The organism is Trichocoleus sp. DQ-A2 (genome assembly GCF_039961915.1).
Lineage (GTDB): Bacteria > Cyanobacteriota > Cyanobacteriia > Cyanobacteriales > FACHB-T130 > FACHB-T130.
This window is the reverse complement of sequence record NZ_JAMPKD010000002.1, coordinates 115,343-173,013: the sequence shown is the minus strand read 5'-3', so window position 1 is coordinate 173,013 and position 57,671 is coordinate 115,343. Positions and strand designations below refer to the sequence as shown.

Sequence of the window (57,671 nt, the reverse complement as noted above, 5' to 3'; positions counted from 1 at the left end):
CCGCAAAAACTCTACGGACGTGAAACTGAAGTAGCCACCTTAATGGATGCTTTCGGGCGAGTTAGCCTTGGAGCAGCTGAGATGATGCTGGTAAGTGGTTACTCAGGAATTGGTAAGACAAGTGTAGTGAATGAAGTCCATAAACCAATTGTGGGAGTACGAGGATATTTTATTAATGGCAAGTTTGACCAGTTCAAGCGAAACATTCCTTATGCTGCTTTAATTCAAGCTTTTTCTGAATTGATGCGACAACTGTTAACTGAAAGTTCGGAACAGATAGACATTTGGAAAGAAAAGCTTGAAGCAGCTTTGGGAGAAAATGGTCAGGTAATTATCGATGTCATTCCCGAAGTAGAACTGATTGTTGGCGAACAACCAGTTCTAACACAATTAGGACCATCTGAAGCACAAAACCGATTTAATCGAGTGTTTCAACAATTTATCCGGGTTTTTTGCCAAAAAGAACACCCGCTAGTCTTATTCTTAGATGACTTACAGTGGGCTGATTCTGCATCGCTTAAGTTAATTGAACTGTTAGTAACTGACCCAGATAGCCAGCATCTGTTAACAATTGGAGCATTCCGCGATAACGAAGTTAGTCCAACGCATCCGTTAATCCAAGCGATTGAGAAAATACAGGTTCTAGGCGCTGTAGTGAATAATATCACTCTTCGACCTTTAGATAGTGATCGCGTCAGCTTGTTAGTTGCAGATACTCTTCATGAAAATGTATGTACAGAGCGAGGAGAGACACAAAATCTCGCGTCTCTCCTTTTTAATAAAACTCAAGGCAATCCTTTCTTCTTGACCCAATTACTAAAAACTTTATACGCCGAAAAACTGCTAACTTATAACTTCAGCCAAGGTAGATGGCAGTGGGATATAGAAGAAATTCAAGCAGTTGGAATTACAGACTATAACATTGTTGAGTTGATTGCCAGAAATATTCAAAAGTTACCCGATGCAACACAGCAAGTTTTAAAACTAGCTGCTTGTATTGGCAACCAGTTTAATTTAGATGTTTTGGCAATCGTGAATGAAAAATCTCAATCAGCTACAGCAACAGACTTGTGGGATGCACTTCAAACAGGTTTGATTTTGCCTCTAAGCGATACTTACAAAATTCCATTATCTTTGGACCAGTTACAACAGGGAACTTTGGTTCTTGATGATATAAAGATTAGCTATAAGTTTTTACATGACCGGGTACAGCAAGCAGCCTATTCTCTTATACCCGACCTTGAGAAGAAAGCCACTCACCTAAAAATTGGTCAACTGCTGCTAGAAAATACTTCTCCTGAAGAAAGAGAAGAAAATATTTTTGCTCTGGTTAACCAATTAAATTTTGGTACTGAATTACTAAACTGTCAATCCCAAAGAGATGAACTGGCTCATTTTAATCTCATTGCTGGTCAGAAAGCTAGTACAGCGACCGCTTATCAAGCAGCCGTCAATTATCTCAACATCGGTTTGGGACTCTTGGCAGCAGACAGTTGGGTTTGCAACTACGAGCTGACAAATAAACTCTATGTATCAGCAGCAGAAGCAGAATACCTCAACACGAATTTTGAACAATCAAAAAAACTAGCTGAAGTAGCGCTGCAAAATGCAAAAACTCTATTAGATAGAGTGAAGATTAATGAAATAAAAATTCAGTATCATATTGCCCAAAATCAGTTGCCAGCAGCCATAGAACTCGGTCAGCAAGTTTTGGAAATGTTGGAAGTGCCCTTAGAGCAAGAACCTTCGCCACACCTAAATATTGAGGACTGTTATAACCTTCCAGAAATGACCGACCCTTATAAAATGGCAGCTATGAAGATTTTGATAACAATTTCTCCTCCTGCCTTTATCTCAAGTAGCGCGATCGCGTTACCAATTGTCTACACAATGGTCAAGCTGTGTAGCCAATACGGGAATTCCTCCCTAGCTATCTATGGCTATAGCACTTATGGCTTGCTTCTATGTGGGCCAATGGCAGATATTGATTCCGGATATAAATTTGGCAAACTAGCTTTTCATCTATTAGATAAGCTTTATGCCAAAGAAATTAAATCAAAAATATACAGCAGCTATTGTGCTTGTATTCTACATTGGAAAGAGCATATTAGAGAAACAATAGAGTTATTGCAGCAATCAATTCAAAGTGGGCTGGAAGTCGGTGATGTAGAATTTGCTTGTCATTCTGCCCTATTCTACTGCGAACATTCGTTTCTAGCTGGCGAGTATCTAGAAATTGTTACACAGAAACAAGCTAACTATATTGAAATGATCGGCAAGTTTAAAAAAGAATTTCAGCTTTACTATGCCAGCATAGGTGGACAAGTTGTTTCTAATTTGATTGACGAATCATCTAAAAAATCTTACCTATCTGGTAAATATTTCGATGAAATAGAAATGTTACCCCATTTATTTGAAACCAATAATTTGCAATCTGTATTTGCTGTATATTTTTATAAATCGATGCTGGCCTATTTGTTTAAAAATTACGATAAAGCAATAGAAAATGCTAGAGCAGCATCGCAGTATACCCAACCTATCACAGCCCTGGTAGTATTTGTTGAATATAATTTCTACTATTCTTTAGCCCTCCTTGCCCAGTACCCTGCCCTTACAGCCACAGAGCAACAAGAATACATGGCTATTGTGGCGGAGAATCAGGAAAAAATGCAGCAATGGGCAACTCATGCCCCCACAAATTCCCAGCATAAGTATGAGTTAGTACAAGCAGAGATTTATCGAGTTTCAGGTCAAACACTCAAAGCAATGGAGTATTATGACCGAGCGATAAATGGAGCCAGAATTCAGGGATATATCCAAGAAGAAGCCTTAGCTTATGAGCGGGCAGCTGAATTTTATCTAGCTCTGGGAAGAGAGAAAATTGCTAGAGATCATATGAGTGAGTCCTATTATGGCTATGTTCGCTGGGGAGCAACCGCCAAAGTTAAAGAGTTGGAAACAGAATATCCATACTTAATGTCCCAGATGCAATCAACAGATACAAACTTGAGCGAAGATACTGCGACAACTTCAAAGATGACTACCAGTGGTGAAGTCTCGGTGCTGGATTTAGCCACGGTGATGAAAGCATCCCTGGCAATTTCTGGGGAAATTGTGCTCGACAAGTTGCTTGCTTCTTTGATGAAAGTATCTATTGAGAATGCCGGAGCGATAAAAGGTTTTCTCATCCTACCGAAAAATGGAAAGTTATTGATTGAAGCTGCTGCATCAATAGATTCATTAGAAGTATTTGTGCAGCAATCTATTCCAATGGAAACTAGCCAAGATTTACCCGTAACAGTAATTAATTATGTAGCCAGAACCCGCTCTGAGGTGGTTTTAGAAAATGCAGCCTGGGAGGGAAGATTTACGAATGACACCTATATTCAAAATCAGAAATTGAAATCCGCCCTATGTATTCCTATCATTAATAACGGCAGGCTGATTGCTATTCTTTACTTGGAAAATAATTTAACAGTTAGTGCATTTACTCCGAACCGGCTGGAAGTATTAAAATTGCTATCTTCTCAAGCCGCTATTTCTCTGGAAAATGCTCTACTTTATACTAATTTAGCTACAGCTAACGAGCAACTAGAAGATTATTCACGTACTTTAGAACACCGAGTACAGGAGCGCACGCGAGAATTAAAACTCAAAGAAGCTAGGCTTGCAGAAGCTCAGAGAATAGCACATCTGGGTAGCTGGCAATTTGATATAGAAACGCAAGAAATTAATTGGAGCGATGAACTATTCCGGATTTTTGGTCTCCACCCCGAACAACCCGAACCCACTTTCAGGGAACATCAAAACCTGATTCATCCAGATGACGTTGACCTATGGTTAAAATCAGTGGATTTAGCGATTGGAAGCGGGAAGGCTTATGAGTTAGAGTTAAAAATTTTTCGCCCAGATGGTTCTATTAGATATATTTTTATTAAAGGGCAACCCACTTGCAATGCTTCTGGTAAGGTGACTAAGTTGTTAGGGACAGCGCTGGATATTACCGACCGCAAGCTAGCCGAGTTGGCACAACAAAAATCAGAAGCTCAATTGAGAGAACAAGCTAAAAAACTAGAGTTGACTTTACGCGAACTACAACAAACTCAATCCCAACTCATTCAAACCGAAAAAATGTCGAGTTTGGGACAGATGATTGCCGGAATTGCTCACGAAATTAATAATCCTGTCAACTTTATTTATGGCAATATTGACTATGCCAATAACTATATTCAAGACCTACTTGCTTTAATTAGTGTCTATCAGCAAGAATATCAAAATCCCACACCTGCAATCCAGAAAGCGATATCAGAAATCGAGTTGGATTTTGTGGTAGAAGACTTGCAAAAACTTTTTGATTCCATGAAAGTAGGGGCGGAACGCATCCGAGATATTGTCCTTAGCTTGCGGAATTTTTCGCGGCTGGATCAAGCTGAAATGAAACCAGTTGATATCCATGAGGGCATCGAATCTACTTTGCTAATTTTGCAGCATCGACTTAAGAAAGATAGTTTGCATTCTGGTATTCAAGTAATCAAAAACTACGGTAAACTGCCCCAAATATTCTGTTATGCTTCTGAGCTAAATCAGGTATTCATGAATCTCTTAAGTAATGCAATTGATGCTTTAGAGGAAATAAGAAGCTTTGAAGAAGTATCTGATAAAAAGCCTACTATTAGTGTTTACACAGAAATGGCTTCTTCTAATTCAGTCAGAATTAGAATTGCTGACAATGGGTCGGGAATGACTGAGGATGTAAAAAAGAAAATATTTGACCCATTTTTTACGACCAAGCCTGTAGGTTCTGGTACTGGTTTGGGATTATCGATTAGCTACCAGATCGTGGTAAACAAACACAATGGAAGACTCAGTTGTGTTTCTTCCTCAGGTTTTGGTACTGAATTTATCATTGAGATGCCGATAAGCCAGTAGCCATTGCCAATGCAGTTTGTCGGTATATCCAGGATGCAATATCAACAGAGCGATCGCACTTTACAACCATTAGGGGTTAATCCCTCGTTCTCGCAGCAGCGTTTCTCATTTGATAGTTGGCGCGGTATCGCTAGGTAGTTGTTGTACCATATTGCGGTGCCTGGAGCTTAGGGTTGTGTTAATTGTAGCGATCGCATCTTTGACGATTTCAAGAATGCGATCGCATCTCACCACAAATTAGACAGAAGCGCTTAACTGTTCCTCAGAAACCCATGCACCGTGGAAACCGTAAGGCACCCGCTGGGGGATGAGGACACGCGCTACTGGTTCAGATGTCACGTCTTGGGCATTTACGACTACCAGTTCCGAAGTGTCTGCTTCATCATCGTGGACAAAAGTCATTAGCCAACCGTCATCCTCAGCAGCCGCATCGGGACGAGGGACAAATACCGCTTCGCCACCATAGCGTCCCCGTCCGAATTCGTGAGTTTCGGACTTACCATTCTTAAAGTCATACTTGATGACCCCTTCAAACAAAGGCATCGGATTATTTGCCATCTTTGCGGTATAACCGTAGCGCATCGGTCGTCCCATTCGCTGTTCGTTCAGACGGGGGAAATCTGATGGCGCATCGTCCAGCATTTCCTCCTTTACCGTACCCGTGCTGAGGTTAAAGCGCCATTGGTACAAACGACCCGCATCTCCCTCATTTTCACCGGGGGTCATATCAGTCGTTAAAACACTGGTGGAACTCATCCGACAAGCGACAAGCACCACTTCATCTCCCTCCTCGTAGGCATTGAGGGTATGGAAGACGTAGCAGGGGGGACTTTCAAACCAGCGGATGTTGCTGTTATTGCCATGACGGGGGACAATGCCGAAACGGCTAGGGCGATCGCGCTCAAACATCAATGGTGGTTTACCCTGCTGCATTCGTGCCATGCTGAAAGTTAGCGGCAGATCCATAAAGATTGTGTAGTGTTCGGTGATGGCAAAATCGTGCATCATCACCCCCATCGGCAAGTCGATGGGAACGGTTCGCAACAGCTCACCCTTCGCTGAAACGACGCTGTATTTTAGGTACGGTGGGGCAAACGAGTAGCCAAAAAACATCATCTCCCCCGTTTCAGCGTCTACCTTGGGATGAGCGGTAAAGGCAGAAACCAGCTTGCTATTATACGTGTAAGCACCTGATGTCTCTAAACTGGGAACTTCGATCGCGTGAGGTTCGCCTCCTTCCCAAAGCGCTAGCAGCCGCCCATCGTGCCACACTAGAGCCGTGTTAGCGGTATTTTTAGGGAAATTGTAGGGATTGTTACCTCGTGACGGTTCCATCAAACCCGTCCAAATCGCCTTACCCGCTTCGCGTTCAATATTAAATCCCCGCGTCCGGATATAACAGTTGCGATATTGAGCTTTGCCGTTATTTATTCGCACTCCGTGCAGCATTCCATCCCCATCAAACCAGTGATAGTTGCCGATAGGTTGGAATTGAGGATTGGGGCCATTCCGCACAAACATCCCGGATAAATCGGGGGGTAGTTCGCCGATTACTTTCAAGTTGGTGGGTGCGATTTCTTCCCGTACTGGCGCAAAGTTGCCATCTAGATAGGGATTGACTGCGGTTGTGGTCATGCGTTGTGCTGAATCGATTGTCTTATCTATATTTATTTTGATTGAGCGAACGCGATCGCGTCTCACACTATGGTTGTGGAACAAGCCAGATGAAGTGGTTGGGGTGGAGCGAGCAAAGTTTAGAGGAGGATGCGATCGCATCCTCCTCTAGTTCTATCTCTATATGGAATGGATGAATATGAACAACTTTTACCCTAAACCATCTAAAGCCATCGTGATCGACTACCAGTAAATCGCAGAATATTTCTGTGGCTAAGCCTATTGGTTGAAGAATTACCCTGTGCCAAAACGCTAATCTACTGGCATTAGCAGGACTACCGCCAAGCGCTTAGAGTTCTGCAAGTAAGAACGATTCGCCAATCACCCCTATCAATCGTCAATCTCTGACACTAAAGACGATGAAACTTGAGAGTACGGCTTTTACTGAAAACAGTGTAATTCCGTCTAAATACACCTGCGACGGCGCAAATATTTCCCCCTCTCTTAGCTGGAATTCCCCGCCAGAGGGTACTCAGAGCCTTGCTTTAATCGTTGACGATCCGGATGCGCCTGGAGACATTTTTGTCCATTGGGTTCTCTACGATCTCCCACCTGAAATTCGCCATCTACCTGGCGGCATTCCCAGCGAAGCAAACCTCGCTGAGGGGGGCGTCCAAGGTAAAAATGATTTTGGCAATTTAGGTTATGGTGGCCCTTGCCCGCCTAGTGGTACGCATCGGTACTTTTTCAAACTCTACGCACTCGATCGACTGTTAGACTTAGCAGCGGGTGCCACTAAAAACAAGGTAGAAGCGGCAATGAATGGTCATATTCTGGCAGCAGCAGAACTCATTGGACGCTACAGTCGCCAGAGATAATCTTGCGGCAGTTCACAATTAATCTACAAAAAAAACACCTTTTCAAAGGTGTTTTTACTGGTGGCTAAAATAAGCCTGCAAATTTGATTTTGAGTCATTAATTCTTATGTGTGATGCCGAGGAGTCCGGGCACCCATAGATGAGCCAATCAGCGATGCTGCTAAACCTAGCAGAGAACCAATTGTAAACGACCAACCTGCCTTCGCTGTGGCACCCGCAATATCACGAGTTTGTTGAGCCGTTACATTAGGCGCGTCGTTGGGTACGTTCACTGCACCTTGTTGCGCTTGATTGACGATTTCCCCAGCATTCGCACCTACAATACCGAATGCGCCTGAGATTCCACTTGCTAACAACCAGGAACTCAATGCCAAAGTTGTAGCCCAAAGAATGGCTCCATTTAACATTGCTGTATTCCGGTTCATCGGACCACTGGCACGGGCTGCTACCCAACTACCCACCAAAAGGGAAATAAACAAAGAGATAATAGACCAAATTCCGACCGCTCTACCAACATCATCGGCATAGGTTCTAGGTGCGCCGGAACCGGAAATATTAGTAGCACCAATTGCGGCTCCTAAAGCACTCAGAATTAACTGAGTAGCTAAAGCAGTAACAATACCGGCAAAAATGGGACCCCACCTTACACGATCGTGGTACTCAACAATTTGATTGCCAGCAGTTGGCTCAATAACAACCCTGTCTTCTCGATTTGTGTATGACATTGCTCACCGCTCTTCCTGTTTCTATTTTTTATAGAGCTACTTTCTTCTAACTTTCACCCTTGAGTTATACTTTATACTGGTATTTTTCTGGGTATATCTATCAGTAGGAATAATCAGGATATCTATCGATAGAAATATGTGTTCTATATAAGTGAAAAGCGCGATCGCAATTATTAATAAATTAGTAGAGCTTTACGGCTGTTTCCGTGACAGTAATGAGCAATAAAAAGCCAGGCTGGTCACTCTGCTATCACACCCCGTTCTGCTCAAAAACTACAGATATATAACTGCCATTCCGTCAGCCGATAATATCCCCAACCCCAGCCAAAAAAACCACAGGTCACGACTAGCCGAGACGCCTTCAGCGGTGATAATTGCTAAATACGCTCTTAACACAGCTTTGTGAACGACATCAGTTGTTGTTACAATCATTAACTGTCCTCGTCAAAATTTCTTTTTAGGCAAATTTGGGGTGTAGACGAGGTAAAGCTCATCCCTCTGCTGTGTTTAGCCATTCTGGATTCATGCTTCCGGAATAGAAACACTGAGCCATTGTAGAAACTCAAGATAAATCGACCGTGCAAAAACAGACTTTATTAGTAGCTAGTCTCTTGTTGGTGCCAGCGATCGCTACCATCAAAATGCCAGTTGTCCAAGCGGCTCCACTGGTAGCTCAAGGCAACCAACAGCAGGTGAGCGAACTGCTGCGGCAGGGGCGTAAGTTGGTGGATACGGGAGATATTGCCAGAGCCTTGACAATTTATCAACAAGCTGCGGATCTCGATCGCGAAAATGCCCGTATTTTCTCCGCCATCGGCTATTTACAAGCAGTTCAGGGCAACTACCGAGAAGCCGCTAAAGCTTATCAACAGGCTGTCACCCTGGAACCGAAGAATGCTGATTTTCAGTATGCATTGGGGTACGCTCTCGCGAATCTTGGAGACAATGCCAGTGCCGCAGCCGCCTACCAGCGTGCTGCCCAGATCGACAACAAGAACCTGAATGCCTATCTAGGATTAGGGGTGGTATTACAGCGTCTAAAAGATTATCAAGGCGCAATGCAAGCCTATGAAACTGCCCTCCAGCTCGATCCGAAAAATCTACAAGCTTATGAATTTATCGGCTCCGCCTTCCTGAAGCAGGGGCGTCCCGCAGAAGCGATTCAAGCACTCCAACAGGCTGTTGCTCTCGCCCCAAATGACAGCGGCGTGCAGTTGAACTTGGGAGACGCCTACATGAAGCAAGGCAACGTCACGGCTGGGATGGCGGCTTTAGAACGGGCAGCCAAGATTGAGCCTCGCAATGCTCAGATTAGCCTCCAAATTGGCAAAATTTTGCAAACCGGGAATAATCTGGATGATGCCTTAAAGGCTTATCAACAGGCAGTGAAGATCAAACCCGATCTCGTGGAAGCTCAGACAGCGATCGCTGATATTTTGCTGAAGCAGCAGGACTACCTAATGGCAATTGTTGCGTATCGGCGGCTGGTAGAAATGTCGCCGGAAAATGCCCAAGCTTACTACAATCTGGGAGTGGCGTTGAGAAAGCGAGAAAGGGTACCGGAAGCGATCGCAGCTTTTGAGCAAGCCCGCGACCTTTACCAGCGTCAAGGTCAGAAGGAAGGCTCTCAGAGAGCGACTTCCGCCCTTAGAGAGCTTCAAAAAGACAAAGGCTAAGGGCAAATGGCGAATAACTGATGGATAGTTTCTTAAAAACTTATTAAGAGTCTCGGCTTGTGGAAATTTCTGCGGATAAGTTGGACTGCAAGATACCTCCTAACTGCGTCCTCAGCCCCATCGATGTCAGAACAATTTAGAGCATCGAATGGGGCTTCCGTATTTTCGATTTTGATTTTCGACTTTGGATTTTGGATGATTAGGCTGGGGTTGAGCAACGGATAGATTCTGGTTGTTCATCGGTAGAACCCACTCGAAAATCTAAAATTTCGACCAAAGCATCAACACTCGCATCCGATAAATCCGCCAGGGAAACCACCTGCTCTAAATTGGGAAAACAGCGGCGGATAGCGTGGTTGTAGCTCGGATCGTAGTGGCACTCTAGCAAGTCTCTTACCAATCTTTCCCACTGCCCAGCATCAATGAGCTGATACCATTCTTGGAGTTTCTCCCAGCCATAGCGGGATTTCAGTCTGTGCAGCTTCGCTTTCAAAACCTCTGGGTGGGCCATTAAGTGAGGATATTCCTGCAAAAGCCACTGAATTCTAGCTTCTACAGGCATCTCAATTTCCACACAGCTCGCTTGTTTCATCTGTTGCCAGAGAGATGGGGGCACATAAATGCGCCCAATTTTATTACTCTCCGCTTCCACCCATACGGGAAAGCTAGGATCGAGGCTTTGCAACTGTTGCAGTAGCAGGGATTCAAAGTGTTTTTGGGATGGCTGAGGTTGGGGATGGGTTTTTGGTAATTGTCCCTCAGCTCCAGATGCGATCGCCCTTGTCTCTACAAACTGCTCCTCAGCGCCACTCCCACTCTCCCACTCTTCACCCAGGAGAGAACCGCGATGGTTTGCCAAACCTTCCAGATCCAGCACCTGAATGCCAAACTCAGCCAGACGGCGCAAAATGTGGGTTTTACCACTGCCAGTCATTCCAGATAATATCCGGAAGTTAAAGCGTTCCGGGAGGGCTTGCAGTTGCTCGCGTACCAAGGAACGATAGGTTTTGTAGCCACCTTCGAGGACAGTCACTTGCCAACCAATTTGACTCAAGACGGTTGCCAAACTGTTAGAACGCTGTCCTCCCCGCCAGCAGTACACGAGGGGATGATAGTCTTTGTCTTTTTCGGCAAAGTGATGGGTGAGGTGACGGGAAATATTTTGAGCGACTAAGGTCGCTCCTAGTTTACGGGCAGTGAAAGGACAAACTTGTTTATAGAGCGTTCCGACTTTAGCGCGTTCCTCGTCATCCAGAACGGGCAGGTTAATGGCACTGGGTATCCGATCTTCAGCGAATTCGCTGGGTGAGCGGACATCAATAATTTCGCTGTAAGTTTCTGTCTCAGATAGCTGAGTATAATTGGGCGATCGCGGCATTGTTAAATATGAATGGCTAATTGCTGATGGCTAATTGAAAGATTGTTCAAGAGCCACTTTTCGATTAGCCACTCTTTGATTAGCCATTACCCCAACTCATACCATTTTAGGTTTGGGATAAGCGTTTGAGGGTTTGACCGCCTAGCAGTCGGTCAGTTTCTTCCAGCAATGCTGGAATTTCGTCGGCGTGGGGACTATGGGTAAGACATTGGCGGAGGTCTAGTTCTCGAACCCGATCCGCTTTGGCTCCAGGAAACCAGTGGCTGGCGTTGCCCAGCAGGTTGTAGCGCATTTTAGCGTACTCGATCATATCGTAGGCGATCGCTAGATTTCTCAGCCACAGAATCACTTGGATATTCAGTCCCCCCGGCGTTGCTTCTGGCTTTGGTAAACCAACGTGCCAGGTTTTTACCCAGTTTTCTCCTAAGGTAGCGATCGCTTCTTGCTCCAAGCGATCAAGAATTGGCAACAAAATCGACTCTGCCTTCTCTAACAGCGGCAGGGTTTTCAGGTGTTCGTCAAAATCCTCTGGTCGTGACGCCCCCACACTCAGAGTATGCACCTGCGGATGACTCAGGCAGAATAAATCGTTAAACACGATTGGGCTGAGGGGATGGCACAAATCCACCAGTTTTTGCGGCGGTTTAAACAGCATTCCTCCTTTCTCGGAAGGGCTGATAATAAAAACGCCCATATCGTGCCGAGAAGCTGCCTCAATTGCAGGCCAGTTGAACTGATTGATGTAGTACCAGTGCAGGTTAACGTAATCGAACTGGTTCGTCTCAATCGCCTTCACAATTACATCACTTGGCCCGTGCGTCGAGAAGCCAATAAACCGAACTTTGCCTCGATCTTGTAGCTGTCGTGCTACCTCCAGACAGCCGCCCTGTTTAATGCTGTCGTGCAGCAACTCATCGGTATTGACACCGTGTAGCGACAGCAAATCAACGTAATCTAGCTTTAAGTAAGCTAGGGACTTCTCAAATTCTTGGCGAAATTCTTTAGCGTCCGCTTTAGGGCCGATTTTCGTCTGGACAATCAGTTTTTCGCGGGGAAAAGTCGGCAAAATTCGCCCTAACTGCATCTCAGAGGTGCCGTAGCCACGAGCAGTTTCAATATGATTGATTCCGACTTCAAAAGCTCGGCGAATCGTTGCTTCTACATTCCGTTGATTATCGCGGGGAACTCGCCATCCAGGGACATCCTGCCACTTAAACTGATAGCGCATCCCCCCACAAGAAAACACGGGCATTTGTAATTCCGTACGCCCAAATCGCCGATACTGCATCTTTCTAAATACATAAGAAAATTGCTGAATTGTGCTTGTAGTTAAGCACAACTATTTTTAGGGTAATTGACTATGCTTGCAAACGTTGTTCGGGCTACCTTGCTATCTTTTTTACCAGCAACCCTGCTGCTGGCATCGAGTTCTGCGATCCTGGCTCAGAATAACTCTGGTTATGAAGCCTTAAATTGGGTAGGTGCATCGAATGGAGACATCCCCCCCAATGCCGTGATTGGTGGGTCTGAATCGGGGCGTCGTTTGTACATCTGTCGCGCCGAATATAACGGTGGCGTGCATCCGGGAAAAGTTGTTGGCAACAATTGTAATTTTGGTTGGGGAGGAGAGGAAATTCTCGCCCCTTTCTATGAAGTTTTAACCGCGCCGCGAAACGTTCGGATTGTTTGGATAGAAGCATCGAACGGACGGGTGCCAGCAGGTGCGATCGCGGGTGGGATAGAAGCAGATCGAGATCTATTTATCTGTCGGGCATCTCACAATAAAGGCGTTCATCCCGGAAAAATTGTCGCTAGCAATTGCAATATCAGTTGGGGAGGACAGGAAATTCTCAAGCGCAACTATCAGGTAGCCGTGCTTAGGAGAAATCGTTAAAAATCCGAGTTTAAGCTGGTGCGATCGCTACAGTTGAACGTAAACCCAAAAACGCCTGAAACTCAGGATAGGGTCGGATTTTGTCTCGCACGGGAAAAGAGACAAAATCCAGGTAGAGAGCAGATTAGTAATTTTGCTCGGAGAATCGCAAAAGAAGATTAAGCTTCTCGCACAATGGGCTTCCCATCTACCACTTCGCCCACTAAAACTAAATCTGTGACGCCCACAAATAAACCATTTTCCAAAACGCCAGGGATATTATTGAGCGTCTTTTCCAGTTCTCCAGGATTATCGAGGGTGTCAAATTTTACATCAATGACCAGATTGCCTTGATCGGTGACAACGGGACCCGCTTTTTTGACGCCCATCCGCAGTTCTGGCTTCCCGCCTAGCTTTTCGATCGCCCGCATCACGGGTGTCATCGCCATCGGAATTACCTCTACTGGCACGCGGAAGGTGGAACCCAGCTTGTCAACGAGCTTGGAACTATCGACCACAACAATAAACTGCTCTGCCAAACAATCTACTATCTTTTCCTGGGTGTGGGCAGCACCGCCCCCTTTAATCAAATTGTGCTGAGGATCGACTTCATCGGCTCCATCAATGGCAATATCAATCCGATCGGCTTCATCCAAGGTGGTTAAGGGAATTCCGTACTGTTTAGCTAGCACGGATGCCTGAAATGAGGTAGGGATGCCTTTGATATCTTTGAGGTCGCCGGACTTCAAGCGATCGCCCAAAGATTCAATTGCATAAGCAGTCGTCGATCCGGTGCCCAGTCCCACTATCATCCCCGACTGGACGCGGGCGGCGGCGGCTTTCCCGACTTCCTGCTTCATCACCTTAACGGGATCTTGTTCTGCACTCATTCTTAAAACTCCTGGCGATATTGACAACTTAGCTCTGTAGGCTAGGATCGCTTAGCAATACTACTCGGTTCACTTCTCTCCATTGCCTCTCTACCTCTGCCTAAACCACTTCTAAAAGACGAGTGTTTTTAGCGATGAGGAGAGTCCAACCCCCCTTCCCGCGGAGAGAAGGGGGGTGTGAGGGGTTTGCTCCGCTCCGAAAAGTATGCGATCGCGTAAACCTAAACCAACTCAGCTGCAACAGTCAGTCTACTATCTGGAGTTCCCTTCCTATGACTCAGGGTGAAAATTTTTCTCAGGAAGATTATCAACACGACTCAAATCTGACTCCAGAAGCACACCATCAAAAGAATCAGGGTGAGCAAACAAGCACTACACGCAAAGCCTTATTGCTGTTTGAAGAAGGATTAAAATTAGCCGAAATAGGAAAGTATAAAGAGGCTGTTGCTCATTATCAAGAGGCTTTAGGCCTTCAACCGAATTCTGATAAAATTTTATACAACTATGGACTTTCCTTATTTTATTTAAGCCGCTACAACGAAGCTGTTAGTTGCTACGACAAAGCGATAAAGTTAAATCCAGATTATTCCGAAGCTTGGAGCGATCGCGCCCATGCACTGATCATGTTAAATCGTGGGAAAGAAGCACTAGCGAGTTGCGAACAGGCTTTGCAAATTCAACCAGAATCTTATCAAGCCTGGTACAAGCGAGGCTGGGTGCTGAGTAAGTTAAATCGCCGCAAAGAAGCGATCGCTAGCTGCGATAAAGCTTTGGAGATTAATGCAAACGGCTATGAAGCTTGGTGTACCCGTGGGGCTGTGCTACCGTTACCAAAACGCCGCCAAGAAGCACTTTGCAATTTTGATAAATCTTTGGAAATCAATCCAGCCTATCAGCGAGCTTGGTACAATCGGGGTTCGTTACTGGTAAATTTAGGGCGGGATGAAGAAGCACTGGCTAGCTTTGAAAAAGCCACTACAATTCAACCAGATTGTCAAGATTTTTGGTTTCCTCAAGCCTGGTACGGTCGAGGCTTTATCCTGGCAAAATTACATCGCTATCAAGAAGCGATCGCTAGCTTTGAAAAAGCCTTACAGCTTAAGCCAGAATATGCGTCGGCTGCGTTTTATAAACTCATCTGCTTGCTCATAACAGGTAAAATCTTTCAGCATTTATTAAATTCTGAAAAAAGAAATCAACTATTTAACGATCTAAAAAATATTGTCAATGCGTTCAAGTATCAATTTTTATTTGTTGCAACATTTATTTTTATCATCAGTTCTGCTCAATCGCCTTGGGCAACAAATTTTAAGCAGATGTTTTCTACTTTATTTTCAGTTGCAATTATTTGGTTTATCTTAGGGGATATTTGGAAAAACAAGTCTCAATTAAGTTGGGTATTAGCAATTTATTTTAAAAGTGGGATTTTAAGTTATGTTCGGGCAGCTTTTATTCTTTTTGTTACCTTAACGACATTTGCAGTCGTAAGCCCATACGTACCCCAATTTATGCAATGGGGATGGGCTAGTGCAGTTTTCGGAAATTCTGGAAATATTATATTTCAACCGTTTGATACTATTAAAAGCATTCAACCTCCACCATCAGAGGATATTAATTCTCAACTTCCCAATCCCAGTGAAAGCTTACCACCCGATGAAAAAGTTGTAACTCAACCCAAGCCATCACCCGATGAAAAAGTTGTAACCCAACCCAAGCCATCACCCAATGCAAATGTTGCAACTCAACCTCGCCCGATACCTAATGAAAAGGCTGCAAATAAGACTTATAAAGCAGTACCGACAAACAGTACAGATCAAAAACCCCCTTTTGATTACACAAAAGTTTTGATGGTTGTTTTTTGGATATGTTTAATTTTAATGGTTCCGTTTTGGGCTGGATTGGAAGAAAAGATTTTTCGTCAAGGTGCTAACACCTGGAAGCAGATAATCGGGAATTCTACAGCTTTTGGTTTAGTCCATATCACCGTAGGAATTCCTATTTATGCAGGTTTTCTGCTGATTATTCCAGGTTTCTTATTTGCTTGCCGCTATAAATTTGTACATGACCAGTCTTTCAAAAAAAATAATAATGAAGAAATAGCTCAGGAAGCAGGAGTTCAGGCAAGTACAGCCGATCATGCAATCTACAATGCAATCCTGATCACTTTCTTGGTTTTCGTAATGTTAACTACATAATTCAGATAAGGATGCGATCGCATCCTCTCTTCTCCTGTCACTCACCTAATGCCGCGCCAGCACTATTCCCTTCATGGAAGCGATGCACTAAGCTAGCACTTCCAGCAGTAGGGACGAAGGTTGTATCCGTCTGTCCACAACAGACTTCTTGACTTACAACGCATAGCCGACGACTGTAAGCGCAGCAAAATAACCTTTGCCTGTCCTTCAAACAAAGTCCGCGCAGGCAGACGATATAGCAGTTCTCATTAAGCGTGCAATCCACTCGGAACCTTACCCCATGCCTGTTTCCGCTTTTCGGTGAAAGGCAGCAGGATCAAACTTTGCTGCATCCAAACAAGAATCCCTATATATAAAGATTCCCTGAAGCAGGCTTAGTTTGTATAGCTCTAAGCTTGAGTCTGTTAGCATGAGCGAAGCATCTGGTAAAGAGCGACACGTTAGCGATTCCCTGTCGTGATAGCTTCGCTTCACGCGCAGCATGAAGCGAACTTATGGCGGTTCTCTCTCCTAGTGTGCCGATTTACAAGAAACCTCCCTGTACTAAATGAAACTTTTGAGTGCCTATATCAAGGTATTGCCCGATTACGGCATGATTTTGTAGGAACATCTCCTGTGGGTTCGCAGAGGATGGCAAAGTTTTGCCTAAAACGGCTCATGGCAATTTGAGCGCAGCCTATAAGCACATAATGTTTACTACGAGCTTCCCATTTTTTGAAAACTAACCTATAGTACCGTTGGGAATACCTCTTACGCCCTCAGACAGAAGACAGTTTCAATGGATACAGGGTATTTCCTGGTTTGATATATCTTTATTCCTTAGAAAAAAATATTGGTAGTCTCTGCTGTAATGTCACAGATTCATCCGCTTAATCTGGTTATCCAACCTGATGACAAGGAAACTAGCTGCTGTCTTTCCAGCATTGGGTTTCAGGAGCTTCCTGCCATGCCTCAGCTTCTCTATCAAACTGTAAATAATCGTGAACTGGTTAGTATTTTCGTCAAGATCAGCCAAGTCCTTTCAGAAACCAGTCAAGCTTCCTCACGCTTTTTTCTGACGCGAACCGAGCAAAAGGATTCTTCTATTGAGACATCGTCACGCGATTATCAAAATTTACTAGGAGATTTTTTAAAAGCGCAACCGATTAGTACGATTACCCAGGCGGTTAAATATGCTTGGTTTTTTCAGATTTTAGCGAAGCAGCAAATATTTTTTCACTATCAGCCTATTTTCAATTTATCAACCGGCGAAATAATTGCTTATGAATGTTTGGCACGCGCCAAAGACGAGCGCGAAGGACACTTCAGCGGTTATCAATTAATTGAAGCAGCCCTTTCGACAAAATTGGCTTACGAGTTTGATGAACTGGCTCGGACAATTTGTTTACAATCAATTGCTAACACCAAGAGTCATCAAACATTTTTTATTAATATCTTACCCAATGTAATCAGCAAAGATCCTGCATCCTTAGAGCAGAACATCAAGTTAATTCTCGACCTGGGATTACAGCCCGAACAAATTGTATTTGAATTAACCGAAGTGGAAGCGTTGGTCAGCTGTCCAAAACTCTTGAAAACCATTAATCGCCTAAGAGAACGGGGGTTTGGAGTTGCTGTAGATGATTTGTGCGCCTGTGTTTCGCCTGACAACTACTTCATGGAGTTTTGCCCCGATTTGATCAAGATAGATCGGCGATTGGTACATGGTTGCAGCCAGCATTCTCTCAAGCAGGTGATGCTCAAAAGTTTAGTGAATTCTGCTCATAACTTGGGAATTCGAGTTGTTGCTGAGGGACTTGAAGACAGGGAAGATGTTGAATTTTGCCGCGATTTAGGGGCAGATTACGGGCAGGGATTTGGCTTAGCAATGCCACAGGTAACTTTGCAGCAGCAACGGCTCGATTTTGTGAAGTCGTCGCTCAGGATTTTGTCTTACACAGATCCCTGCACCTGTTAAAACTAGATGCTGTAACCAGATGCTGTAAGATGCTTTCCTGGTACAACTGACTCTTATCTATGCAGCTTGAATTTATTCCAGTCGAAGAATTTTATTTCGCACTAACCTTAGCCGTCAAAACTTTGGAGGAAGTGGAGCAACCGGGTTTAATAGAACAAGTGCGATCGCGCCTCAACCTCAAATACGGTCAGCCTTCGACCGTTGCCGCAGCCACCCAGAATACGTTTAATTATGTATTTCGGGTTTTAGAGCTAGACAACAGCCCTGCAAGTCAGCTGATTGTCTCAGTAGCAGACTGGCAAGGCAAATTGCGTCTAAGCAGTGATTATGGCTGGACTCTCGATGAAGATCGCAAGCCCGTTCGCACCGAACGATTTAACCAACGACCAGAATTTACCAAGCAGCTACGCAGCTACCTGCAAGACTGGTTGCAACTCCCTCTGAGTAATTAGCTTTTAGTTGCTTAGTCATTAGTCATTAACCTTTGACTAATGACTAACGACTAATTGCTTTGAGCAGCCAACAGTTCCTTCAGTTTCGCCAATTCGCCAGCCCAGCGGGGGTCGGGTTGAAAGGTATCTGATTCATTATTAGATGTTGTCCCTTCAGAGCGTCGCGACTTCTTGTTGCTGCCACCACGACGACCACCGCCGCCTGTGGGAGCGGGAGCGGGAGCGCCACCGCCGCCGCTAGCAGCTTTGTTGGGGTCTTTAATAGGAGCTGGAGCTGCTGGGCGAGGTTCTTCTTCCCCTTCACCCTTAGCTCGTGGCAATGCCTTTTCTATTTTCAGCGGGCTTTCTTGGAACATCTGACCGTTGAACTTTTCAATAATTTCATCAGCCAGTTCATCCGTCTTCACGGTTACAAACGCAAAACCCCGACATTTGCCGGTTTTCCGGTCTTTAATCACCTTGGTGGAAACAGAATCGCTCATGTCCCCAAAAAGAGCTTGTAACTCCTGACGGTCTACTTCTTCTTTGGGCAGATTGCCTACATACAAACGGATAGACATGGAAAAATACCTCCAGACTCAATATCTTTAGACAAAAATTGCGATCGCGCACAAAGCGTATACTCGATTGGGCTGCTCGCACTAAACCCGATCTTCGGTGACAGCTTCTCCCAATCAACCTTACGGCTTATTTGGAGATTTCTCGTTTCAGCGAGAGCCTTTTGGTCTACCCCAACTCCACAGCCTGATGGGATGACCGCCGCCTTTTTCTTCATTTTCCTGAAAACGTTTTCATCTCGATTAAGAGCCAATCCGTCATCAGAATAGAAAAACCATCTATCAGCCTGCGTCCTGAAAAATTCCGCCTCACAGCTAGAATCTTCTTGAATCGTGCCAGATGGATGTACTAGCCCATAGAAACGCCTTCCTGCAATCAACCTCTTAAACGCCGAATAGCGCTTCTTCCCGGCACCGATGAGCGCCAAGATAGACACGAATTTTTCCCATCCAGCACCCGTAACAAACTTTGCCAATTTGCTCCCGGCGAGTTTTTTGTTGATCAAGTCTCGATCGGCAACCACCATTAATTGCTTCAATAGCCAGTTGGCAACTTGTTGGTAAAAATTTTGACGCTGGTTTGCAACATTTAACGGTGACAATTCAATCTGCTGGACAGCTTTAACTCGATGCTTACTGCCCTGTTTCTGGCGAGACAACTGACGCTGTAACCGCTCAATCCGCTTCTGGGCTTTCCTATTGTATCGAGGGATTGCCACCTGCTCAACGCAGTTTTGTAATCGTTGAAAAAAAAGTCTTTTATCGGCTGGAAATAAAGAGTTTATTTTTTTAAAATTGCGCTTTTGGCTGCAAGAATCTAGCTTATCTCTAATTGATGCGATTGAACAACTGCTTTGGCAATAGCAGTTAGTATTACAACCTTTTTGTTTCCACCAGTTAAAGCGTTCAGCCAACCGATAATTGTACTGCCATCTGAGCGCTTCTATCCATTCCTCCATTGTAACTAACTGCTGCTGACTTGGGCGCAATCGATACTCATGGGCGATTCTCATTAGAGAATTGTATCCTAAATTACTGTAATCTTTGCACTCGACCTTTATGGATATCGAGTGGTTTACAGCAGTATCGAGGCGAGACGTTTGCGATCGCTCCTAATTATTGCAAGATATTAACATTATTTTTAAAGGTATCACGGTCTCTGCTATGGGGCTAGTTTAAACAGCAGATTTCCGTCTTTAGCAGTATCTTCAGGCATGAAGCCCGCAAACTCCACCCCCAAGTGGATCGGTTCTCAAGATACTGCTTTATGTTCTTGCCGGAACGGTCAAATAACTTCAAAGGTAATCGACATCGCCGCCATCTGAGTTGTATCTACGTTACTCACGCCTTGGGGAGAGTTTCCAGTGCCGCGCGTGCCTTCCGCAAGGTCATCCAGCAAATCGCCGACCACTTGAGTTGGCTCCGAAAGAGCTACGGGGCCTCTTGTATCCCGTGGTGCTAGGTTCCGCAACGCTTGCAGGGCTTTCCGCAGGGGCGTGCTACTGGCAACAATCAAGACTTCTGCGACTCCTTTGGGTTCTTGGGTGACAAGGTTAAATTGATCGTCAGTCCCAGGAATTTGTAGTGTTTGCCCAGCCTTCACCTGCGTAACATCATCGGTCGCCGTCCACTGATTCGGGAAGATTGCCGATATTTCTCCCGTTGGGTCAATGACTAGGACGCTGAAATAGAGGTCGCGCGGCTCGTTATTTGTAATCTGGAACTGCACCGACGTTCCGATTGGTAACTTTCGGGCATCTGAGGGAAGATTTCCTGAAGGATTATTGGAAGAAGTTTTTTGACCGAGACTGCGATCGCTACCGCGAACGGTGAAAGCACTAGCCAAAATTTCATTTTGACCGGCTCGATTCATCGAAGCATTGACGTTTAGGCGCGATGAATTGGTATTTAGAGTGAGTTTGACAATCCTGGCTGCTAGTAATGATTTCAGTTTGGCTTGCAGGCGACTGACAGCATCGGCTACGGTTTCACCGGCAGTGCCAAAGGAGTCAGGAATCGGCTCCATCGCTGGCGAAAATAAACCTAAACTGCCCTCACTCTTCATCCTTCCAAAGATGTATTGCACCTCTTGCTGTTGTAAAGGTACAGGTTCAAGGCGCTTGATCGCTTGCAAAGCTTGTTTCGCCTGCGCGGTGTCGTTGCCTAAAGAGGGGTCAAGACCAATTTTTAAAGTTACATCACTGGGAATCCCACGAGTGCGTTCCTGCAACAGCGATCCGGGTTTGGCAGTTTTTAACAATTTTCCGCGTCCGATTAAGCCTTCACGAGATTCTAACTGCACGACTCCTTGTTCGCGCCCTTGGGAGTCTACTACGGTAAGGAGGGCATCTTGCTCAAAAGCCGCTAAACTTTGGGGGTTAAGTCCGCCCAGCCATAATTGAGCTTGGTTGCCTTCTACTTTAGTGATCACAGCTTCCGCTGGAGGCGTTTGTTGACCAATAAAGTACATCGGTTGCTTGAGATTATTGCTGCCTGGTTTCGCCTCAAATTCTGGGTTTTGACGAGATGACATCCGAGTAGTGTTACGACCAATATTGGGGAGGGCGCTGGCAAAAGATTCGCTGCCAGTTTGTTGCCACAGATATTGAGTCATTAAATAAGTAAAAGCACCGGCATAAAAGTCGCTGAAGGGGGCATCTGCGGCATACTGTTCCCGCTTGGCGGAGGCGATGACGACACCTTTGGCAACACCCTCGCGACGGCGACGCACAAATTCAGCGGGTGAGAGATTCAGGCGAGAGAGCCATTGTTCCTGATATTCTATTTCGGCGGGAACTGGTTGAAGTTGGGAACCCCCATCACGCGATCGCACGACTAAATTCCCCCGTTTGCCGCCACCTGAGTGACAGCTATCCAGCACTGCGGTAACGTTCTCTGTCTTCAGGGCATCCATCAATAAAAATAAGGTGTGCCCCATGATGTCCTCGACAACGCCTCTTTCATTGGGAAATCCGGTAGGCAGCGCACTATCGATGGGCACAAAGGTACTATTAAGACACTTCCCTGTCGGGTCTTTGAAGTCGCAGTCGGGATCGGTTACTTGGGAACCATGCCCTGAGAAGTGAAAGACCACGACATCCCCGGCTTTAGCTTGTTTAATCAGGTGTTCTTCAAAGGCATTTAAGATGCCCTTGCGGGTCGCTTGCCCATCAGTCAAGAGCAGAATGTCTTTCGGATTAAAGCCAAATCGGTGAATCAGCAGTTGTTGCTGCAACTCGACATCAGTGACGCATCCTCGCAACGGTGCTGTTGGATAGGCATTAATCCCCACCAGCAAGGCAAGTTTGCGAGGTGTTCCTTGAGCGATCGCACGACTAAAGCGATCGCCTTGCTGCATAATCTCCAGCTGGCTCAAACCCAGCGTTGCCAAAGTCGATCCAGCAAACTGCAAAAACTGACGACGCTTAATGTAAGGCATAATTACTTCTAACTAGATTGGTGTTACTGTCTTAACTCAAAACTCAAAATTTTTTAAAGTCCATTTCCTATCAAAATGAACGGTGCCCAATAGTAAGGATGGTCAAATTTTGACCCAGCACCGAGAGTATTTTCGCTTCTAGAATTGGGTATTGCTTCAACATTAATACTGCCGCGACTATCAACATTATTAAGCGCTGGGGTTGAGAAATCACCGTGCAGCAAGCCCAGTTGAGATTGGCGAAGGGCTGTAGCTTTTGTTATGGGTGTCTGTTGCGTACTTTGAGCTAAATAGCTGTAGAATTTTTGCATCAGATGACTGGTGCTGCGATCGTCCACCAGCCACAAGGAAGCGATTACTGCCTTGGTTCCAGCATTGAGGAAATAGTAGCTGATGCCAGCAATCTCTACACCGTCTTGGTCAGGCCCGCCCAGTGCCGTTTCGCAAGCTGATAGCACAACCAAATGAACATTGCCCAAATCTTGTAAAGTTTGAATCTGAGAAATTGTTAATTTCTCACCCGTACCTAATAGCAGAAATGAATCGTCTGGGCGTCCTGGCACAAATTGACCGTGGGTAGCAATATGCAAAATCTGATGATCTGTCAGATTATCTCGCAAAGTAGGAAAATCAAAAGCATTGTTGAGAAATTCGTTTCCCGGATAAATTCCTGTTGTGTCGTTCGGTTTCTTTTGCACGATCGCATCTAATTCTGCTGGGACATTGGGCAGTGGATTAAAGCCAGCAACTGCATGAGATAGTCCTAACGCTAGAACGGAGGTATTTTGAATGCCAGGAGGAAGGCGATCGCGCACATCTGTTAAGTCAGCAGATAGCACCGTAGAAACGGAGTAGTTCTCAATTAAATATTTTTCGCCATCAAACAATGCACTGATGGGAATGTAACGAGTAACCCGATCCATCGAAAAAACTAAATTTTGAATTTTATTCGCTTTGAGTTCGGGTTCAATCGGTTTAATTAGCCAGTCGTAGAGTTGTTTCCCCGTTGTCTTGACTTCGGCAATGTCAGACCGGGAATCTTCTACTAACTGACGGAATTTTAATACAGATTCGCCTAATTGCCGCTGCGTTACGGGAACTTCCAGGCTTTTAACAATGCCTCCTTTCGATGCCCATAGCAACCAAATTTTGTCCTTTAGTACGAAGGGATAAATCAGCACGGTACCTGGTTGAGATTCGACGATCTCTTTAGCTTTACTAAGTTTATTGGGGTCAAAAAAGGCATCATCTTGAGCGCGACGGCTGCGAATTTCTTTTTGAATGGTTTCAATTGTCTGATTATATTGTTCGGTTAAAGCCTGAAGCCGATCGTTGAATTGGCTCAACTGGCTGCACCGATTTTGCTTGCACTGCTCCACTTGCTGCCCAAAAGCGATTAAGGTTCCATTTTCTTTGAGAATCTTTTCTTCAATGGGATTTAAGGCGATTCCTGAAGTTTTATCCCCAGCTCTCGCATTTTTTGTATAGTTGGGTAATTCCTGGATTTTCAATAGTTCTAACACCTGTTGAGCTTCTAAAATTCGCCCTTGGGACAGTAACAAGTTAGTGAAGGCGCGATAGGTGTCGGCAATGGTTTGAGTATAGGATTCCTGTTGCTCTCGTGGCAGCACTCGTAAATCTTGGCGAATTACTTCTGTAACATTCACGGCTTGCTTGTAGAAAGCGATCGCTAATTCTGGCTGATTCTGTTTCTCTAACAAAAAACCCATATTGCCAAGCGCAATTCTTTCGCCTGTCTTATCGCCAATTTCTCTAGCAATTCCCAATGCTTGCTGAAAAAACTCTAACGCTTGGGGATACTGTTCTAACTGGTTGTAAACTCCCCCAATGTTATTAAGAGTCGCCCCAACTCCAGCCCGATCGCCAACGGTTTGACGAATCGCTAAAGCTTGTTGAAAGAACTCCAGCGCCTGGGGATACTGTCCCAACTGATTAGAAACAACTCCGATATTGTTGAGGGTGACTCCCTCACCCGCCTTGTCGCCAATTTCTTTGAGAATCTCCACCGCCTGCTGATAGAGTTTCAACGCTTCGGGATATTGACCCAAATTGCGGTAGGTTTCTCCAAGATTGTTGAGAGTCGTTCCCTCGCCTGCCTTATCGCCAATCTCCCGACGAATCTCCAAAGCTTGCTTGAAGAATGCGAGTGCCTGAGAATACTGCCCTAAATTCTCGTATACTCCTCCAATGCTGTTGAGGGTATTTCCTTCACCCGCGCGGTTGCCGATAGTTCTGCGGTTAGCTAAAGCTTGTTGATAGAATTCCAGTGCTTGGGGATACTGACCTAAACTATCGTAAACTCCCCCCATGTTGCTGAGCGTGCGCCCCTCACCAGCTTTGTCACCGATGGTTCTAGCAATCTCTATTGCCTGCTGATAGAATTCCAGTGCTTGGGAATACTCGCCCATGCTGTAGTACACTCCCCCAATGTTATTGAGAGTCGCCCCAACACCAGCTTTGTCGCCGATAGTTTTAAGAATTCCCGACGCTTGCTGGTAAGACTCCAGCGCTTTTGGATACTGCCCCAGACTGTCATAAACTGCCCCGATACCAATGAGGGTGCGCCCTTCACCTGTCTTGTCACCGATCTCTTGGCTAATTGCTAAAGCTTGCTGATAATATTCCAGAGCTTGAGGATAGTTGCCTAAGCTGCGATAAACGACACCAATGTTGTAAAGGTTACGCCCTTCATTGGCGGGATTCCCGATATCTCGGCTAATGGCTAAAGCTTGTTGATGGACTTCTAGGGCTTGAGGATACCTGCCTAGCTTGCGATAAGTGATGCCCAAGTTATTTAGAGTGCGGACTTCACCCAAGCGATCGCCAATATCCCTAAGAATTTTCAAAGCTTGTTGTTGAAACTCTATCGCCTTTTGATACTGTCCCTGGCTGTCATAAACTCCGCCAATCGTGTTCAGAGTTCTGCCTTCGCCTAGCTTGTCATTTGCTGCTTTCGCCGTTTCCAAAGCTTGCTGAAGGAACTCTAGTGCTTGCGGATATTGTCCCTGACCGCTATAAACAATACCAATGTTATAGAGAGTATTGCCTTCGCCTACCTTGTCGTCTGTTGTTTTTAGAATTCCCAACGCTTGTTGTAGAATCTCCATTGCTTTAGGAAACTGTCCTAACTCGCGGTATGTGGCACCAATTTCTGTTAACGTCCGTCCTTCGCCTACCTTGTCGCGCGCTTCTTTGCGGAGAGGAAGTGCTTGCTGTAAGGTTTCTAAAGCTTTGGCGTATTGACTCAAGCCATTGTAAACTTCCCCCAGGCTAGTAAGTGCTTCCCCAACCCCTGGTTTATCGCCAATTCTTTTGCGAATTTCCAGAACTCTTTCTAGGGTTTGCAGAGCTTCTTTAAACTGGCTGTTACGAAATTGCTGAATGCCTAGTTGAAACAGCCGATTTGCCTCAGTTTTTTGCTCTTGTCGAGATGCGATAAACCGTGTTTTTTGTGCTGGTTCCACCAGGAACTCTGCTAAGGCTAAGGACCTCGCTGCCATTGGGAAGAAGTAACTGAAAGATAAAAGTAAGGCTGTAGTAAAGCTAAGTTTCTGGATAGGGGAACGCATAAAAATACTGCTACACAAGCGGATTAGCTTTAATATCCTTCATCGCGTTTCTTTTGCGGTAAGTAATTGATATCTGGCAGTCTTACCAGTAGAAAGTTTATCCAATCGTCAGCGAGATCCGCCTCCTTGTGTCGCGCCAGGAGCTGCAATTTCCGCAGGATTGTAAGCACCACCCCTAAGCTGGGTTCCTCCTCCTGCCTGCCCTCCAGGTGCATTTAAAGTACCAGCCGGTTGAGAGATTGGTGGAGTGCTTCTCTGTGTTTGCTGCGGAAGTAAGGGTGCGGTAGCGATCGCCTCCAGTCCCACTGACTTCAACAAATCTTCCCAGGCGGCAGCTAGTGTAGAATCGTTAGGGCGATCGCGACGTAGCTCAGCCAGAGTAGTCAGAGTTTCATACCAGATGCCAGCTTTTGCATAGATGGCTGGACGCTCTTGGGGCGATGCTTGCTGTAATTGATTGGCAAGAGTGGCGCTTAATTCGTTGCGTCGAATCCAGCCTTCAACCAAAATATTACTTCCTCGGTCTTTAGGGTCGCAAAGCAGTGCGAAGGAAAAACGGTATGTTTTTCCAACTTGTAGCGGTTTTATACCTGCTTGTTCGGGGAGGCTAACGCTAACAACACCAGGGTTTTGAGAAATCTTGAAAGTGGTCTCGTAAACAACCTGCTTTCCCTCTACATCCCATACCATCAACTCTGCTGTCTGCGGGGGATTTTTTGGAATATAAAAGAACAAGGTTGGATATCCTGTAACCGTTACCCCAAAATTCTTGCCTGGTATCAACGCAGTTAGACCCTCTGCATCAACAATACAGGCGCTACGACCACGCGAGGCTCCTGGTTCCCGAATATTCGGAACTTCTTGCTCTGGAGGATTGTAAACAATACCCCTCAAACGGAATCCTCCACCTTCCTGCCTATTCTGTGTTCTTGGCTCCAAAGAGACGAGATTGTTAGGAACTCCTATAACACCCGTCAATTTGGCAAGATTCAAATTCACCCTGGTTAAGTTGGCATTGGTCAAGTTAGCACCAGACAAGTCAGCGCCGCTTAAGTTGGCACCACTCAGGTTAGCTCCTCTCAAGTCGGCTGCAACCAATCTGGCACCCATCAAGTTGGCACCGCTAAGATCGCAATTCAAGCATTTATTGGTTTCCAGCAACCGTTTAAGGTGTTCGGGATTTTCCGCTCTCACTGGCGTAGCGAACCAGAGGACAGATAACAGCCCAGCGGCGGCTAGAATTCTTTGTTTCATTGCATTTGTTGCCTCTCCTGAGCGTTAAGCGCCTCTAGTATAGCCAATCGCCAAAGCATCAACTATCTGAGTTGGGCGTGTTATTATCCATTTCTAATCAGCATCAGAGGTGCCATTTCTAATCAGCATCAGAGGTGCCCAATCGTAAGCAAGAAGGTGAGAAATTTTTTCCATCTCTTTTACCTTTACCAAGTACCTGAATTTTGATAGTTTTTTAAAGTCCATTTCCTATCAAAATAAACGGTGCCCAATAATACGGATGAGAAAATTTTGAGCCGTTGCTGGGGGTTATCGGCGGTCTAGAACCAGGTATTTGTTCGACAATAATGCCACCGCGAGGATTGGTATTGGCTGCTGTTGAGACATTGCCTTGTAACAGATTGAGTTGAGCTTGGCGCAACGCTTCCGCTTTAGTCATCGCCTTTTTAGAGGTGCCGTTAGCTAAATTTTTATAAAATTGCTGCATCAAAAGACTGGTGCTGCTATCGTCCACGAGCCACAGGGAAGCCATCACCGCCTTTGCGCCCCGATTCAAGAAGTGGTAAGCCATACTAGCAATTTCTATGCCGTCTTGACGGGGACCAGCCAAGGCGGTTTGGCAAGCTGACAGCACAACCAAATGAATGTTATTTAACCCGGTTAAGGTTTTTATCTGAGGAATCGTGAGTTGTTCGCCGGTTCCTAAGAGGATGTAAGATTTATCTGCGCTATCAGGAACAAATACCCCATGAGTCGCTAGGTGTAAAATTCGATAACTTTTCAAATTGTCTTGCAGAGTAGCAAAGTCAAAAGAACGGTTTAAGAACTTTTGACCAGGATAAATTCCCTGATTATTTTTAGTTTCTTGACGCACAATCGCATCGATTTCAGCAGGCACATTTGGTAGAGGACTGAAACCAGGGACAGCATCAGATAATCCCATTGCCAAAACAGGGCTATTTTGAGTGCCGACAGGTAGTTTATCGCGGGTGTCAGTATCTTCTGTCAATACATTGTAGACGGTGTATTTTTCAATTAGGTATTGTTTCCCGTCATAAAGAGCGCTCATCGGAATATAGCGCGTCACCCTATCAAGAGCAAAGACCAAGTTTTTCACCTGGTTATTCTTATTCTGAAGTTCCGCCTCTAAGTCTTTGATTAGCCAGTCATAAAGTTTTCGGCTAACAGCTTGTATCTTATTAGCTTCAGCCGAACCGCAATGAGCAACCTGCTCGCACTCCTTCATTAAATCGCGGAACTCTTTGACCGTTTTTCCTAATTCATCTCTTCCGACGTTAACTTTAACGGTTTTGACCGCACCCCCTGGGGCATATAGTTGTAACCACAGTTCGTTTTCTAGAACCAAGGGATAAATCATCACCGTGCCTGGTTGTGCTTCGACAATCTCTTGAGCTTTTGCTAGTTTGTTTGGGTCAAAGAAAGCGTCATCTTTGGCACGGTTAGCGCGAATTTCTTGGTCAATCTTCTGCAATTGTTGGTCAAATTGAACAATCAGAGAGGTGCGGCGACTCGTAAGCTCTTTAAGTTGACTACAATTGGTACTTTCGCACTCATTAATTTGTTTTGCTAAGGCAATGATGGACTCGCTTTGAGCAGGAATCTTTGTCTCCGTCGGAGAGAGTGGAATGTTCGGCTTATCCCCCGTAGTACCTCTAGGACTGATGGCTTCGCGAATTTCCTGCTCTCTCAATAGTTGCTGCACTTGTAGGGCTTCTTTATCCCGTCCTTGGGAGAGCAACAAGGCTGCTAACTGACGATAAATATCAGATACCTTCACCTTGTCGAAATCAACTGTTGCATCCAAGAAAGATTTTTGTAACTCTTGTGGTAAACCTTCGATACCACGCCTGACTTCCTCAATTTTGTTAACCGATTGCTTATAGTAAGTAATGGCAACACTTGACTGATTCAAATCGTGGTAGATACGCGCTAACCCTGAATAAATGAAAGCATCAGCGCTAGGAGCTTGATTATCGGTTGCGATCGCAAGTGCTTGTTGATATACCTCAATGGCTTCTTCTTGGCGTCTAAATTTGCGATGGATATGTCCAACCAGAGTAAGAGCTTGTTTTTCCCAAACTTTATTTTGGACTTTTCTAGTAAAATTCAACCAAGTTTGAGCGGCTTCCATTGCTTGTTTGTCATTACCCAATTGCCCGTAGCCAAGACTCAGCAATATATTAGCAAATGCTTGGATTTGCGGCTCTTTAATTTCTCCAGCAATTGCTAATCCTTCTTGAGCGGATTCAATAGTTTTTTGTGGATTTCCTTGGGCAAAATAGTTTTGGGCGATAAAAAGCAGCACAAGGCTTTCGTCAAAGCGATTTTTGAGTTGACGTAGTATGGGCAGTGCTTGTTGATAGAATTCGTTACTTTTTTGGTAATCCCCAAGCTCAGCATAAACAATCCCCAGAGAAGTTAGCGGTAAGGTCTGTGCTGCTGGAATATTAGTTTCACGGGCAATTTTCAAACTTTGTTGAAGTGAATCCCATGTTTTCTGATATTCACCTAAATCTTTGTAGCGGTTACTCAACCGAGCTAAAGCATGGGATTCTAGCCTACGATTTTTTAATTCTCGCGCAATTGCTAATCCTTGCTCTACTAACTGTTTGCCTTCTGTGTATTTGCCAATAATTCCGTAAGAGTTTCCTAACTTGATTAGTAACTCTGCTTCTTGTTCGCGATTATTTATTTTCCTTGCCTGTGCTAAACTTGGCTCTGCAACTGCAATTACTTTTTGATATTCTCCCAAAGCCTCATACATTCCACTAAGAATAGTCGCCGCCGCTACTTCTCCAATGAAATCTTTGTTTTTGCGCGATATCTCCAAAGACGTTTGTCCTACTGCTATCCCCTGTTCGTATTCTCCTTGAACTCTGTAGGCGTCGCTGAGAGCATTTAAAGCTAGGGCTTCACGAGAAGTATTTTGCCTTTGTCGTGCTAAAGTTAAAGCTTGCTTGGCTGTTTCCACGGCTTTGGTAGTATCACCTAACAAGCCATAACTCTGGCTTAGGGACGTTAAAGCACTGATTTCATAGTTGTTCAGTTTTGCCTTTTGCACTACTGCCAACCTAGCTTGAGCAAACTCCACCGCTTTTTGATAGTTACCTTGGTTGGAGTAAATTTCTTCAAGAATATCCAAAGCATTCTGCTCTAGTTGGGGGTTTTCTAGCTGCTTGGCAATTGCTAAACATTGCTCAGCCGACTGCAACGCTAAGGGATAGTTTCCCTGTTTGTTGTAAGCGCTGCTCAAGCTTGCCAGTGCCTTTGCTTCAAGGGAGGATTCTTTGATTTTCCGCGCAATGGTTAAGGCTTGCTGACTGACTTCAATGGCTTTCGGAACATTTTTGAGAGGTACATTGTATAAGAAAGCCAACCGCAGCAGCGCGTCTACTTCTAATGCAGGTTTACCAAGGGTTTGTGCACGCTTTAATAGCTGTTGCGCCCAATCAATAGCTTTGTCATATTCCCCAAGATTGCTGTAACTCAGACTTAAGCCAGATAGCGCACTCGATTCTGTGCTTAAAGCACTATCTTGTAAATTTGGCAATAGTTTAGCGATTTCGATTTGTCGCGCTGCGGCTAATGCTTGCTGGTAGGTTTCGACTGCCTTTTGATTTTCTCCAAGTACGTTATAGGTGCTGGCTAAAGTGAGTAAAACATCTGCCTCACCCCGTTTATTATTTTGCTGTCGTGCAATTTCGACTTGTTGCAACCTGATTTCAATATATTTGCGAGAGTCGTCCTGAGTATTGTAAATGCTAGCAAGCTGAGTCAGAGCTGAGTCTTCAATACCTAAATCCTTGGTTTCTCGCGCAATGCTCATCGCTTGTTGTAACACTTCAATCGCTTTTTGCTCGTCTTGAAAGAAGCTGTAAGCTGCTCCCAGATGAATTAAAGCACTTGCTTCTGATTTTGTTTTTTTCAATTCTCTGGCAAGGTTTAAAGCTTCCTGTGCCAACTCTATCACGCGAGAATACTCTGCTTTTGCTTGAGGATACACCCCTCTGTTGACAAATGATATGGCTGTTGAGCTATATATTCCACTTAACAAGATTAGGGTTTCTAGTTGAGCGGGTTTATCCTTGATTTCTCGACGAATAGCTAATGATTTTTGAAGGAATTCAATGGCTTGCTCGTCTTTGCCTTGCAAATAGTAAGAACTTCCGATTAGAGATAAAAAGTTAGACTCTTGGGGCTTATCTTGGGTTTCTCGTGTAATCGCCAGTCCTTGTTGATAGAATACGATCGCTTGCTCATATTGATTTTGACTAAAGTAAATATAGGCTATTCCAGAGAGAACATTGGCTTCTTGCGCTTTATTATTGGGAATGGCTTGCGCGATTGCCAGAGCTTGTTGCTTAAAGGCGATCGCTTGCTCGTATTGCTTGAGACTGCTGTAAGCCTTCCCTATGAATAGAAGAATGCCAACTTCTTGGGACTTATTCTTTACTTCTCTAACAACAGGGAGGGATTGTTGGTAAAAGGCGATCGCTTGCTCATATTGTTTTTGATTAAAGTAAGAATCTCCCATTCCTTCGAGAATGCCAGCTTCTACTAGGTGAATTCCTACGGCTTGAATAAGAGGCAATGCTTGCTGATAAAATTGCAAAGCCTGGTCATACTTGTCTTGATTAAAGTAAGTTAAGCCGAGCTGATAGAGAGTTTCCCCTTCACCTACACGGTTTTGCACTTCGCGGCTGAGGGCTAACGATTTCTCCAACCACTCCAAAGTACGAGGATACTCTTTCATGCCTCGATAGACTGTCCCCATTCGGCGCATAGTAATTCCCAGTAGAAATTTATCCCCTAATTCTTGTTGGATTGCCAGCGCTTGCTGTAAGCTTTCTAAGGCTTTGGGATATTGCTGAAGACCACCCGCGTAAAGCGTGCCAAGACTACTGAGGGTTTTACTTTCTCCTGCTTTGTCTTGTACTTCCCGACGAATCGCCAAAGCTTGTTGCAAGGTTTCTAAAGCTTTGTCATTTTGGTCATTCCAGAAATAACTCAAGCCAATATTATCTAGGGTTTCTCCTTCCCCTGTACGATCTTTTAATTCTCTGCGAATAGCCAAAGCTTGCTGCAAAACATCTAAAGCTTTGTCAGGTTGCCGCAACCAGTAGTAAACCTCGCCGATGTTGTTCAGGGTTTGCCCAATTCCGGCTTTGTCATTCAGTTGTTGCTGTATTTCTAGCACCCGTTGATAGGTGGCGAGTGCCTTTGGGTATTGCCCTTGACGATACTGCTGTACGCCTTGTTGGAAAAGTCGGTCTGCTTCAGTTTTCCGGTCTGTAGAGGTTGGTGCCTGTGCAAAAGCGCTTCCGGAAGGATGAAGGATGAAGGATGAAGGGTGAAGGGTGAGAAGCAGGCTAATCGTGAGAAGACTGACGTGATAGACGCGACGATGCATTGGACAACTCTTCCACAAGCGGTTTAGCAGATGGCTGGCTTAGAAATTGGTCATTTCATCAGTAGGGAATCGGCAAAAACCCGATGCTTTCTGAGGAAATCACGGTTGGCAAGCAGAAAATTTCTATGCTACTGGAAGAGATCCACGCTTGCGATCGCTCGTTACGGAAGGATCGCACTGAGAATAGCCCTCGCGCAGGAAGAAGAGTCATCTAACGATCTCAGGAGGCGATCGCGCTCAGTCTAGAGGTACAATCCTCTAGGTGTATTGAGGACGATAGGCAACGTGTCAGAAGAACCACAAACCTCGCCATCACTGCCACCTATGGGCGCGATTGAAAGCGTCTCTCTAACAGCTACGACAGAGAACTGGTTTGAATACCCAGTCAAAGCGCATCCTCACCATACTGACTATGCAGGGATTGTCTGGCATGGCTCCTATATTACCTGGATGGAAGAGGCGCGGGTGGAATGCCTGCGCTCAATTGGCATCGAATTTGCAGATTTAGTCGCCTTGGGATGCGATATGCCGGTTGTGGATCTTTCGGTGCGCTACCACCGCCCTCTGCGGATGGGAATGAGTGCTGTGCTAAAGACGCGCATGGCAGATACCGAGGGCGTCCGCATCAATTGGGATTATCAGATTCAATCTCTCGATGGACAAGAGTTGTACGTGACTGCAAAAGTCACGTTAGTGGTAGTAGATCGAGAAAAGGGTAAGATTATGCGCCAGTTACCACCCACGATGAAAGATGCGTTGGCACGACTTTCGGCGGTTTAATCTAAATTTGGTAGGCTTTCCTACCTAATGCTCCCTAAAATGTTAAGTCAATAGTTTTGATTGCAGGTAAAACCTTAATTGTGAAGTTATTTGTCTACCACACGCCCGAACTGACTCCCTCCGACAGCGTACCTGAGTGCGCGATCGCCATCGATGTACTCCGCGCTACGACTACTATCGCCACCGCCCTGAATGCGGGTGCTGAGGCTGTCCAAGTCTTTAGCGATATGGGAACCTTGATGCAAGTCAGCGAACAGTGGCAAGCCGATCTCCGGTTGCGCGCTGGTGAACGAGGCGGTGCTAAAGTGTCTGGCTGCGATTTGGGCAATTCTCCCCTGGATTGTACGCCAGAGCGCGTACAGGGACGACGATTATTTATCAGTACTACGAATGGCACTCGCGCCCTAACGCGAGTACAGAAGGCTCCAGTGGTTCTGGCAGCAGCGTTAGTGAATCGTCAAGCGGTGGTAGAATACGTTCTCAGCAAGCAGCCAGAGACAGTTTGGCTGCTGGGATCGGGTTGGGAAGGTAGTTTTTCTCTGGAGGATACGGTGTGTGCAGGTGCGATCGCTCATTCTTTGCAAGAGAAAGGTTCGCTAGAAATAGGTAACGATGAAGGATGTGCCGCGATCGCTCTTTACCAGCAGTGGCAAAATAATTTACTAGAGTTGTTCCACCACGCCAGTCATGGTCAACGGCTGTTACGCCTCGATTGTCAAGAAGACCTGAAATATTGCTCCCAAACCGATATTTTAGATGTGCTGCCGATCCAACGAGAAATTGGAGTGTTGGTTAAGAATATCTAAGCACGCCTTATTACTTTTCTCCGTCTGTAGAATGCAGTTTACTAAGCGAATACCAAGGGGAAATGTATTACTTATAAAGTCATGAAGCATCTAACTGGGTGGATTTGCGATCGCTCGATTAGATGCATCACTATCTTTAGAATTCAGCAGTCGTTTGATTTCATTCAAAATGATGTCTAACCCGGCATCTTTCGATAAAAAAGCATCTGCTTCCGGACAGATTTCTCTGCCAAACTCTAACTCATTAGCACTAATAAAGCCGGTTGCTAAAACTAATAAGGGAGGATTTATAAAATCATTTTTGATATGATTGATGATCTCGCAACCATCCATGCCTCTCTCATACGGAGCGGGGGGAATAGAAAAATCTATAATCAGTAAATCGTAACTTTCTATTTCTTGTAAAAACGTAAAGACTGTTTTATAAATATGAACTTCAAAATCTTTTCGTAAAAATCGCTCGATAATCAAACACCAATTTTCATCATCATCCAATACACCTATCTTGTACATGGATTTTGATCCCTCTCTAATCAATAGCTGGGCGAAGCCCAAACCTAAAATGTATTCGCTCAGCTCAAAGCAATCTACTCTCAACGAAACTCATTCTTTATTCTCTATTATAGTTGGGACATCAACTCAATTAAATAAACGGGGTGGGCATGAGTTGGGCAATCATTTCTTTCAACAAGGCTACGCCATCAGAGTAGGGGAAGAACAACTTTGCTCCCCTACTGTCAGTGGCAATTAGCAATGGGTTGAGCCTAAATTGAAAAGTAAAAACCCAACAAGCGTTCCATCACACAAGCCGCAATCCGCTCGGCGGCTCCCGCTTCTCCCATGCGGCGGCGTCCATTTTCAGCAATCAGTTGCAGCCGATCGGGGTCGCGTAATAAATATTGCACAACCCCGGCGACTTTAGCGGGTTGTTCTACCAAAATCAGGGAGGGTCCTAGCAGGCGAGATTGAGCTTCGGCAAAGGCGCTCGTAAACTGAGGGCCTTCTCCGGGGATCGCGATCGCGGGTTTCCCCAATCCGACAAACTGCTCGGTTGCCGTACCAGCCATTGCGATCGCTAAATCTGCTTCATTCAAGCAATCGTTATAAGCGTGCTGAGTCAGAATCAGAGTGCCATTTTCTTTCGTAAAAGTTCGTGCTTCTGGGTCAGAAATGGGCGAGGGGGAAAATTTCTCACTTTCCTCCAGTCCATTAGATTGTCGCCAACCGTGAGCCTCAAGGGTTTGGTACAAAGGATCTAAATTTAACCCAAGTGCGATCGCTCCCAGGAATAGGACGGGTCGAGGTGCAAACCCCTGCATTAACCCCACACAAGCTTGCATAATTTGCTGCCAATTGGCATAAGCTTCGGGAGGTCTAGAACCAGGGAGAAGAGCCACAATTAGCGATCGCCTCATCTCTTCCTGTTCAGCATTTGACGAATAAAATATTGCTTTTGGTCTGGGTGGTTCCAAACCGTCCATCATCGGGTTCCCTAAATCAAACGCCGGGATAGGCCACTTCTTTAACATCTGAGTTGTCAGCCCATCTCTGGGAAACACCGCCTTACAACGCCGCTGACTCATCAGCCAACGTTCCCAAGGCAAGTAAACAGACCCAGACCAACCTTCCCAGCGCCCTCGTTGGTCGCGCCGTGGCAATGGCCCCGCTTCATCTCGCAAATAATATTCCGATTTAGCCGTACCCACAAAAGCATAGGGAACGCCGCTTAACCAGCCAAACAACAGCGGGACAATATCCCCCACCGCCAGGATTACCCCTCTACCTCGCTCCTTGGGTCTGCCTGGGGACGCCCACTTTCGGATTGCGCGGTGCTGGGCGAGGGTGAGCTGTAATAAACCGCCCTGTACATCTCGCACCAGTTGACGCCCATCCATATAGATAAAGCCACCGGAGGGCATCGTCTGCACGGGGCCAATGATCGGGATATCTAGCTCAGCATAAGCTCGCCCATCGCCTACCAATGGCAAGGCTGCTAGTTCCAAAGAATGAGACTGTTGCTGAAGTTGTTGCAAAATCCGGACGGCAATGATGTCCTCCCCATGACCATTGCTGAGGCACAGTACCCTCATCCCAGACCTCCACAGATTTTAGATTTTCGATTGTTTGTCCATCGCCAATCCAAAATCCAACCTTCCTGACTCCAGAGAAGCCAGGGAAAAATTTCCAAATTCAAAATCGACGAATGGAACCAGACGGCAATAGCGAGTGTCAAATTTAACAAAACCTCGTAAGCGATAAGCAATTAGCGATTTTACACTAGCTACCGTCTTATACCATTTCGCTGGATATCTGTATGCAATCTCCTTCTCCTCCTCTCTCTCCCTGGTTTTCTATAATGCGCGTTCCTTCTTTGGCTATTTGCACTTTAGCGGTTTTGGCTGCGAGCGATCTCAGTTCTCTGGCTAGCGCCAGTACAACTTCTTCCTCTCCAACCCAGACACCAAACGCTGAAGAAGTTGTCGTTGTCCCGGTCACTTCCGATGTGCCTTCCTCAACAGCCGCAACTCAAAAAATAGCAGATGCTCAGGTCGTTGTCCCCGTTAGTTCGGGTACGCGCCAGCCATCCGCGCCAGCTCAACAACCCGTCAATCCTGAGGTAGTTGTTCCCGTTAATTCTGCCACCACCCGCCCCGCGAGAGCCATTGCGGCACCGGAAACCCGGACACTGCCTCAATTTACTCAGACGACTCGCGTTCCCCAAAAAGCGCCTGCTAGCTCTCTCAATTCACCAGATTTGGTCGTGACCGCGACAGGTATTGAGGTAGCGGGGGCGACACCAGAGTTGCAGCAAATTGTCCGTCAAACGATTAAAACTCGTCCGGGTGGAGATACCAGTCAAAGCCAACTGCAAAAGGATGTGACGGCGATTTTAGCGACCGGGCTATTTACTGGTGCCAACGTAACCAGTTATACCGAGCCAAGTGGACTGAGGACAGTCTTTGAGGTGAAACCCCTAGTGGTGCGATCGCTCAAACTTTCCGGTGCCCAAGCCTTGACCCCAGCAGTTGCCAACGACATTTTCAAATCCCAACTGGGGGCAAAAATTAGCCCCAATGCCCTCAACCAAAGTGCCGAACAACTCAACCAGTGGTACAAGCAAAATGGTTATGTGGCAGCACAAGTGCTAGCCGTGCAACCCAGCCGGGATGGGGTCGTCACCATTGAAGTCGCTGAGGGTACCGTTGGGGATATAAAAATCCGCTTTTTAGACACCGAAGGAAAGCCAACCAAAGGACGCACCCAAGAAAATTTCGTCCGTCAGGAGTTAAAACTGAAGCCGGGTCAACCCTTCCGGGTGGATGCGGCACGGACAGACTTGCAACGGCTGTATCAGTTAGGGCTGTTTGACAACGCCGATGTTTCCCTCAGTGGCGATTCTCGGAAAGTTGATGTGAGCTACGACCTTACCGAACGCACTTCCCGCGCCGTTAACGTCGGTGGTGGCTACAGCGAGAACAGTGGCATCTTCGGCAGCATTAATTATAAAGACCAGAATTTCGGAGGCATTAACCAGCAGGTAGGTCTGAATGTCCAAGCAAGCCGCAGCGACTTACAGTTTAATGGGAATATTACCAGTCCCTATCGCGCCAGCAATCCAGACCGCCCTGGATATACTATCGAGGCATCTCGACAGCGGCAACTTTCAGAAACCTTTAACGAAGATGTCAAGTTGCCAAATGGGGACAGAGTTCGGGAAGGGCAGTTTGGCGGCGGCGTCACCTTCACGAAACCTGTAGGCGATGTGCAGGCATCGGTAGGCGTGAACTACACCCGCACCAGCATCCGCGATAGCAAAGGCAATCTCTCACCCGTAGATGAATTAGGAAATCGCCTTTCCTATAGCCAAAACGGTATCGACGACAAAGTTTCCGTGTCTGCTGGGATCGCACAAGACAAACGAGACAATCCAATTAACCCAACCAAAGGGTCGGTCGTCAGCCTCAGTACAGAACAATCGATCCCGGTTGGGAACGGCAGTATCTTGATGAACCGGGTTAAGGCAAACTACAGCCAGTACATACCCTTTAATTTAACCAACGGTGCAACTCCAGATGTATTAGCCTTCAACGTGCAGGGAGGCACAACCATCGGCAATCTCCCGCCCTATGAAGCCTTTAATCTAGGTGGCATCAATTCTGTACGGGGCTACGGAAGTGGTGATGTTGCCAGCGGTCGCAGCTATGTGTTAGCCTCTGCCGAGTATCGCTTCCCAGTTTTTAAGCCGGTAGGTGGCGTTTTATTCGCTGACTTTGGCTCCGACTTAGGCTCTGGCGATACGGTGCCGGGAGAACCTGGAACTGTCCGTGGCAAACAAGGAACTGGCTTTGGCTACGGAGCTGGTGTGCGCGTCCAATCCCCGATTGGCTTGCTTAGGGCTGACTTTGGTATCAACGACCACGGTGAAAGCCGACTCCAATTCGGGATCGGTCAAAGGTTCTAACATCGGAAGGAAGAGAAATTTAAAATGAGTTCAAATTAGCTCATCCTTCATTCTTGGTGATTGCATGGACACGCTAGTTGGCAAAACTTTGCAGGGTGGCAAATACACTCTCGATCGAGAACTGGGACGGGGTGGCTTTGGCGTTACCTTTCAAGCCACCCACCACTACTTGGGGCAACCTGTAGTCATTAAAACGCTCAACGATTCCCTCTGTCGGCATCCTGACTTTGCCAGATTTGCGCGTCAGTTTCAGGATGAAGCAAGACGTTTAGCGTTGTGCGTCCATCCCAATATCGTTCGGGTTAACGATTTCTTTTTGGAAGCTGGGTTGCCCTACCTGGTAATGGACTATATTGCGGGTCAAACTTTGCAAGAGGTCGTGTTTCCGGACAAGCCGCTGCCAGAGTCCGCTGCTATCCACTTCATGCAGCAGATTGGGGCAGCAGTCAAAGTGGTGCATCAAAATAATCTGCTGCATCGGGATATCAAGCCCCAGAACATCATTCTGCGCCAAGGAACTCAAGAGGTGGTGCTGATTGACTTTGGGATTTCGCGGGAGTTTACGCCAGACTCAACCCAAACTCACACAAGTATTGTTTCCGAAGGGTATGCCCCCATTGAGCAGTACCTGCCCCAAGCAAAGCGCACCTCAGCGACGGATGTTTATGGGTTAGCCTCCACACTTTACGCGCTGTTAACGGCAACAGTACCAACGCCTGCGGTACTCAGAGACAGGCAACCGATGCCAGCGCCCCGCGACTTAAAACACTACCTAAGTCCGGCGGTAAATCAGGCGGTGATGCGCGGGATGGCTGTTGATGCTCAATATCGACCTGGCAGTGTAGATGAGTGGCTGTCTCTGTTGCCGGATCTTCAGTTTGGAGGTTCCACTGCCGAAACAATGCCGCCAACTCATACAGTGGCAACTATCCCAGCGAGCTCTCCATCACCGCCTAGAGGCGAAGCTTTGGTGGGAAAAAATTCGGGTTCAAGAAATGGAGGCGCGATCGCTTCGCCCGTACCAGAAGAAAGAAACCATCAATCCAGTTCTTCCTTCTTCCGAAATCCCCGCAGTCTTTTCATTGCTACAGGAATCGCGATCGCATCCGGTTTAGCGATCGCGTTGAGTTCTGTCTGGCGTCAGCCTCAACCGCCTGACGCTTCCCCTGTTGCCCAACCGGAATCCCAGCCGCAAAATCAGCCACAAGAGGCACAAACTGTCACTCCCGAATCCGTAGAGAAAGTTAATATCACCCCTACTGAGTCTGAACGGCAACCCGTTGAAGTTCAAAAATCCTTCCGCAGAAAATCTCAGCAGCGGGTTAACCGCGATGTTCCAGATGTTCCTGCAAACACTTCATCGAAATCCCCGAACTCAAACAAGCCGCAATCTAATCGTGAAACGAACAAGAACGCCGGACAGGCAGAAATAGAACGTCGCGAGCAAAAACAGCCGGTTCCTACATCCGAAAAAACTCCGCCACCGGCTGCTAACAATCCACAACCTTCTCCCGCTTCGGAACAGCCGCCACCATCCCCGGTTGCCAATCCGCAGCCTCCCGCCGCTTCGGAAGTGACGCCGCCATTCCCTCGCAGCGATCGCAAGCCAACTAATCCTGCTCCCTCATCTGCACTAGAGACTTCCGCACCGCCAGGTTCAGTTGTCGTGCCAGTTGTTAAACCAGAAACTCAATCCCAACCGGAATCGGAAAAGAAGTCTAAGCCGGACAAGCCAGAAAAACCGGACAAGCCGGAGAAATCGGACAAACAGAAGGATAATTAGCGACTGCTTGTATCGACGTTTGCACAATTGGCAGCGATCGCTTTTCCCTCTATATTTGGGATGCCAACCGCCGATTAAACCGAACTGAATCGTTCGGCTATTACTCCCGAAAACTGTCTCTGGAAACCTTGTTAAATTCAGTCATTCCTTCAACAAATAACTATAATAGAATATGTGAGACAGGGGGCCTTAATGGTTTCGACAGGTTGGCGAACGCTGCCCCGTGATTCAGGTCGAGAGTGAGTCTTCTCTCGTTAATACTGGACTCAAAAAAAAGTAACTGCGAAAAACAACATCGTAGCATTCGCTCGTCAGGCAGCTGTCGTTGCCTAAAAACCTCATCTTAGGTTTCTGAGCGTCTGTAGTCTGACTCCGTTAAGGGCTACAGAACAACCCCAACGGATGCGATAGCAAGTCGTCTCTGGTAGATTTGCTAGCTAAGACCTCATCAGAGAATCCTGTCATCCGGGATAATGGATGGTTCCCGCCTTGAGGGTTAGATAGGCTAAACCTGTGAATGAGCGATAGGTTAATACCCAATTTGGACACGGGTTCGATTCCCGTAGGCTCCACTTCTAATTACTTTTTCAAACCACCTTCTACCCAAAAGTACAAGGTGGTTTTTGCTTTTAATAAGTTTAGTTTTAATTATCTTAGGTTAATCGTTTAGAATCAACTTTCCTGGAAAGCAGACCTAATAACACTTTTGCGTGTCGGTGTCCATTCTTCGACGGAAATCTCAATAGACTTTGACTTGACACTTTGTTATATATTGCTTAATCTGTCATTAACTTATTCTTAATCATTTTGACGCGGGACTTTTACCAAAACACGAGCGTAACCTCGTGCCATTTGTGCTGGATATCGCGATCGCTAGCCGAGAAATCCCGTACACTTCCTGCTTTTTAATCGCCCATTATCACTCAAATAGCACTTTAAAAATTCGGGAAATTTTTCAATTCTTCATTTCACCAAGCTTAAATTTTTTAAGAGAGGTTTCAAAATGCAGTTTTTCATCTCTCCAAAGAAAGCTAGGAAATTTCTGATTTTCGCAGTCATAGGGTTCATCTTTGCCAGCCTTGCCAGTCAGTTAACAAGGCACTTCTTATACCAGCAAGGTTATAAGCTCTTATGGTTAAATAAAGTAGTAGAGTTATTCAACGTCGATCGCGAGAAAAATTTTCCAGCGTTGTTTTCAGCATCGCTGTTATTACTTTGTTCAATTTTACTAGCGGTTATTACCTACGCGAAGAAAACTGAAAGCGATCGCTATACCTTCCACTGGGGCGCTCTGTCGGTTCTTTTTCTCTTTCTATCAGCAGACGAATGGCTAAGTTTCCATGAAAAGACGATCGAGCCACTTCGAGATACATTCAAAGCTACCGGATTTTTATACTATACTTGGGTAATTTTCGGTATTGCTTTTGTATTTCTTACCTTAATATTCTTCTTAAAATTTCTCGTCCATCTTCCCGCAAAGATACGGCGTTTATTTCTGATTGCCGGAACTTTCTTTGTTGGAGGGTCCATTGGCATGGAGTTAGTGAGTGGATTTTACGTATATCACTATGGTCGTTTAATTTGGGGAGCCACTTCAACCAAGCAGACAATACAGGCGATTGGATATATGCTGATGTCAAGCTTGGAAGAGTGCTTGGAGATGGTCGGTGTTGTTCTCTTTATCTATGGAGTGATGTCTTACATGAGTTCCTATGTCAAAGAAGTGCAAATCCGCATTGAGGAGGAAACACCGACGGTTCCCTTAATGAAGTACCCAGAAAAAGTTTAAATCTCAATTTACCCAGCTTTTGATTCTGGTGCCGACTCAGCCTCTAAAGAGGCTAGTTTCGCCTTGCTGTGATGCCGCATAGATTCTCCCACCGTAACGTTTAACTGATCGCCAATCAGCAGTACTAGAGAACTCATATACAGCCATAGCATTAAAACAATAACGGCACCTACTGCACCATAGGCTTTGTTGTAATTACCAAAGTTAGAGACGTAAAGCCGAAACAAAGCTGATATAATCGCCCAGGATACAGCCGCTACCATTGCTCCTGGCATAATCGGGGTTCCAGCAACCCAGCGGCTAGGACCATAGCGATAGATAAAAGCAAAGGCTGAGGCGACAATGCCTAATGCCAAAGGCCAGCTAAAAAGCCGCCAAATACTTAACAATTCCAATAATCCACTTTGGCTGATTAATAGCTTCACAATCAGGTCGCTAATAAATACTAAAAAGGAAGCAATAATCAGCAGGACAATGGTACCAATTGTTAGAGCGATAGAAATTAATTTGGCTTTCCAAAAGGGTCGGGTTTGTTCTAGCGGAATCTGATGGATTTGATCGAGAGCGGTCATGGCGGCACTCAGCGCCCCAGAAGACGCCCAAATAGCTGCAACAAAACTGAGGGAAAACAGCCCTTGATTTTGCGATTGACTGATTTCGCGGGCAAAACCTTCAATAAGGAAAAGAGCTTCTTGAGGAGCAATTTCACTCAATTGCTTAGCTAACCCTTCAAAAGTGTCTGATGAGGATTGAAACAGGCCAATTGCGGTCAAGATTGCCAAAATGGCTGGAAACAAAGCTAACATGGCGTTGTAGGCCATTTCTGCCGAAAGTCCTGTTAACCGCCGTTGGGCTACGCGCTGGAAGGTTTTCTTTAAAGTCGCCCAGCTGAGATGTCGAAAGAAACGGAAAAAACGGATTGAGGAGCCTCTAAGAGCAGCATAGGCTAAGAACGAGCGCATTATTGTTTGATTCCGTATACAACGTTTTCTATACTGTGCCAAATCAACTACTAAGGTTACAGGGGTTTTGTAAAACTATCGATAGTGTGTATGACAAATCGGCAAATTTTGTTAAAAATTGATCGTTGTAACCGATGAGGAGTCGTTATTAATGGCCCACGAGGTAGCGCAGTGGTTGGCTGAAATTAAGACCCTGAAACAGCAGCTAGCAGAGTTAGAGCGCGATCGCGATGCGGCTTTGGAAAGTGCGGCAAACTGGCGTCAACTGTATAACACAGAAGCGCAGCAACGCCGAACTGAGGCAAAGCTAGCTCAACAACAGATTGAAAAGCTCAAAAGTCAACTACGGCAACTCCAGAGTTCACCACAACCCACAGAGGACAATCCGGGTGCTGTAGAGGCGATTCGTGCAGAAGTAGAACAACTAGAAAATTTGGAGGAGTTGAAAGCGAAACTAACCGAGGCGATGGTTGAGCGCGATCGCCTTACCCAGGCTTTAAAATCTGAGCAGACCAATCATGCACAAACCCGCAGAAGTTTAACGACTGCGATTGGGGATACCCTCGATCGACTTAGCCGGGAGCGCATAACCCGCCAACCAGCCGCATCAGGCCAATCAGCTCCGCGCGGTCAGTGGGTAGGAGTAAGCACTCAAGCTAGCAAAAACAATAAACAAACCCCTCCGTCTTCACAAGAAGAGGAGGGGCGCAATCCCGGCTCAAAAGCTTAAAAGGTGTAAAGTTCCCTCCTTAACCACCGCAATAAGGAAGGTTTGGAGGGAGCGCACACTTCAGAAATAATCTAATGAAACTGAGCCTAACTGCTCAAAATCCCATTACCTCAGCCACGGTCGCTAAATTTGGCTCAATTCCCTGTTTAAACGAATTTTCGCTATGTTTAATTGCCGTATCTGGGTCTTTTAAACCATTCCCAGTCAGGACGCACACTACGGTAGCGCCTGCGGGAACTTGATCTTTTACTTTCAGAAGTCCAGCGACGGAAGCCGCACTAGCCGGTTCGCAGAAAATGCCTTCTTCGGATGCCAAGAGACGATAGGCTTCTAGAATTTCGGCATCTGTTACCGCATTGAACTGACCCATGCTGGCTTGTTGCGTAGCGATCGCCCGTTCCCAGTTAGCAGGATTACCGATGCGAATAGCGGTTGCCAGGGTTTCTGGATTCGGCACTGCCTGACCTGTAACCAGGGGAGATGCGCCAGACGCTTGGAATCCCATCATTCGGGGCAAGCGCTCGCATTTCCCTTCCTGATGATATTGACAAAATCCCATCCAGTATGCAGTAATATTTCCGGCATTCCCTACGGGGATGCACAGCCAATCGGGAGCATTTCCTAACGCTTCTACCACTTCAAAAGCAGCAGTTTTTTGTCCTTCTAAGCGATAGGGATTTACCGAGTTCACCAGCGTGACGGGGTAATTTTCTGCCATCTCCCGTACAATTTCAAGCGCCCGGTCAAAATTTCCTTTAATTGCCAAAACTTCCGCCCCATACAGCAACGCCTGAGCTAACTTGCCTAGCGCCACGTAACCATCGGGAATCAATACAAACGCTCGCATTCCGCCCCGACGGGCATAGGCAGCAGCAGCGGCTGAAGTGTTGCCGGTACTGGCGCAAATGACGGCTTTGGCACCAGCTTCCTTTGCCTTAGAAATTGCCATCGTCATCCCCCGGTCTTTAAAGCTACCAGTGGGATTGAGACCGTCATACTTCACCAACACGCGCACCTGTTTACCCACAATCTGAGAGATCGCGGGAACCGGGATCAATGGAGTATTGCCCTCCAGCAGTGTTACGACTGGCGTTGTGTCCGTCACCGGCAGATATTGCCGATATGCCTCAATCAGTCCAGGCCAGGACTGCCGTCCAACAGGGTTACTTAGGGCAGGAGAATTCGCAGCAGATACAGTTAAAGCCACAGGAGTCAGAGAGGGGAAAGGGATTGCCAAAGTGGGTTCGCTCCAGAGTTTGTCTATAAAAAACCGACCCTTGAACTAAACCCACTCTTCTCAAAATGGAGAGGGGAGACGGGGAGAAGTTCACCCCTGTCATTTATTCTCTCTCCTTCAACAGAAGCTAGAAGAAATTTTCGTTTTCTACGCTACTTTAATTGCGGATTTCTTCAGGCTTTTGCCTTCTGACTTCTGTGTTCTCGCTTTTCACTTCTGGTTTGGGACGCTTGATCAGCTTTGGCTTAGTAGAGATTCCCCGATCGTCCATTGGTGTTTCTTGTTCGCTGGACATCCAAGAGGGACGAGTTTGGTCGTACACCATTTGCAGTGCTGCTGCCGCGATCGCATGGGCGTCGTATTCTTCACTCAATTGCGCCACGACAGGCAAGAATGAAGCCATGCGCTCTCCGCTCAATACTTCGCGTACTTGAGCTTGCAGTTTTTCCAGACGTCGTCCTTCGATCTCCGCCCGTGTGGGAATTTGGACGATTTTCAGGGTTTGTCGGACTTTGCGCTCAATTAGCACCAATTTCCGACGATCCATCGGTTGAATCAGGGAAATGGCTGTTCCTGCGTTACCAGCGCGACCTGTACGCCCGATCCGGTGGATGTAGCTTTCCACGCTATCTGGCAGATCGTAGTTAATCACATGGCTCAGGTGGTCAACGTCTAAACCCCGCGCCGCAATATCGGTGGCGACTACCCAGCGCACTTGGTGTTGGCGGAACCTCATCAGCAGCCGTTCCCGGGCTTGTTGATTGAGGTCGCCGTGGTACTCGTCTACACTGTGACCGGCAGCTTGCAGTTGGTTGGTCAGTTCCGCGGCTGTCTTGCGTGTCCGCACAAAGATTAGGGCAGATTCGGGATCTTCTAGTTCTAGGATGGGCAGCAAGGCGCGAGATTTTGACCAGCCGCGGGGCACCATGTACACCACCTGGTTAATCCGGGAGGGAGCGGCTTTGGGCTGCTCCACAGAGACGTTCATTGGCGATCGCAAGAACTTCGCAATCAATTTTTGAATGGTCGGCGGCATTGTCGCCGAGAAAAATGCCGTCTGACGCTCAGTGGGGACTTGCTTGAGGATGGTTTCTACATCGTCAATAAAGCCCATGCTCAACATTTCATCGGCTTCATCTAATACCAGCCAGTTGACTTGATCGAGCTTAAGCTCTCCCCGGTTGAGCAAATCAATCACCCGTCCTGGGGTTCCAACTACGATCTGAACGCCCTGTCTGAGGCGCTGGATCTGCCGGTCGATAGCTTGACCGCCATATACTGTCAGCACGCCCAACCGCCGCTCGTTGCTAAAGCTGCGAATTGCCAGAGCAACTTGCTGAGCTAATTCCCGCGTCGGTGTCAAAATCAGCGATTGGACTGCGGGATTTTTAATGTCGATCCGTTCCAAAATCGGCAGCGAAAAAGCCGCTGTTTTGCCGGTTCCAGTTTGGGATTGTCCCACCACATCCCGACCAGCCAACAGATGAGGAATGGCTTGGGATTGAATTTGTGTGGGCGCAGTGAAGCCTAGTTTTTCTAGTTGCTGAATGCGAGCTTCTGAAAGGCCTAGGCTTGTGAACGAAAGGGTCATAATTTGTTGTTAGTTGTTAGTGTTCGAGAATTGTGAATTGCGAAGTATGAAGTTTTTAAGTATGAAGTTTGAAGTATGAATTAATATTTGCCTTGGTTCTTCAGCCTTCATTCTTGAGTTGTCATTCTTCATGCTTCGGGCTTGGCGACATGACCATACAGGTCGTAGATGTCAGTGCTTGTAATTTCCACCGATGCTATAGAACCTAATGGGACGTCGCCTTGGACGTAGACTAATCCGTCTACCTCCGGAGAAAATCGGGCAGATCGACCGATTAATTCCCCAGTTTCTGGATGTTCTTGCTCAATCAAGACATCAACCATCTTGCCGACACAAGCTTGATTTTTTCTCAAGGAAATTGGCTGCTGAACTTCCATCAAGGCATCCCTGCGGATATCCATGACTTCTTGGGGCAGTTGATTGGGCAAGGTGAAGGCAGGGGTGCCTTCTTCTGGAGAAAAAGTAAACACACCTACATGGTCAAATTCATGGCGCTGGACGAACTGTAGCAAGTGTGCAAAATGCTCTTCCGTTTCGCCAGGGAACCCGACAATGAAAGTGGTTCGCAGTACAGCATCAGGCAGAGCTGTTTTAATCCGCTCAATAATTTGGTCGTTTACCTGTCCCTGCCAAGGTCGGTTCATGGCGCGGAGAATTTCCGGGTGGGAGTGCTGTAACGGCAAATCCAAATAGGGCAATACGTTAGGAGTCTCCTGAATTGCTTCGATGACGGCTGGTGTTAAGCCTGTGGGATAGGCATAGTGCATCCGAATCCACGGAATGTTAACCTTTCCCAACTCCCGTAGAAGTTCCGCCAGTTTCGGCTTCCCGTAAATATCCAGACCGTAGTTGGTAGTGATCTGGGAGATGAGAATTAACTCTTGGACTCCTTCCGAGGCTAGCTGGTGGGCTTCGGCGACGATGGATTCAATGGAGCGCGATCGCTGATTTCCCCGGAGATGGGGAATAATGCAGAACGCGCAGCGGTAATCACATCCTTCCGCTACCCGCAGGTACGCGACACCTTCCGATGTCGTGCGGTAGCGAGGCGTTGTTTCATCGGCTATGTAGGTCGGCAGCTCTGAAACTTGCTTGACCCGTTCACCGCCTTCCACTCGTTGAACCACATCGACGATTTGGTGATAATCGCCGGTGCCCACCACGGCAACTGCTTCTGGCAATTCATCCAGCAGCTGCTCCTGGAAGTGCTGCGCCATGCAGCCTGTGATTACAATCTTTTTGTTCGCTTCCGCCAGTTCTACTAAGGTGCGGACAGACTCTGTCCTTGCAGCCTCAATAAAACTACATGTATTAACTATAACATATTCTGCTAATTCTTCATTACTGTCTACCTGGTACCCTGCCTGTACCAACAGACCTAACATATGTTCGGTATCAATACGGTTTTTTTCGCAGCCCAAGTGAGAAATTGCAATTGTTGGCTTATTGCCCATGCGGTTTAGATACGGCTAAAGAAATTCTGTTAGAAGCTGAAGCCAAAATATTATACCCTATTCTTGGCACAGCAGTGTATTACCCAGTGGGACGTGAGTGTCAAACTGGGAGGATCGGTTTGGGTATGAAGATAGGAGTTGAGTCGTTGAAGAATCTATCTTCCACTCACCAACCAGAGTAGGGAACTGGATAGTGGTATCTACCCCTGTCTCCATTCTAGATAAAATTCTAGAATGGCATCATCCAAGATGCGATTCATTTCACTGCTATTTTTGCTGCTTGGAGGAGAAGAACCGACAGGTGTAGCAAGAATTCGCCGGTGTTTTCAGGTAGACAAGTGGACTTAAATCAAATCTTCAAGACACCGAATCCCATCATTGGCGTGGTTCATCTTCTGCCGCTGCCGACATCTCCCCGCTGGGGAGGTAGCCTGAAAGCGGTTATCGATCGAGCTGAGCAGGAAGCGACAGCGCTATCTGCGGGAGGCGTGAACGGCATTATTGTGGAAAATTTCTTTGACGCCCCTTTTAGTAAAAACCAGGTAGATCCAGCGGTCGTTAGTGCAATGACACTGATTATCCAGCGGCTGATGAACTTGGTGACGTTACCTGTAGGCATTAATGTATTACGCAATGATGCCCATAGCGCGATCGCAATTGCATCCTGCGTCCACGCTCAGTTTATCCGCGTCAATGTCCTCACTGGGGTCATGGCAACTGACCAAGGGCTGATTGAGGGAGAGGCGCATCAATTGCTCCGTTACCGTCGGGAATTGGGCAGTAATGTAAAAATTTTGGCAGATGTCTTAGTCAAGCACGGTCGCCCCTTAGGTTCCCCGAATCTGACCACAGCAGTGCAAGAGACGATTGAGCGGGGTTTAGCAGATGGCGTCATTTTAAGTGGCTGGGCGACGGGTAGCCCTCCGAGTCTAGAAGACTTGGAACTAGCAACCGCCGCTGCCAACGGGACGCCCGTATTTATCGGTAGTGGTGCCAACTGGGAAAATATTTCTACGCTGATGCAAGCCGCAGATGGCGTGATTGTTTCCAGCTCTCTCAAGCGCCACGGGCGGATCGAGCAGCCCATTGACCCGATTCGGGTCAGCCAATTTGTAGAAGCAACCCGACGCAGCTTTGCGACCAAAGCGGAACCCAAGCCAGTTTCTTCGGTCACTTATTAGTTGTTAGTTGCAGTTGTTAGTTGTTAGTTTTTAGTTGTTGGTTTTCTAAATTAACTCCAAAAAACTAACATCTCAAAACTTTTTACTGAGTTCTCTAACCTGCGATAATTTCGCGCTTCAGGTTTCTATTCTCACTTCTCAGCCCTCCTACCTCAGTTCTGACATGAGCCGCCGACGTTCTACTCCCTGGATTCATCGCTGGTCGCGTCTGCTGATTGCGGCGATCGCTATTTTAGGTGCCTTAGTGACGGGCTATCTAACCGTAGTCAAGCTAACAGGAGGCTCTGCTGCCTGTCCTACCAGCGGTTGCGATCAAGTCCTCTCCAGCCCCTACGCCACCGTCTTTGGTGTTCCCTTAACTTTGTTTGGCTTGCTGGCTTATGTCAGCATGGTCGCTTTTGCCCTCGCTCCAATGGCAGCCAACCCAGTTGAAAAAAAAGACCTGCATTCTCAACTAGAAAACTGGACATGGTTGCTATTATTTGCCGGTGGCACCGCTATGACGGTTTTCAGCGGCTACTTGATGTATCTACTGGCATTTGAAATCAAAGCCGTTTGTCTCTACTGTCTTGCCTCCGCTTTCTTCTCCCTTAGCTTGTTAGTGCTGACCTTGATCGGTCGCGCTTGGGAGGACTGGGGACAACTCTTTTTTACCGGGATCGTCGTGGCAATGGTAGCCCTAGTTAGCACTCTGGGCGTCTATGCCACTGTGAAATCACCAGTCGCTTCAGGGGGTGGCTCCGCCTCCACCGGATCGCAAACATTTCCCATTACCACCGTCTCTAGCTCCGCAGAAGTTGCTTTAGCGAAACATCTCAAAGAGGCAGGAGCTAAAATGTACGGTGCTTTCTGGTGTTCTCACTGCCACGATCAAAAGCAATTGTTTGGTAAAGAAGCATTCAGCCAAGTCAATTACGTTGAGTGTGCCGATCCCAATGCTCCACAAAAGCAGGCGGAAATCTGCCAAAAAGCGGGAATTCAAAGCTACCCCAGCTGGGAAGTCAACGGTAAATTGGTCGAGCCAGGTGTGAAATCTTTAGAGAAACTGGCTGATTTATCGGGTTATACAGGTCCTCGCAACTTTCAGAACTCCTTGCCAGGGCTTTAAATTTGGGTGCCATAGAAAATAGCGATGTCACCCGAAACGGAAAAAAAGATATTTGCCGTAGAATTATTTGGTCTTTTCAGCAGTTGCTAAAATTAAAACCGAATACTTCTACGGCAAAATCTTTGGCATGATGGGGTATCCTTTCATCATCCAATTATTTAGCACTTTACGGATAGCCAAAACAGCGACAACGCTGCTGTCTTAGTATTGAAGAAAGGATAATCAGCAACTCTGATTTTGAAAAAGTCTCTCATTGACTAGACTTAAAGTTTTCACCGAGCGATCTACACATACTTAGGAAAGTTGTATCACGATGGTGTATACAAAAAAATTGTTTGCATAACCCTGCAACCAGGTCGATGCTAAAAAAAAGTATATGGGCAAGATTGAAGCAACGGCTTCAACAAGAGCGCCGAGTGCCGATCGCTTCCTCGGCTGTTGCAAGCTGCATCATTATCCTGCGGATGGCTGGACTGTTTCAATCCTGGGAGTTGGCAGCCTTAGACCAGCTGTTTCGTTTGCGTCCTTCAGAACCAATAGACGAGCGCGTGGTAATTGTCGAAATTAACGAAAAAGACTTAAAGCACGTAGGACAATGGCCCATTCCTGACGCAGTCATGGCAACTTTAGTACAAAAATTAAATGCCTTTGAGCCACGAGCGATTGGTCTGGATATTTATCGCGATCTCCCAGTACCACCCGGTCATGCAGAATTCATCAAAGCTGGTCAAACTATCCCTAACTTGATCGGAATTGAACTATTGAAGACTGAAAAAAGCTTGGGTGTTCCACCATCCCCAGTACTAAACCGTCTCCAGCAAGTTGGTTTTAATAATGTGGTCGTTGATGCTGATGGTAAGGTGCGCCGTAGCTTTTTATATGCACACGTAGATAACAAACTACATACAAGTTTTGCGCTCCAGTTGGCGTTGATTTATTTGAAGGAAAAGGGAATTACTCCGAGTCCGTCGCGCGTGAACCCTGATTACCTACAGCTAGGGAGGGGTGTCTTCCCAGTTTTTAAATCAAATGATGGGGCTTATGTAACGGCTGATTCCAAGGGTTATCAAATATTAGCTAACTTTAAGCAACCCAATAGCTTTCAGATTGTTTCAATGGTAGATGTTCTGGCAAACCGCGTACAACCCAGCCTTCTGCGCGATCGCATTGTTTTGATTGGTTCAACCGCACCCAGCCTCCAGGATTTTTTCTACACCCCTTACAGTAGCCGTCTCAACCAAGGCGCACAAAGGATTTCAGGTGTCGAACTCCAAGCCAATTTTACCAGTGCGTTCCTGAGCGCTGCTCTGGACGGACGTTCCTTAATCAACGTCTGGCCCGATCTCGTAGAAGCCTTGTGGATTTTGGTTTGGTCGTGGATAGGTGCCTATATCAGTTGGCGATTGCGTCTCCTTAGAAAGTCTGGTCTCAGTATTTTAGCGGCTGGGGCTGGATTGCTCGGTATTTCCTACCTGGCCTTTCTCTTCGGTTGGTGGATACCGCTGATTCCTCCACTCCTGGGGCTTGTAGGGTCTGCGATCGCGATCGTGAGTCATCTGGCTTATTTGGAGGAGGAGTTAAAACGCTCTAAAGAGTTTTTGCAGAAGGTGATTAACACCATCCCCGATCCAATTTTTGTCAAAGACAAAGAACATCGTTGGATTATTTTAAATCAGGCATATTGCAAATTTATTGGTTATCCCCTAGAAACTTTACTTAAAAAGTCTGCTTATGAGTTTTTTCCTAAACATGAGGCTGAAGTTTTTTGGCAGAACAATGAGCAAGTGTTACAAGGTGGTGAGGAGCAAGAAAATGAAGAAGAATTTACGGATATCTTTGGTACAACTCACCTAATCGCTACCAAGCGATCGCTCCACAAAGATGCTGCCGGTAATATTTTTTTAGTTGGTGTCATCCGAGATATCACTGAACGCAAGCGGATAGAAGAAGAGTTGAAACGAACGGCAGAAGAGTTAATCCGTTCTAACGCCGAATTAAAGCTTTCAGAAGACCAGATGCGTCATCTGGCTTATCACGATCCACTGACTGGTCTACCTAACCGTAAACAATTCTACGAACGCATGGTTCAAGCTCTAGAATGGGGTAGTAGTAATAACCAGTTGTTTGCTCTTTTGTTTCTCGATCTGGATGGCTTTAAGCAGGTTAATGACACCCTCGGACATGACATGGGCGACCTGCTGCTACGGATGGTCGCTCAACGACTCACGGGTTGCTTGCGCGGCAGCGATACCGTCTCGCGTTTGGGTGGTGACGAATTTACAGTAATTTTACCTGCAATTAGTAGAGTTCAAGATGCTGCCAGAGTTGCAGAAAAGACTTTATCAACCCTATCTCAGCCTTTCATTCTCAACGGACAAACTATCTTCGTAACTGTCAGTATTGGTATTAGCATCTATCCTTTTAATGGGAACACTGTAGATACCTTAATTAAAAATGCAGACTCTGCTATGTACCGTGCCAAAGAACAGGGTCGCAATCGATTTCAATTCTTCTGATACTATTTTCTTGAGGAGTTGCAATTTACTCGTTGTTAATTAATAAAAATGCGCTTGCTCATTAGTTATGAAAAGGTTGCTATTAAAGAATAACGAATTCATTAATCAATAAAGAAATTTAAAATTACTCGTAGTCTTTCTAAAAATATTGCCTCAAAAACTGTAGATGACCTCTACAACCGGGCAACCCTGTTCAGTCTATGGTCTATCCTGTTCAGGAGTGCTTTTGCCTTCATGGAAGGGACGTTCGCAGCCCGTTTTGATTTTGACTGGAGAATATTTAGAATCGCCCAGTCGGGTGAATGCACGCAAAGAATTAGTTGTAACGATAGGAATGTAAGCCTCTGTTCTTCCCCAGATGATATGAGAAACAGAAGCGATCGCCTCTAGTTGAACTGATTTCACGAGGTGTTCAAGATGAACGCAATTCCAACTTCTATGCGGATCGAGACCCACAACATTCTCGATGCAAGCGTTTATAGATTGAGCTAAAGGAGGACAAAATGAATCCGACAGCAACCATTATTGAACCTGACAATCAAAAAACTCAGATTCTCAACCCCATTGAACGACCTGAGATTACCCATAGTCTTTCGGAAAATGTCGTTTTGACAACCGTAGACGATTTTTACAACTGGGCACGCCTCTCCAGCTTGTGGCCTATGATGTTTGGGACTGCCTGCTGTTTTATTGAAATGATGGGGATGTTTGCAGCCCGTTTTGATTTTGACAGATTTGGCTTGAAACCTTGGGCAAGTCCTCGTCAAGCTGACTTGATGATTACCGCAGGCACCATCACTATGAAAATGGCTCCAACATTGGTGCGCCTCTACGAACAAATGCCAGAACCCAAGTACGTCATTGCAATGGGTGCTTGCACGATTACCGGCGGTATGTTTAGCGCAGACTCACCAACAGCGGTGCGGGGAGTCGATAAGTTGATTCCGGTCGATGTTTATCTGCCGGGGTGTCCTCCCAGACCAGAAGCCGTGATTGATGCAATTATTAAACTGCGTAAGAAAATTGCCAATGACTCGATGCAGGAGCGAGATATCATTGCTCAGACTCATCGATACTACAGCATTCGCCACCAGATGAAGGTAGTTTCGCCAGCCGTTACGGGTGAATATTTAGAATCGCCCAGTCGGGTGAATGCACCCAAAGAATTAGTTGCAACGATGGGAATGCAAGCCTCTGTTCTTTCCCAGCCGATTTTAGAAACAGAAGCGATCGCCTCTAGTTGAACTGATTTCAAGAGGTGTTCAAGATGAACGCAATTCCAACTCCTCCGCAGACTAAGATACCCGCCACGACCCACGACATTGTCGATGTACAGCAAACACACTGCTGCATTGTCGGTGGAGGGCCTGCGGGGGCTGTTCTAGCGCTTCTTCTAGCCCGTCAAGGCATTCCGGTAATGTTACTGGAGGTACACAAGGATTTTGACCGCGATTTTCGGGGAGACACCATTCATCCATCGGTGATGGAAATCATGGATGAACTCGGTTTGGCGGATCGCTTGTTGCAGATGCGTCACACAAAGGTTCCCAGTCTTACTCTGAAGACGACCGAGGGGCCGATTCGATTTGTTGACCTCAGCCACTTGAAGACGAAGTACCCCTATATCACCATGCTTCCCCAGGTAGATTTCCTGCAATTCATTACTGAAGAAGCGAAACGCTATCCAAATTTTCAGATGGTGATGGGAGCAAACGTACAGGAGTTGATTGAAGAAAATGGGGTCATCCAGGGTGTACGCTACCGGGGACACGGCGGCTGGCATGAAGTCCGATGTCAAGTGGCCATTGGCGCAGACGGACGCTTCTCTCGCATCCGCCAATTAGCCGGGATGGAACCGATCAAGACTTCGCCACCAATGGATGTGCTTTGGTTCCGCTTACCTCGCAAAGCGGACGATCCCGAAGAAACAATGGGGCGCGTTGCTGGCGGTCGCCTTTTAGTTCTGCTGAACCGCTTTGATTATTGGCAGGTTGGCTATGTAATTCCCAAAGGTAGCTATCAACAGTTGCGGGAAGCGGGTTTAGAAACTTTGCGTCAGTCTGTATCTGAGACATCACCCTTGTTTGCAGACCGGATGCAAGAATTACATGATTGGAGCCAAGTGGCGCTGCTTACCGTCGAGTCTAGCCGCGTCAAGCGTTGGTATCGCCCTGGTTTGCTGCTGATTGGCGATGCGGCTCACGTCATGTCGCCAGTTGGTGGAGTTGGCATTAACTACGCGATTCAGGATGCAGTGGTCGCTGCAAATGTGCTGAGTGAGCCGCTGAAAAAAGGACAATTGCAAGAAAGCGACTTGGCGAAAGTACAGCGCCAGCGGGAGTTACCGACGCGGATTATTCAAGCCTTTCAGTCTTTGGTTCAGCAGCGAGTTATTGCGAAGGCGATTGACTCGACCCAGACATTTAAGCCGCCATTCTTGTTTCGTTTACCGATTTTGCGCGATATCCCGGCGCGTGTGATTGCTTTTGGCGTCTGGCCTGTTCGCATCAAGAAAAACTTAGAAGCAACTTAGCTCCAATCGCACTAACTCAAAGACTTGTAGCAAAGTACACAAAGGAGAGAAGAAGATTTCACGTTTTCAACGCTTTTTTTTAAAAGCATTAAGGGGATTTGTTGCGGACAAGCCGTAAAACGGTATTAGCGCGCAAAGGGTGTTAACTGGAAAGCTTGGGTTTTGCCGTTATAAGTACCGATGCCAACAATGACTCCGCGATCGCTAATGTCGGTGGCACTGGTTAAATCCCAACCCGAATTAGCTGGAATGACGTGATTTAGGTCAATCATGCGATCGCCACTGTAAAGAAAGGCGCGGGGGATGCGGCTGGCATTCTCTGTTTCACCGACCACTTGCCCCTGATTGTTGATACTGTGAGCAATGCTGCTTTGTCCCCCTAAAGTTCCGAGGTCAAGCATCTTGCCATTGTTGTAGAGAAAGGCTTGAGGACGATAATTCGCGGTGTCTGCCACACCAACCACCTGACCTTGGTTGTTGATACTGTTAGCGGTGCTGCTTTGGCCGCCTAAAGTGCCGAGGTTCATCATCTTGCCGCCGCTGTAGAGGAAAGCTTTGGGAATGCGATCGCGATTCTCTGCGGAACCAACTACTTGTCCGTTTTCATTGATATCGTTAGCGTAGCTATTCGCACCTCCGAAGGTGCCGAGGTCAATCTTCTTGCCGTTACTGTACAGGAAGGCGTGCGCCCTATCATTGCGAGTCTCGGCAAATCCGACTATTTGACCTTTACGATTGATACTTCTGGCATCGCTGCTTTTACCGCCAAAAGTGCCAAGGTCAATTGTCTTGCCATTTTTATAAAAGAAGGCGTGATAATTATCGTTGGCAAAGGTCATCACACCGACTATTTCCCCGTTGTCATTGATACTTGTAGCGGCATTGTAGCGGCTGTTAATACTGTTAATTTCGGTCATTTTGCCATCACGATAGATGAAGGCCGTTTGGGTACTGTCGTTAGGGTTAAAAAAACCAACGACTTGACCGTTATTATTAATTTTTTTAGCAACGCTGGCACGGCTATTGAGGGTATCAAGATTGGCGATTTTATAGCGTTGATTTACAGGAATTTGTGTCTGCGATTGCTGTGCCTTGCCTGATGACTCAAGGGTAACGCGGACAGCAAAAATTAATCCACCGAGTGCTGTAATAATACCTAGAATAGCGATCGCTTTATGAGTGAAATTCATTATTCCGCGATACCTGAAAAATCCAAGGGAAAGGCAAATATTGGTTGTGCCTGTTCTCCTCGACTAGCGATCGCTCGCGATAGTTGCTAATTCGATCGGAATCCCCCAATCGGATTAGTCATTTCTACTGGTATCCCGCTGCTTGCAACGTGAACAACCGCGCGTAGCGTCCTCCAGCTTTCAATAACTCCTCGTGACTTCCTTGTTCTATCACCTTTCCGGCTTCCAAAACTACAATCTTGTCAGCCATTCGCACCGTTGAGAAGCGGTGGGAAATGAGGAGAACCATCTGATTTTTTGTCACCGTCCGAAAGCGATCGAAAATCATCACTTCCGCTTCTGCGTCCATCGCCGCCGTTGGTTCATCCAATACCAAGATATCTGCTTTCGTTCGCATAAAAGCGCGAGAAAGGGCGATTTTTTGCCACTGACCGCCAGACAGTTCCGTTCCTCCTTTAAACCATCGTCCTAACTGAGTCTGAAACCCGTCTGTCATCGTTTCGATAAAAGGTTTCGCCATGCCTTTTTCTGAGGCAATTTCCCAGTGTTTTTCGTCTTCTAAGTAGTTGACATCCCCAACGCCCACATTCTCTCCTACCTTGAACTGGTAGCGGACGAAGTTCTGGAAAATCACGCCAATCCGTCGGTGCAGCACTTCAATGTCCCATTCCGGCAAATCCAAGCCATCGAGTAAGATGCGCCCAGAATCGGGGGCGTACAATCGAGTTAATA

Annotated in this window: 40 protein-coding genes, 1 other RNA gene and 1 pseudogene (2 of these 42 running past the window's edge); 20 read left to right on the top strand and 22 right to left on the bottom strand. The window is 46.4% G+C overall.

Annotated features, from left to right (window positions below; all coding sequences use genetic code 11):
• Window positions 1-4,929, top strand: the 3' portion of a protein-coding gene (locus NC997_RS02210) for an AAA family ATPase (RefSeq protein ID WP_242031486.1). It extends 885 nt beyond the left edge of the window; only the last 4,929 of its 5,814 coding nucleotides appear in the window; its start codon lies beyond the left edge, outside the window; it ends in the stop codon at window positions 4,927-4,929.
• 237 nt (window positions 4,930-5,166) lie between these two features.
• On the opposite strand, the gene NC997_RS02205 is transcribed toward NC997_RS02210, so the two are convergent.
• Window positions 5,167-6,564, bottom strand: coding sequence for a carotenoid oxygenase family protein (locus tag NC997_RS02205; protein WP_190529426.1), 1,398 nt, complete (start codon window positions 6,562-6,564; stop codon window positions 5,167-5,169).
• On the opposite strand from NC997_RS02205, the gene NC997_RS02200 reads away from it, so the two are divergent.
• A complete protein-coding gene (locus NC997_RS02200) occupies window positions 6,563-6,715 on the top strand; it encodes a hypothetical protein (protein ID WP_190529424.1) in 153 nt (50 codons plus the stop codon). The genes NC997_RS02205 and NC997_RS02200 overlap by 2 nt on opposite strands.
• A 247-nt stretch (window positions 6,716-6,962) precedes the next feature.
• A complete protein-coding gene (locus NC997_RS02195) occupies window positions 6,963-7,421 on the top strand; it encodes a YbhB/YbcL family Raf kinase inhibitor-like protein (protein WP_190415089.1) in 459 nt (152 codons plus the stop codon).
• Window positions 7,422-7,525: 104 nt separating this feature from the next.
• Here NC997_RS02195 and NC997_RS02190 read toward each other — a convergent pair whose 3' ends face one another.
• Window positions 7,526-8,146, bottom strand: a complete 621-nt coding sequence (locus NC997_RS02190) for a hypothetical protein (protein WP_190415090.1) — start codon at window positions 8,144-8,146, stop codon at window positions 7,526-7,528.
• 181 nt (window positions 8,147-8,327) lie between these two features.
• Window positions 8,328-8,578 (bottom strand): annotated as a pseudogene (locus NC997_RS02185) (hypothetical protein).
• A 146-nt stretch (window positions 8,579-8,724) separates the two neighbouring features.
• Between NC997_RS02185 and NC997_RS02180 the strand changes: the two are divergent.
• A complete protein-coding gene (locus NC997_RS02180; RefSeq protein WP_347276155.1) occupies window positions 8,725-9,822 on the top strand; it encodes a tetratricopeptide repeat protein in 1,098 nt (365 codons plus the stop codon).
• A gap of 199 nt (window positions 9,823-10,021) precedes the next feature.
• Here the strand turns inward: NC997_RS02180 and mnmH are convergent, their stop codons facing one another.
• Complete coding sequence (mnmH, locus tag NC997_RS02175) at window positions 10,022-11,200, bottom strand: tRNA 2-selenouridine(34) synthase MnmH (protein WP_190529422.1); 1,179 nt, start codon at window positions 11,198-11,200, stop codon at window positions 10,022-10,024.
• Window positions 11,201-11,306: 106 nt separating this feature from the next.
• Window positions 11,307-12,488, bottom strand: a complete 1,182-nt coding sequence (locus NC997_RS02170; protein ID WP_190529420.1) for an aldo/keto reductase — start codon at window positions 12,486-12,488, stop codon at window positions 11,307-11,309.
• A gap of 72 nt (window positions 12,489-12,560) precedes the next feature.
• Here NC997_RS02170 and NC997_RS02165 point away from each other — a divergent pair, with 72 nt between their 5' ends.
• Entirely contained in the window at window positions 12,561-13,094 is a 534-nt protein-coding gene (locus NC997_RS02165) for a DUF3421 domain-containing protein (RefSeq protein ID WP_190529418.1), read from the top strand.
• Between the two features lie 158 nt (window positions 13,095-13,252).
• Here NC997_RS02165 and rpiA read toward each other — a convergent pair whose 3' ends face one another.
• Window positions 13,253-13,963 (bottom strand): ribose-5-phosphate isomerase RpiA, encoded by a 711-nt coding sequence (rpiA, locus tag NC997_RS02160; RefSeq protein ID WP_190433167.1) that lies wholly within the window; start codon window positions 13,961-13,963, stop codon window positions 13,253-13,255.
• Window positions 13,964-14,235: 272 nt separating this feature from the next.
• Here rpiA and NC997_RS02155 point away from each other — a divergent pair, with 272 nt between their 5' ends.
• The 3 genes from NC997_RS02155 to NC997_RS02145 all read left to right on the top strand — a co-directional run bounded on the left by NC997_RS02155 (window position 14,236) and on the right by NC997_RS02145 (window position 18,567).
• Window positions 14,236-16,158 (top strand): tetratricopeptide repeat protein, encoded by a 1,923-nt coding sequence (locus tag NC997_RS02155; protein WP_190529416.1) that lies wholly within the window; start codon window positions 14,236-14,238, stop codon window positions 16,156-16,158.
• A gap of 850 nt (window positions 16,159-17,008) precedes the next feature.
• A complete protein-coding gene (locus tag NC997_RS02150; RefSeq protein WP_190429816.1) occupies window positions 17,009-18,115 on the top strand; it encodes an EAL domain-containing protein in 1,107 nt (368 codons plus the stop codon).
• A gap of 59 nt (window positions 18,116-18,174) precedes the next feature.
• The gene (locus NC997_RS02145; protein WP_190429815.1) at window positions 18,175-18,567 is read left to right on the top strand and encodes a hypothetical protein; all 393 of its coding nucleotides are present in this window, start codon (window positions 18,175-18,177) and stop codon (window positions 18,565-18,567) included.
• Window positions 18,568-18,617: 50 nt separating this feature from the next.
• On the opposite strand, the gene NC997_RS02140 is transcribed toward NC997_RS02145, so the two are convergent.
• The 7 genes from NC997_RS02140 to NC997_RS02110 form a co-directional block, all read right to left on the bottom strand.
• Window positions 18,618-19,127 (bottom strand): RNA-binding protein, encoded by a 510-nt coding sequence (locus NC997_RS02140; RefSeq protein ID WP_190429814.1) that lies wholly within the window; start codon window positions 19,125-19,127, stop codon window positions 18,618-18,620.
• Window positions 19,106-19,843, bottom strand: a complete 738-nt coding sequence (locus NC997_RS02135; RefSeq protein WP_242031471.1) for a transposase — start codon at window positions 19,841-19,843, stop codon at window positions 19,106-19,108. Before NC997_RS02135 ends, NC997_RS02140 begins: the two co-directional genes overlap by 22 nt.
• A 566-nt stretch (window positions 19,844-20,409) precedes the next feature.
• Window positions 20,410-22,563: a caspase family protein gene (locus NC997_RS02130; RefSeq protein WP_190529412.1), complete on the bottom strand. Its 2,154-nt coding sequence runs from the start codon at window positions 22,561-22,563 to the stop codon at window positions 20,410-20,412.
• Between the two features lie 53 nt (window positions 22,564-22,616).
• Complete coding sequence (locus NC997_RS02125; RefSeq protein WP_242031470.1) at window positions 22,617-26,084, bottom strand: tetratricopeptide repeat protein; 3,468 nt, start codon at window positions 26,082-26,084, stop codon at window positions 22,617-22,619.
• Between the two features lie 177 nt (window positions 26,085-26,261).
• A complete protein-coding gene (locus NC997_RS02120) occupies window positions 26,262-27,407 on the bottom strand; it encodes a DUF928 domain-containing protein (protein WP_190529407.1) in 1,146 nt (381 codons plus the stop codon).
• Between the two features lie 214 nt (window positions 27,408-27,621).
• Window positions 27,622-32,817, bottom strand: a complete 5,196-nt coding sequence (locus NC997_RS02115; protein ID WP_190529405.1) for a tetratricopeptide repeat protein — start codon at window positions 32,815-32,817, stop codon at window positions 27,622-27,624.
• Window positions 32,818-32,875: 58 nt separating this feature from the next.
• Complete coding sequence (locus NC997_RS02110; protein ID WP_190415104.1) at window positions 32,876-33,028, bottom strand: hypothetical protein; 153 nt, start codon at window positions 33,026-33,028, stop codon at window positions 32,876-32,878.
• Between the two features lie 74 nt (window positions 33,029-33,102).
• On the opposite strand from NC997_RS02110, the gene NC997_RS02105 reads away from it, so the two are divergent.
• Window positions 33,103-33,597, top strand: coding sequence for a thioesterase family protein (locus NC997_RS02105; RefSeq protein WP_190529403.1), 495 nt, complete (start codon window positions 33,103-33,105; stop codon window positions 33,595-33,597).
• 80 nt (window positions 33,598-33,677) lie between these two features.
• Entirely contained in the window at window positions 33,678-34,403 is a 726-nt protein-coding gene (locus NC997_RS02100; RefSeq protein WP_190529401.1) for a 2-phosphosulfolactate phosphatase family protein, read from the top strand.
• Window positions 34,404-34,493: 90 nt separating this feature from the next.
• Here NC997_RS02100 and NC997_RS02095 read toward each other — a convergent pair whose 3' ends face one another.
• The gene (locus tag NC997_RS02095) at window positions 34,494-35,000 is read right to left on the bottom strand and encodes a response regulator (RefSeq protein ID WP_348257756.1); all 507 of its coding nucleotides are present in this window, start codon (window positions 34,998-35,000) and stop codon (window positions 34,494-34,496) included.
• A gap of 167 nt (window positions 35,001-35,167) precedes the next feature.
• Window positions 35,168-36,493, bottom strand: coding sequence for a lipid-A-disaccharide synthase-related protein (locus NC997_RS02090; RefSeq protein ID WP_190529396.1), 1,326 nt, complete (start codon window positions 36,491-36,493; stop codon window positions 35,168-35,170).
• Between the two features lie 224 nt (window positions 36,494-36,717).
• Between NC997_RS02090 and NC997_RS02085 the strand changes: the two genes are divergently transcribed.
• The 4 genes from NC997_RS02085 (at window position 36,718) to NC997_RS02070 (ending at window position 42,437) form a co-directional block, all read left to right on the top strand.
• Complete coding sequence (locus NC997_RS02085) at window positions 36,718-38,865, top strand: BamA/TamA family outer membrane protein (protein WP_242031469.1); 2,148 nt, start codon at window positions 36,718-36,720, stop codon at window positions 38,863-38,865.
• A 64-nt stretch (window positions 38,866-38,929) separates the two neighbouring features.
• Window positions 38,930-40,648 carry a serine/threonine-protein kinase gene (locus NC997_RS02080; protein WP_190529394.1) on the top strand — a complete coding sequence of 573 codons (1,719 nt, stop codon included), beginning with the start codon at window positions 38,930-38,932 and terminating at the stop codon, window positions 40,646-40,648.
• A 183-nt stretch (window positions 40,649-40,831) separates the two neighbouring features.
• Window positions 40,832-41,223: a transfer-messenger RNA gene (ssrA, locus tag NC997_RS02075) on the top strand.
• 428 nt (window positions 41,224-41,651) lie between these two features.
• Window positions 41,652-42,437 (top strand): hypothetical protein, encoded by a 786-nt coding sequence (locus NC997_RS02070; RefSeq protein ID WP_190529392.1) that lies wholly within the window; start codon window positions 41,652-41,654, stop codon window positions 42,435-42,437.
• A gap of 8 nt (window positions 42,438-42,445) precedes the next feature.
• On the opposite strand, the gene NC997_RS02065 is transcribed toward NC997_RS02070, so the two are convergent.
• Window positions 42,446-43,399 carry a YihY/virulence factor BrkB family protein gene (locus NC997_RS02065; RefSeq protein WP_190428667.1) on the bottom strand — a complete coding sequence of 318 codons (954 nt, stop codon included), beginning with the start codon at window positions 43,397-43,399 and terminating at the stop codon, window positions 42,446-42,448.
• Window positions 43,400-43,550: 151 nt separating this feature from the next.
• Between NC997_RS02065 and NC997_RS02060 the strand changes: the two genes are divergently transcribed.
• Window positions 43,551-44,129: a hypothetical protein gene (locus tag NC997_RS02060; RefSeq protein ID WP_199303172.1), complete on the top strand. Its 579-nt coding sequence runs from the start codon at window positions 43,551-43,553 to the stop codon at window positions 44,127-44,129.
• A gap of 94 nt (window positions 44,130-44,223) precedes the next feature.
• Here the strand turns inward: NC997_RS02060 and thrC are convergent, their stop codons facing one another.
• The 3 genes from thrC to rimO all read right to left on the bottom strand — a co-directional run bounded on the left by thrC (window position 44,224) and on the right by rimO (window position 48,411).
• Window positions 44,224-45,336 carry a threonine synthase gene (gene thrC, locus NC997_RS02055; RefSeq protein ID WP_190529598.1) on the bottom strand — a complete coding sequence of 371 codons (1,113 nt, stop codon included), beginning with the start codon at window positions 45,334-45,336 and terminating at the stop codon, window positions 44,224-44,226.
• Between the two features lie 187 nt (window positions 45,337-45,523).
• On the bottom strand, window positions 45,524-46,957 hold the full coding sequence (locus tag NC997_RS02050) for a DEAD/DEAH box helicase (RefSeq protein ID WP_190428666.1): 1,434 nt from the start codon (window positions 46,955-46,957) through the stop codon (window positions 45,524-45,526).
• Window positions 46,958-47,085: 128 nt separating this feature from the next.
• Window positions 47,086-48,411, bottom strand: a complete 1,326-nt coding sequence (rimO, locus tag NC997_RS02045; protein ID WP_190428665.1) for a 30S ribosomal protein S12 methylthiotransferase RimO — start codon at window positions 48,409-48,411, stop codon at window positions 47,086-47,088.
• A 338-nt stretch (window positions 48,412-48,749) separates the two neighbouring features.
• Between rimO and btpA the strand changes: the two genes are divergently transcribed.
• The 3 genes from btpA (at window position 48,750) to NC997_RS02030 (ending at window position 53,216) form a co-directional block, all read left to right on the top strand.
• The gene (btpA, locus tag NC997_RS02040) at window positions 48,750-49,592 is read left to right on the top strand and encodes a photosystem I biogenesis protein BtpA (protein WP_190415113.1); all 843 of its coding nucleotides are present in this window, start codon (window positions 48,750-48,752) and stop codon (window positions 49,590-49,592) included.
• Between the two features lie 163 nt (window positions 49,593-49,755).
• Window positions 49,756-50,700 carry a vitamin K epoxide reductase family protein gene (locus NC997_RS02035; RefSeq protein ID WP_190433139.1) on the top strand — a complete coding sequence of 315 codons (945 nt, stop codon included), beginning with the start codon at window positions 49,756-49,758 and terminating at the stop codon, window positions 50,698-50,700.
• Window positions 50,701-51,059: 359 nt separating this feature from the next.
• A complete protein-coding gene (locus tag NC997_RS02030) occupies window positions 51,060-53,216 on the top strand; it encodes a CHASE2 domain-containing protein (RefSeq protein WP_190529390.1) in 2,157 nt (718 codons plus the stop codon).
• A 198-nt stretch (window positions 53,217-53,414) separates the two neighbouring features.
• Here the strand turns inward: NC997_RS02030 and NC997_RS02025 are convergent, their stop codons facing one another.
• On the bottom strand, window positions 53,415-53,621 hold the full coding sequence (locus tag NC997_RS02025; protein WP_190529388.1) for a hypothetical protein: 207 nt from the start codon (window positions 53,619-53,621) through the stop codon (window positions 53,415-53,417).
• A gap of 98 nt (window positions 53,622-53,719) precedes the next feature.
• Here NC997_RS02025 and nuoB point away from each other — a divergent pair, with 98 nt between their 5' ends.
• Window positions 53,720-54,460, top strand: a complete 741-nt coding sequence (gene nuoB, locus NC997_RS02020) for an NADH-quinone oxidoreductase subunit NuoB (protein ID WP_190529386.1) — start codon at window positions 53,720-53,722, stop codon at window positions 54,458-54,460.
• A 23-nt stretch (window positions 54,461-54,483) separates the two neighbouring features.
• Window positions 54,484-55,749: an FAD-dependent oxidoreductase gene (locus NC997_RS02015; protein ID WP_190529384.1), complete on the top strand. Its 1,266-nt coding sequence runs from the start codon at window positions 54,484-54,486 to the stop codon at window positions 55,747-55,749.
• A gap of 125 nt (window positions 55,750-55,874) precedes the next feature.
• Here NC997_RS02015 and NC997_RS02010 read toward each other — a convergent pair whose 3' ends face one another.
• Window positions 55,875-56,939 (bottom strand): DUF3466 family protein, encoded by a 1,065-nt coding sequence (locus NC997_RS02010; RefSeq protein WP_190529382.1) that lies wholly within the window; start codon window positions 56,937-56,939, stop codon window positions 55,875-55,877.
• Between the two features lie 124 nt (window positions 56,940-57,063).
• A protein-coding gene (locus tag NC997_RS02005; RefSeq protein ID WP_190529380.1) for an ABC transporter ATP-binding protein crosses the window boundary here: on the bottom strand, window positions 57,064-57,671 show its final stretch. 1,231 nt of this gene lie beyond the right edge of the window; only the last 608 of its 1,839 coding nucleotides appear in the window; its start codon lies beyond the right edge, outside the window; the stop codon is at window positions 57,064-57,066.

Coding starts and splice junctions, on each gene's coding strand:
- NC997_RS02200 (WP_190529424.1), top strand. CDS start 6,563: ATGCGTTGTGCTGAATCGATTGTCTTATCTATATTTATTTTGATTGAG.
- NC997_RS02205 (WP_190529426.1), bottom strand. CDS start 6,564: ATGACCACAACCGCAGTCAATCCCTATCTAGATGGCAACTTTGCGCCA.
- NC997_RS02195 (WP_190415089.1), top strand. CDS start 6,963: ATGAAACTTGAGAGTACGGCTTTTACTGAAAACAGTGTAATTCCGTCT.
- NC997_RS02190 (WP_190415090.1), bottom strand. CDS start 8,146: ATGTCATACACAAATCGAGAAGACAGGGTTGTTATTGAGCCAACTGCT.
- mnmH (WP_190529422.1), bottom strand. CDS start 11,200: ATGCCGCGATCGCCCAATTATACTCAGCTATCTGAGACAGAAACTTAC.
- NC997_RS02170 (WP_190529420.1), bottom strand. CDS start 12,488: ATGCAGTATCGGCGATTTGGGCGTACGGAATTACAAATGCCCGTGTTT.
- NC997_RS02165 (WP_190529418.1), top strand. CDS start 12,561: ATGCTTGCAAACGTTGTTCGGGCTACCTTGCTATCTTTTTTACCAGCA.
- rpiA (WP_190433167.1), bottom strand. CDS start 13,963: ATGAGTGCAGAACAAGATCCCGTTAAGGTGATGAAGCAGGAAGTCGGG.
- NC997_RS02155 (WP_190529416.1), top strand. CDS start 14,236: ATGACTCAGGGTGAAAATTTTTCTCAGGAAGATTATCAACACGACTCA.
- NC997_RS02150 (WP_190429816.1), top strand. CDS start 17,009: ATGTCACAGATTCATCCGCTTAATCTGGTTATCCAACCTGATGACAAG.
- NC997_RS02145 (WP_190429815.1), top strand. CDS start 18,175: ATGCAGCTTGAATTTATTCCAGTCGAAGAATTTTATTTCGCACTAACC.
- NC997_RS02140 (WP_190429814.1), bottom strand. CDS start 19,127: ATGTCTATCCGTTTGTATGTAGGCAATCTGCCCAAAGAAGAAGTAGAC.
- NC997_RS02130 (WP_190529412.1), bottom strand. CDS start 22,563: ATGCCTTACATTAAGCGTCGTCAGTTTTTGCAGTTTGCTGGATCGACT.
- NC997_RS02125 (WP_242031470.1), bottom strand. CDS start 26,084: ATGGCAGCGAGGTCCTTAGCCTTAGCAGAGTTCCTGGTGGAACCAGCA.
- NC997_RS02120 (WP_190529407.1), bottom strand. CDS start 27,407: ATGAAACAAAGAATTCTAGCCGCCGCTGGGCTGTTATCTGTCCTCTGG.
- NC997_RS02115 (WP_190529405.1), bottom strand. CDS start 32,817: ATGCATCGTCGCGTCTATCACGTCAGTCTTCTCACGATTAGCCTGCTT.
- NC997_RS02110 (WP_190415104.1), bottom strand. CDS start 33,028: ATGACTCTTCTTCCTGCGCGAGGGCTATTCTCAGTGCGATCCTTCCGT.
- NC997_RS02090 (WP_190529396.1), bottom strand. CDS start 36,493: ATGAGGGTACTGTGCCTCAGCAATGGTCATGGGGAGGACATCATTGCC.
- NC997_RS02085 (WP_242031469.1), top strand. CDS start 36,718: ATGCAATCTCCTTCTCCTCCTCTCTCTCCCTGGTTTTCTATAATGCGC.
- NC997_RS02080 (WP_190529394.1), top strand. CDS start 38,930: ATGGACACGCTAGTTGGCAAAACTTTGCAGGGTGGCAAATACACTCTC.
- NC997_RS02070 (WP_190529392.1), top strand. CDS start 41,652: ATGCAGTTTTTCATCTCTCCAAAGAAAGCTAGGAAATTTCTGATTTTC.
- NC997_RS02065 (WP_190428667.1), bottom strand. CDS start 43,399: ATGCGCTCGTTCTTAGCCTATGCTGCTCTTAGAGGCTCCTCAATCCGT.
- NC997_RS02060 (WP_199303172.1), top strand. CDS start 43,551: ATGGCCCACGAGGTAGCGCAGTGGTTGGCTGAAATTAAGACCCTGAAA.
- NC997_RS02050 (WP_190428666.1), bottom strand. CDS start 46,957: ATGACCCTTTCGTTCACAAGCCTAGGCCTTTCAGAAGCTCGCATTCAG.
- rimO (WP_190428665.1), bottom strand. CDS start 48,411: ATGGGCAATAAGCCAACAATTGCAATTTCTCACTTGGGCTGCGAAAAA.
- NC997_RS02035 (WP_190433139.1), top strand. CDS start 49,756: ATGAGCCGCCGACGTTCTACTCCCTGGATTCATCGCTGGTCGCGTCTG.
- NC997_RS02030 (WP_190529390.1), top strand. CDS start 51,060: ATGCTAAAAAAAAGTATATGGGCAAGATTGAAGCAACGGCTTCAACAA.
- nuoB (WP_190529386.1), top strand. CDS start 53,720: ATGAATCCGACAGCAACCATTATTGAACCTGACAATCAAAAAACTCAG.
- NC997_RS02015 (WP_190529384.1), top strand. CDS start 54,484: ATGAACGCAATTCCAACTCCTCCGCAGACTAAGATACCCGCCACGACC.
- NC997_RS02010 (WP_190529382.1), bottom strand. CDS start 56,939: ATGAATTTCACTCATAAAGCGATCGCTATTCTAGGTATTATTACAGCA.